This window comes from Mesorhizobium sp. WSM3866, from assembly GCF_002294795.1.
GTDB lineage: Bacteria > Pseudomonadota > Alphaproteobacteria > Rhizobiales > Rhizobiaceae > Mesorhizobium.
Genome location: NZ_NSGC01000002.1, coordinates 1 through 54,828, shown reverse-complemented (window position 1 = coordinate 54,828; position 54,828 = coordinate 1). Strand labels below are relative to the sequence as shown.

At 64.7% G+C, this 54,828-nt stretch carries 55 protein-coding genes and 2 pseudogenes (1 of these 57 only partly in view); 30 read left to right on the top strand and 27 right to left on the bottom strand.

The features are described from left to right. From rdgB to rph, 3 genes are all read right to left on the bottom strand, one after another. A protein-coding gene (gene rdgB / locus CK222_RS04295) for an RdgB/HAM1 family non-canonical purine NTP pyrophosphatase (RefSeq protein ID WP_067323458.1) crosses the window boundary here: on the bottom strand, positions 1 to 333 show its beginning. Its footprint begins 345 nt before the window's first position; only the first 333 of its 678 coding nucleotides appear in the window; its start codon is at positions 331 to 333; its stop codon lies off the left edge, out of view. Further along, positions 334 to 744 carry a VOC family protein gene (locus CK222_RS04290; protein WP_095799529.1) on the bottom strand — a complete coding sequence of 137 codons (411 nt, stop codon included), beginning with the start codon at positions 742 to 744 and terminating at the stop codon, positions 334 to 336. A gap of 82 nt (positions 745 to 826) precedes the next feature. Beyond that, entirely contained in the window at positions 827 to 1,543 is a 717-nt protein-coding gene (gene rph / locus CK222_RS04285) for a ribonuclease PH (RefSeq protein WP_067003199.1), read from the bottom strand. Between the two features lie 180 nt (positions 1,544 to 1,723). Here rph and hrcA point away from each other — a divergent pair, with 180 nt between their 5' ends. The 6 genes from hrcA to CK222_RS04255 all read left to right on the top strand — a co-directional run bounded on the left by hrcA (position 1,724) and on the right by CK222_RS04255 (position 7,386). Beyond that, on the top strand, positions 1,724 to 2,806 hold the full coding sequence (gene hrcA, locus CK222_RS04280; protein WP_067323456.1) for a heat-inducible transcriptional repressor HrcA: 1,083 nt from the start codon (positions 1,724 to 1,726) through the stop codon (positions 2,804 to 2,806). A gap of 31 nt (positions 2,807 to 2,837) precedes the next feature. Then, positions 2,838 to 3,035, top strand: a complete 198-nt coding sequence (locus tag CK222_RS04275) for a hypothetical protein (RefSeq protein WP_067003314.1) — start codon at positions 2,838 to 2,840, stop codon at positions 3,033 to 3,035. A 110-nt stretch (positions 3,036 to 3,145) separates the two neighbouring features. Beyond that, on the top strand, positions 3,146 to 4,495 hold the full coding sequence (locus CK222_RS04270) for a sorbosone dehydrogenase family protein (protein ID WP_095799528.1): 1,350 nt from the start codon (positions 3,146 to 3,148) through the stop codon (positions 4,493 to 4,495). 112 nt (positions 4,496 to 4,607) lie between these two features. Next, positions 4,608 to 5,225: a LysE family translocator gene (locus CK222_RS04265; RefSeq protein ID WP_095799527.1), complete on the top strand. Its 618-nt coding sequence runs from the start codon at positions 4,608 to 4,610 to the stop codon at positions 5,223 to 5,225. Between the two features lie 186 nt (positions 5,226 to 5,411). Continuing rightward, positions 5,412 to 6,392 carry a cysteine synthase A gene (gene cysK / locus CK222_RS04260; RefSeq protein WP_095799526.1) on the top strand — a complete coding sequence of 327 codons (981 nt, stop codon included), beginning with the start codon at positions 5,412 to 5,414 and terminating at the stop codon, positions 6,390 to 6,392. Positions 6,393 to 6,756: 364 nt separating this feature from the next. Beyond that, positions 6,757 to 7,386 (top strand): glutathione S-transferase family protein, encoded by a 630-nt coding sequence (locus CK222_RS04255; protein ID WP_095799525.1) that lies wholly within the window; start codon positions 6,757 to 6,759, stop codon positions 7,384 to 7,386. A 22-nt stretch (positions 7,387 to 7,408) separates the two neighbouring features. Here CK222_RS04255 and CK222_RS04250 read toward each other — a convergent pair whose 3' ends face one another. Together CK222_RS04250 and CK222_RS04245 are read right to left on the bottom strand one after the other, a co-directional pair. Then, positions 7,409 to 8,656: a DUF6596 domain-containing protein gene (locus tag CK222_RS04250; protein ID WP_067323449.1), complete on the bottom strand. Its 1,248-nt coding sequence runs from the start codon at positions 8,654 to 8,656 to the stop codon at positions 7,409 to 7,411. Between the two features lie 4 nt (positions 8,657 to 8,660). Continuing rightward, complete coding sequence (locus CK222_RS04245; RefSeq protein WP_067003312.1) at positions 8,661 to 9,023, bottom strand: YciI family protein; 363 nt, start codon at positions 9,021 to 9,023, stop codon at positions 8,661 to 8,663. A 252-nt stretch (positions 9,024 to 9,275) separates the two neighbouring features. Here CK222_RS04245 and CK222_RS04240 point away from each other — a divergent pair, with 252 nt between their 5' ends. The 3 genes from CK222_RS04240 to CK222_RS04230 are packed head-to-tail and all read left to right on the top strand — an operon-like array spanning position 9,276 to position 12,774. Then, positions 9,276 to 10,235, top strand: coding sequence for a TAXI family TRAP transporter solute-binding subunit (locus CK222_RS04240; RefSeq protein ID WP_067003186.1), 960 nt, complete (start codon positions 9,276 to 9,278; stop codon positions 10,233 to 10,235). A 38-nt stretch (positions 10,236 to 10,273) separates the two neighbouring features. Beyond that, positions 10,274 to 12,400, top strand: coding sequence for a TRAP transporter permease (locus CK222_RS04235; RefSeq protein WP_095799524.1), 2,127 nt, complete (start codon positions 10,274 to 10,276; stop codon positions 12,398 to 12,400). Then, positions 12,397 to 12,774 carry a DUF1850 domain-containing protein gene (locus tag CK222_RS04230; protein WP_095799523.1) on the top strand — a complete coding sequence of 126 codons (378 nt, stop codon included), beginning with the start codon at positions 12,397 to 12,399 and terminating at the stop codon, positions 12,772 to 12,774. The genes CK222_RS04235 and CK222_RS04230 overlap by 4 nt, the downstream gene beginning before the upstream one ends. 201 nt (positions 12,775 to 12,975) lie before the next feature. Here CK222_RS04230 and CK222_RS04225 read toward each other — a convergent pair whose 3' ends face one another. Beyond that, a complete protein-coding gene (locus tag CK222_RS04225) occupies positions 12,976 to 13,428 on the bottom strand; it encodes a DCC1-like thiol-disulfide oxidoreductase family protein (protein ID WP_095799522.1) in 453 nt (150 codons plus the stop codon). Between the two features lie 195 nt (positions 13,429 to 13,623). After that, positions 13,624 to 13,770: a hypothetical protein gene (locus CK222_RS04220; RefSeq protein ID WP_082980733.1), complete on the bottom strand. Its 147-nt coding sequence runs from the start codon at positions 13,768 to 13,770 to the stop codon at positions 13,624 to 13,626. A 398-nt stretch (positions 13,771 to 14,168) separates the two neighbouring features. On the opposite strand from CK222_RS04220, the gene CK222_RS04215 reads away from it, so the two are divergent. Then, a complete protein-coding gene (locus tag CK222_RS04215) occupies positions 14,169 to 14,675 on the top strand; it encodes a ferritin-like domain-containing protein (RefSeq protein WP_095799521.1) in 507 nt (168 codons plus the stop codon). Positions 14,676 to 14,827: 152 nt separating this feature from the next. After that, complete coding sequence (ligD, locus tag CK222_RS04210; RefSeq protein ID WP_095799520.1) at positions 14,828 to 17,341, top strand: DNA ligase D; 2,514 nt, start codon at positions 14,828 to 14,830, stop codon at positions 17,339 to 17,341. A gap of 24 nt (positions 17,342 to 17,365) precedes the next feature. Here ligD and CK222_RS04205 read toward each other — a convergent pair whose 3' ends face one another. Further along, a complete protein-coding gene (locus CK222_RS04205; protein ID WP_067323441.1) occupies positions 17,366 to 18,040 on the bottom strand; it encodes a winged helix-turn-helix domain-containing protein in 675 nt (224 codons plus the stop codon). A 186-nt stretch (positions 18,041 to 18,226) separates the two neighbouring features. Between CK222_RS04205 and CK222_RS04200 the strand changes: the two genes are divergently transcribed. Continuing rightward, positions 18,227 to 18,595: an NIPSNAP family protein gene (locus CK222_RS04200; RefSeq protein ID WP_095799519.1), complete on the top strand. Its 369-nt coding sequence runs from the start codon at positions 18,227 to 18,229 to the stop codon at positions 18,593 to 18,595. Further along, positions 18,592 to 18,936 (top strand): antibiotic biosynthesis monooxygenase, encoded by a 345-nt coding sequence (locus tag CK222_RS04195; protein WP_067003170.1) that lies wholly within the window; start codon positions 18,592 to 18,594, stop codon positions 18,934 to 18,936. The genes CK222_RS04200 and CK222_RS04195 overlap by 4 nt, the downstream gene beginning before the upstream one ends. A 167-nt stretch (positions 18,937 to 19,103) precedes the next feature. On the opposite strand, the gene mbfA is transcribed toward CK222_RS04195, so the two are convergent. Next, positions 19,104 to 20,087: an iron exporter MbfA gene (mbfA, locus tag CK222_RS04190; protein ID WP_067003167.1), complete on the bottom strand. Its 984-nt coding sequence runs from the start codon at positions 20,085 to 20,087 to the stop codon at positions 19,104 to 19,106. Positions 20,088 to 20,263: 176 nt separating this feature from the next. Here mbfA and CK222_RS04185 point away from each other — a divergent pair, with 176 nt between their 5' ends. Both CK222_RS04185 and CK222_RS04180 read left to right on the top strand, forming a co-directional pair. Further along, positions 20,264 to 20,587, top strand: coding sequence for a hypothetical protein (locus CK222_RS04185; protein WP_067003166.1), 324 nt, complete (start codon positions 20,264 to 20,266; stop codon positions 20,585 to 20,587). Positions 20,588 to 20,900: 313 nt separating this feature from the next. Beyond that, the gene (locus tag CK222_RS04180; protein ID WP_095799941.1) at positions 20,901 to 21,881 is read left to right on the top strand and encodes a threonine/serine dehydratase; all 981 of its coding nucleotides are present in this window, start codon (positions 20,901 to 20,903) and stop codon (positions 21,879 to 21,881) included. Positions 21,882 to 21,896: 15 nt separating this feature from the next. On the opposite strand, the gene CK222_RS04175 is transcribed toward CK222_RS04180, so the two are convergent. Genes CK222_RS04175 through CK222_RS04160 form a run of 4 tightly spaced genes read right to left on the bottom strand, consistent with a single transcriptional unit; the run spans position 21,897 to position 25,613 of the window. Next, positions 21,897 to 23,033: an ABC transporter permease gene (locus CK222_RS04175; RefSeq protein WP_067003310.1), complete on the bottom strand. Its 1,137-nt coding sequence runs from the start codon at positions 23,031 to 23,033 to the stop codon at positions 21,897 to 21,899. 8 nt (positions 23,034 to 23,041) lie between these two features. Further along, positions 23,042 to 23,962 (bottom strand): ABC transporter ATP-binding protein, encoded by a 921-nt coding sequence (locus tag CK222_RS04170; protein WP_095799518.1) that lies wholly within the window; start codon positions 23,960 to 23,962, stop codon positions 23,042 to 23,044. After that, positions 23,959 to 24,912 (bottom strand): HlyD family efflux transporter periplasmic adaptor subunit, encoded by a 954-nt coding sequence (locus tag CK222_RS04165; protein WP_095799517.1) that lies wholly within the window; start codon positions 24,910 to 24,912, stop codon positions 23,959 to 23,961. The genes CK222_RS04170 and CK222_RS04165 overlap by 4 nt, the downstream gene beginning before the upstream one ends. Then, positions 24,909 to 25,613 carry a DUF1956 domain-containing protein gene (locus tag CK222_RS04160; protein ID WP_095799516.1) on the bottom strand — a complete coding sequence of 235 codons (705 nt, stop codon included), beginning with the start codon at positions 25,611 to 25,613 and terminating at the stop codon, positions 24,909 to 24,911. Before CK222_RS04160 ends, CK222_RS04165 begins: the two co-directional genes overlap by 4 nt. 90 nt (positions 25,614 to 25,703) lie before the next feature. Between CK222_RS04160 and CK222_RS04155 the strand changes: the two genes are divergently transcribed. Then, positions 25,704 to 26,177: a CYTH domain-containing protein gene (locus CK222_RS04155; protein ID WP_095799515.1), complete on the top strand. Its 474-nt coding sequence runs from the start codon at positions 25,704 to 25,706 to the stop codon at positions 26,175 to 26,177. Further along, positions 26,174 to 27,112: a CHAD domain-containing protein gene (locus CK222_RS04150; RefSeq protein ID WP_095799514.1), complete on the top strand. Its 939-nt coding sequence runs from the start codon at positions 26,174 to 26,176 to the stop codon at positions 27,110 to 27,112. The genes CK222_RS04155 and CK222_RS04150 overlap by 4 nt, the downstream gene beginning before the upstream one ends. A 3-nt stretch (positions 27,113 to 27,115) precedes the next feature. Here the strand turns inward: CK222_RS04150 and CK222_RS04145 are convergent, their stop codons facing one another. Then, positions 27,116 to 27,910: a helix-turn-helix transcriptional regulator gene (locus CK222_RS04145; protein WP_095799513.1), complete on the bottom strand. Its 795-nt coding sequence runs from the start codon at positions 27,908 to 27,910 to the stop codon at positions 27,116 to 27,118. A 112-nt stretch (positions 27,911 to 28,022) separates the two neighbouring features. Between CK222_RS04145 and CK222_RS04140 the strand changes: the two genes are divergently transcribed. Continuing rightward, complete coding sequence (locus CK222_RS04140) at positions 28,023 to 28,883, top strand: ATP/GTP-binding protein (protein WP_067323425.1); 861 nt, start codon at positions 28,023 to 28,025, stop codon at positions 28,881 to 28,883. A gap of 106 nt (positions 28,884 to 28,989) precedes the next feature. Continuing rightward, entirely contained in the window at positions 28,990 to 29,919 is a 930-nt protein-coding gene (locus tag CK222_RS04135; protein ID WP_095799512.1) for a DMT family transporter, read from the top strand. A gap of 14 nt (positions 29,920 to 29,933) precedes the next feature. Here CK222_RS04135 and CK222_RS04130 read toward each other — a convergent pair whose 3' ends face one another. The 4 genes from CK222_RS04130 to CK222_RS04115 all read right to left on the bottom strand — a co-directional run bounded on the left by CK222_RS04130 (position 29,934) and on the right by CK222_RS04115 (position 33,144). Next, the gene (locus CK222_RS04130; RefSeq protein ID WP_095799511.1) at positions 29,934 to 31,643 is read right to left on the bottom strand and encodes a SulP family inorganic anion transporter; all 1,710 of its coding nucleotides are present in this window, start codon (positions 31,641 to 31,643) and stop codon (positions 29,934 to 29,936) included. Positions 31,644 to 31,723: 80 nt separating this feature from the next. Further along, positions 31,724 to 31,993: a helix-turn-helix transcriptional regulator gene (locus CK222_RS04125; protein WP_067003144.1), complete on the bottom strand. Its 270-nt coding sequence runs from the start codon at positions 31,991 to 31,993 to the stop codon at positions 31,724 to 31,726. Positions 31,994 to 32,087: 94 nt separating this feature from the next. Next, entirely contained in the window at positions 32,088 to 32,789 is a 702-nt protein-coding gene (locus tag CK222_RS04120; RefSeq protein WP_067323413.1) for a phosphatase PAP2 family protein, read from the bottom strand. A 16-nt stretch (positions 32,790 to 32,805) separates the two neighbouring features. Continuing rightward, positions 32,806 to 33,144: a hypothetical protein gene (locus CK222_RS04115; RefSeq protein ID WP_067003308.1), complete on the bottom strand. Its 339-nt coding sequence runs from the start codon at positions 33,142 to 33,144 to the stop codon at positions 32,806 to 32,808. A 349-nt stretch (positions 33,145 to 33,493) separates the two neighbouring features. Between CK222_RS04115 and CK222_RS04110 the strand changes: the two are divergent. Beyond that, positions 33,494 to 35,280, top strand: a pseudogene (locus CK222_RS04110) (PhoX family phosphatase). A 61-nt stretch (positions 35,281 to 35,341) separates the two neighbouring features. Here CK222_RS04110 and CK222_RS04105 read toward each other — a convergent pair. Continuing rightward, entirely contained in the window at positions 35,342 to 36,022 is a 681-nt protein-coding gene (locus CK222_RS04105; protein WP_067323405.1) for a GNAT family N-acetyltransferase, read from the bottom strand. A 31-nt stretch (positions 36,023 to 36,053) separates the two neighbouring features. Beyond that, positions 36,054 to 36,524, bottom strand: a pseudogene (locus CK222_RS04100) (MarR family transcriptional regulator); the annotation flags it as partial. Positions 36,525 to 36,756: 232 nt separating this feature from the next. On the opposite strand from CK222_RS04100, the gene CK222_RS04095 reads away from it, so the two are divergent. After that, positions 36,757 to 37,794, top strand: coding sequence for a phosphatidylglycerol lysyltransferase domain-containing protein (locus CK222_RS04095; protein WP_095776798.1), 1,038 nt, complete (start codon positions 36,757 to 36,759; stop codon positions 37,792 to 37,794). 15 nt (positions 37,795 to 37,809) lie between these two features. On the opposite strand, the gene CK222_RS04090 is transcribed toward CK222_RS04095, so the two are convergent. Then, positions 37,810 to 38,571, bottom strand: coding sequence for an ABC transporter permease (locus CK222_RS04090; protein WP_067324602.1), 762 nt, complete (start codon positions 38,569 to 38,571; stop codon positions 37,810 to 37,812). Between the two features lie 14 nt (positions 38,572 to 38,585). Then, the gene (locus CK222_RS04085; protein WP_095799510.1) at positions 38,586 to 39,512 is read right to left on the bottom strand and encodes an ABC transporter ATP-binding protein; all 927 of its coding nucleotides are present in this window, start codon (positions 39,510 to 39,512) and stop codon (positions 38,586 to 38,588) included. A 262-nt stretch (positions 39,513 to 39,774) separates the two neighbouring features. On the opposite strand from CK222_RS04085, the gene CK222_RS04080 reads away from it, so the two are divergent. Together CK222_RS04080 and CK222_RS04075 are read left to right on the top strand one after the other, a co-directional pair. Beyond that, entirely contained in the window at positions 39,775 to 41,136 is a 1,362-nt protein-coding gene (locus CK222_RS04080; RefSeq protein ID WP_095799509.1) for a cytochrome ubiquinol oxidase subunit I, read from the top strand. A 145-nt stretch (positions 41,137 to 41,281) separates the two neighbouring features. Beyond that, on the top strand, positions 41,282 to 42,286 hold the full coding sequence (locus CK222_RS04075; RefSeq protein ID WP_095799940.1) for a cytochrome d ubiquinol oxidase subunit II: 1,005 nt from the start codon (positions 41,282 to 41,284) through the stop codon (positions 42,284 to 42,286). 194 nt (positions 42,287 to 42,480) lie between these two features. Here CK222_RS04075 and msrA read toward each other — a convergent pair whose 3' ends face one another. From msrA to CK222_RS04055, 4 genes are all read right to left on the bottom strand, one after another. Further along, complete coding sequence (msrA, locus tag CK222_RS04070) at positions 42,481 to 43,209, bottom strand: peptide-methionine (S)-S-oxide reductase MsrA (RefSeq protein WP_095799508.1); 729 nt, start codon at positions 43,207 to 43,209, stop codon at positions 42,481 to 42,483. A gap of 120 nt (positions 43,210 to 43,329) precedes the next feature. Then, positions 43,330 to 43,638, bottom strand: coding sequence for a hypothetical protein (locus CK222_RS04065; protein WP_095799507.1), 309 nt, complete (start codon positions 43,636 to 43,638; stop codon positions 43,330 to 43,332). 85 nt (positions 43,639 to 43,723) lie between these two features. Next, positions 43,724 to 44,425 (bottom strand): DUF1223 domain-containing protein, encoded by a 702-nt coding sequence (locus CK222_RS04060; protein ID WP_095799506.1) that lies wholly within the window; start codon positions 44,423 to 44,425, stop codon positions 43,724 to 43,726. Positions 44,426 to 44,711: 286 nt separating this feature from the next. Then, positions 44,712 to 45,731 (bottom strand): pilus assembly protein TadG-related protein, encoded by a 1,020-nt coding sequence (locus CK222_RS04055; protein WP_348628796.1) that lies wholly within the window; start codon positions 45,729 to 45,731, stop codon positions 44,712 to 44,714. Between the two features lie 469 nt (positions 45,732 to 46,200). On the opposite strand from CK222_RS04055, the gene lepA reads away from it, so the two are divergent. After that, positions 46,201 to 48,006 (top strand): translation elongation factor 4, encoded by a 1,806-nt coding sequence (gene lepA / locus CK222_RS04050; RefSeq protein ID WP_095782361.1) that lies wholly within the window; start codon positions 46,201 to 46,203, stop codon positions 48,004 to 48,006. Between the two features lie 34 nt (positions 48,007 to 48,040). On the opposite strand, the gene CK222_RS04045 is transcribed toward lepA, so the two are convergent. Beyond that, the gene (locus CK222_RS04045) at positions 48,041 to 49,720 is read right to left on the bottom strand and encodes an ATP-binding protein (protein ID WP_095799504.1); all 1,680 of its coding nucleotides are present in this window, start codon (positions 49,718 to 49,720) and stop codon (positions 48,041 to 48,043) included. 157 nt (positions 49,721 to 49,877) lie between these two features. Between CK222_RS04045 and CK222_RS31500 the strand changes: the two genes are divergently transcribed. The 6 genes from CK222_RS31500 to CK222_RS04020 all read left to right on the top strand — a co-directional run bounded on the left by CK222_RS31500 (position 49,878) and on the right by CK222_RS04020 (position 54,707). Beyond that, on the top strand, positions 49,878 to 50,330 hold the full coding sequence (locus CK222_RS31500) for a hypothetical protein (RefSeq protein ID WP_141247036.1): 453 nt from the start codon (positions 49,878 to 49,880) through the stop codon (positions 50,328 to 50,330). Positions 50,331 to 50,419: 89 nt separating this feature from the next. Next, on the top strand, positions 50,420 to 50,920 hold the full coding sequence (locus CK222_RS32170) for a hypothetical protein (protein ID WP_164763784.1): 501 nt from the start codon (positions 50,420 to 50,422) through the stop codon (positions 50,918 to 50,920). An 11-nt stretch (positions 50,921 to 50,931) separates the two neighbouring features. Beyond that, positions 50,932 to 51,441 carry a hypothetical protein gene (locus CK222_RS04035; protein WP_095799503.1) on the top strand — a complete coding sequence of 170 codons (510 nt, stop codon included), beginning with the start codon at positions 50,932 to 50,934 and terminating at the stop codon, positions 51,439 to 51,441. A gap of 197 nt (positions 51,442 to 51,638) precedes the next feature. Continuing rightward, positions 51,639 to 51,986 (top strand): hypothetical protein, encoded by a 348-nt coding sequence (locus tag CK222_RS04030; RefSeq protein WP_095799502.1) that lies wholly within the window; start codon positions 51,639 to 51,641, stop codon positions 51,984 to 51,986. Positions 51,987 to 52,107: 121 nt separating this feature from the next. Further along, entirely contained in the window at positions 52,108 to 52,479 is a 372-nt protein-coding gene (locus CK222_RS04025; protein ID WP_095799501.1) for a DUF559 domain-containing protein, read from the top strand. Positions 52,480 to 52,670: 191 nt separating this feature from the next. Further along, positions 52,671 to 54,707, top strand: coding sequence for a hydantoinase/oxoprolinase family protein (locus tag CK222_RS04020; protein WP_095799500.1), 2,037 nt, complete (start codon positions 52,671 to 52,673; stop codon positions 54,705 to 54,707). Positions 54,708 to 54,828 lie beyond the last annotated feature (121 nt).

The window sequence follows — 54,828 nt, the reverse complement described above, 5'->3', positions numbered from 1 at the left end:
TTCGGTGCGCTGCATGGCCATGCCGAAATCGCGTGTGCCGTCCGCCGTCTCGGCCCAGTTGGCGGTGTAGACGCCGGGCGCCCCGTCGAGCGCGTCGACGCAGAGCCCCGAATCGTCCGACAGCGCCGGCAGGCCGGTGGCCTTGGCGGCGGCATAGGCCTTGATATAGGCATTCTCCTCGAAGGTCGTGCCGGTCTCGTCCGGTTCCGGCAGGCCGTAATCCTTGGCCGACTTCGCCTCGAAGCCGAACGGGGCCATCAAGTCGGCGAATTCGCGCAGCTTGCCTTCATTGTGGCTGGCGACGACGATCTTTTGTCCGTTCAAAGAATGCATTCAGAGACCCCAGATCCTTGGTTCGGCGAACTCGATCGAATTGCCCGAAGGGTCGCGGATATAGATCGAATGTCCGCCCTGCGGCCACTCGAAATCGCTTTCGATGGCGATGTTCTTGGCCGCCAAATGCTTGCGCCATTGGGCGATCTCGGCCGCAGTCGCGGTGAAGCAAAGATGCCCTTCGCCGACCGTGCCGTGCGGCGGCACCTTCAGCCTGGCGTCGGGCGCCGGCGGAATTTTCGTCGCCTCGGCATTGAAGATGAGCAGCACGCCGTTGCCGCAGCGGAAGAAGACGTGGCGACCTTCGACCTTGCCCAGCGGATCCAGGCCGAGGATGTCGCGGTAGAAGGCTTCGGCAGCGGTTAGATCTGTGACGTAGAGCGCTGATTCCAGAATCGCGGAGGGAGTCACGAAGCACCCCCCTCTGCCCTGTCGGGCAGATGGCCGGCAGGCCAGAGGGGGATGCGAAGGATCGTCGACCTCATCGGTGACCCTACGCCACCGCCATCTGCTGCAGGCTGACCAGCCGAGAAATACCCTTCTTGGCCAGTCCCATCAGTGCCGAAAACTGCTCTTCGGAGAAGGGCTCGCCTTCCGCCGTGCCCTGGATCTCGACGATGCCGCCCTTGCCGGTCATGACGAAATTGGCGTCGGTGCCAGCCGAGGAATCCTCGAGATAATCGAGATCGATGACCGGCTGTCCGTCATGGATGCCGCAGGAGATCGCCGCGACATGGTCCTTGAGCACCTTGGAAACGCTGGCCATCTGGCGCGCTTCCATCCAGCGCAGGCAGTCATAGAGCGCCACCCAGCCGCCGGTGATCGAGGCGGTGCGGGTGCCGCCGTCGGCCTGGATAACGTCGCAGTCGACGGTGATCTGCTGTTCGCCTAGCGCCTGCAGGTCGACAACGGCGCGCAACGAACGACCGATCAGCCGCTGGATCTCCAGCGTGCGGCCGCCCTGCTTGCCGGCGGAAGCCTCGCGGCGCATCCGCTCGCCCGTCGAGCGCGGCAGCATGCCGTATTCGGCCGTAACCCAGCCCTTGCCGGAATTGCGCATCCAGGCCGGCACCTTTTCCTCCAGGCTCGCCGTGCACAGCACATGCGTGTCTCCGAACTTCACCAGGCACGAGCCTTCGGCGTGCTTGGAGACGCCGCGCTCGAAGGAGATGGCGCGCATTTCGTCGGGCTGGCGTTTGGAGGGGCGCATTCGGCCTTCTTTCCTATGGTTTTGGATTCGTCGGCGGCTTGTAGACGCATGCGACGGATGGCGCAAAGGAAAAGGGCGCCAAGGAAACGGGGCGCCAAGGAAACGGCGCTAGCGAAAATGGCCCGGGTTGCACCACGGAGGCTTAAGTCTATATCTTTCGATAGGAGGTTCTTCGCTGGAATGAACAAGGCAGTCGATCCCGCATCGCAGCCGCCCGTGCTTCAGTCGCTCGACATGCGCTCGCGCGACATCTTCCGGCGGATTGTCGATTCCTATCTGCGCGACGGCGAGCCGGTCGGCTCGCGCAGCCTGTCGCGCATCCTGCCGTCGTCGCTGTCACCGGCCACCGTCCGTAACGTGATGAGCGACCTCGAGCATCTGGGGCTGATCTACGCGCCGCACATCTCGGCCGGCCGCCTGCCTACCCAGACCGGCCTGCGCTTCTTCGTCGATGCCTTCATGGAGCTCGGCGATCTGTCGGACGACGAGCGTCGCGTCATCGAGGCGCAGGTGCGTGCCTCGGGCTCGGGCGCCACGCTGGAGCATATGCTGACCGAGGCCAGCCAGATGCTCTCCGGCATGTCGCGCGGCGCCGGCCTGGTGCTCGCCGCCAAGAACGAGGTGGCTCTGAAGCACATCGAGTTCATCCAGTTGGAACCCACCAAGGCGCTCGCCGTCCTGGTGTCGCAGAGCGGCGATGTCGAGAACCGCGTTGTCGACCTGCCGGCCGGCATCACCGTCTCGCAGCTGCACGAGGCCTCGAACTTCCTCAACGCCCATATCCGCGGCCGCACGCTGGCCGAGGCGCGGGTCGAGATCGCGCGCATCAAGGACGAGACCAGGGCGGCTCTCGACACCTTGTCGCAGGAGCTGGTCGAGAAGGGCCTCGCGGTATGGGCCGGCGCCGAAAGCGGCCTGCCGGCGCGCCTCATCGTGCGCGGCCGCGCTAATCTTCTGGAAAACGTCACCGCCCAGGCCGATCTCGAGTTGCTGCGCCATCTGTTCGAGGATCTGGAAACGCAGGACGGACTGCTGCAGCTCCTCGACCTCGCCGAGGAAGGTCCGGGCGTGCGCATCTTCATCGGCTCGGAGAACAAGTTGTTTTCGCTGTCCGGTTCGTCGCTCGTGGTCGCGCCCTATCGCGACAAGGATGCGCGCGTCGTCGGCGCGCTCGGCGTCATCGGCCCGACGCGATTGAACTATGCCCGCATCGTTCCGATGGTCGACTATACGGCCCAGTTGATTTCGCGCATGCTGAGGTAGGCGAGCCGGAAACGTCGCAAGGAGGGTGGAAATGGCGCTGGAATCGTTCAAGGCCCAGATCAGCCTGCTGCTCGAGGAGATGGTGAACCAACCGGAAGACGATCACGAGATCCAGGAGCTACTGCGCGAGAAGCTCAGGGAAATGCGCGCCATGGGCCTGCCGCTGCCGGCCGATCTGGTCGCGCTGGAAAAGCAGCTCGACGACGATCTGGATATCGAAGAGAGCTGAACTGCCGGCGCTTTCCGTCAAAATCTGCATGCCCGGCTTCTCTTTTGGAAAGCCTGCCCGATATTCGCTGTCTGGTTGCTGATGCACGTTGGCGAATAACGGAGAACAGCATGATACGGATTGCCGGCCTTGCCGCCCTCGCTTTGTTCCTGGCCTCCGGCGCCGTCGCGCAGCAGGCCGACCAGCCCCTGCTCACCGGCAAAAAGGCCTTCGGTGACTGGAGGGCCGACCGGCCCGGCGTGCGGCGCCTCATCAGGCCCGACGATCTCCCGAAGCCAAATGTCGCCGAATCCGCCTCGAACGGCGGCGGTGTCACCGATCGCCCCGAGGATGCCACGCCAGCCCTTCCACCCGGCTTTTCGGCCGAACTGGTGGCTTCGGGCATCAGCAGCCCGCGTGTCGTGCGCACGGCGCCGAACGGCGATCTCTTCGTCGCCGACAGCAGGGCGAGCCAGGTCCGCGTCTATCGACTGGCCGAACGCAGCGCCAAGCCCGCCGAGAAGTCGGTCTTTGCCAAAGGCCTGACCCGGCCCTACGGCATCGCCTTCTATCCGCCGGGCGACAAGCCGCAATGGGTCTATGTCGCCAACAGCAACAGCGTCGTCCGCTTTGCCTATCGCGACGGCGACCTCAAAGCTTCCGGCGAGCCCGAAACGATCGTCTCGGACATCCCGTCGAGCCATCACTGGACGCGCGACATCGCTTTTTCGCCCGACGGCAAGACGCTCTATCTCTCGGTCGGCTCGGGCTCGAATACCGCAGAGGGCATGGGAGCGAGGCCAAAGGGCGGCGTCGAAGAATGGGCGAGATCGGCACCGCTCGGCGCTACCTGGGGCGCGGAGGAAGGCCGAGCGGATGTGCTCGCTTTCGATCCTGACGGCAAGAACCGCAGGATGGTCGCCACCGGCCTGCGCAACTGCTCGGGCATGACGGTGCAGCCGGCTACGGGCGCGCTCTGGTGCGTCGTCAACGAACGCGACGAGCTCGGCGACAACGTGCCTTTCGAATATGCGACCGCCGTCAAGGAGGGAGCCTTCTATGGCTGGCCCTGGTACTATATCGGCGACAACGAGGATCCGCGCCACAAAGGCGCGCGGCCCGATCTCGCCGGCAAGGTCACGGTGCCGGACGTGCTGATCCAGGCACATTCGGCGCCGCTCAACATCGCCTTTTATGAGGGCGGCAACTTCCCGGCCGACTACAAGGGCGACGCCTTCGTCACCCTGCACGGCTCGTGGAACCGCAATGTCCGCACCGGCTACAAGGTGGTGCGGCTGAAGTTCAAGGACGGCAAGCCGACCGGCGAATATGAGGATTTCGCCACCGGCTTCGTCATTGCCGACGATGCGGTCTGGGGCCGGCCGGTCGGTGTCGCGGTGGCGAAGGATGGTTCGCTGATCCTGACCGAGGACGGCAACGGCACGATATGGCGCGTCACCTACGGCGACGGCCGGTCCTGAAGCGGCGCTGGTGCAACCGAATCCGGCTGCAAGGCAATTAACGCCGCCCCGGCACCGTGGTAGGAGGCTGCCGCTCTGGATCCCGATCCCGGGATAGCGCTGGGTTCAAACCATGACACTGACAGGATTTCTCGCCTACAGCGCCGCCCTCGGCGTCGCCGCCGCCATTCCGGGTCCCGGCGTGACGGCGCTTGTTGCCCGCGCGCTCGGCTCCGGCTTCCGTTCGTCGCTCGCCATGTCGTTCGGTCTCATGCTCGGCGACATTACCTACCTCACCGCCGTCGTGCTTGGCCTCGCCTTCGTCGCCCAGACCTTCGGCATGGTGTTTCTCGCCATCAAATGGGCGGGCGTCGCTTATCTCGCCTTCCTTGCCTGGCGCTTCTGGACGAGCGGCATCTCGCCCGAAACGGTCGAGGCGCGGAAGAGCAAGAGCGGCCTGGCGTCGAGCTTCATCGCCGGGCTGACGGTGACGCTCGGCAACCCGAAGACGATGATCTTCTATCTCGCCATCACGCCGACCATCGTCGACCTGAAGACGATCACGCCGGCCGACTACGGCATCCTTGTCGCGCTGACCGTTGTCGTCCTGTTCGTGGTGCTGGTCCCCTATCTGGCGCTGGCTGCCAAGGCGCGCTGGTTCCTGAGATCGCCGCGCGCGCTCAAGGTGCTGAACCGCACCGCCGCCGGCTTCATGATGGGAGCGGCAGCCGCCATCGCGGCCCGTCAATAGGCCGCATTCTCAACCGGCCCCCGTTTCGGGGAAAGCATCCCCAAAACGGGCCGATCCGGAAAATGCATTTCCGGCGGGGAGGTTTTCAGCAGCCGCCCCACTCGGATATTTTCGGCGGGCAGCCTATCTTGCGCGGCTGAAAGCCTTATTCTGTATGCCTATGCCTTTGCCTTGGGAGCGAAACCAATGAACAAGCCCGTCACCTCCGCGCGCGTCCCCGGCCGCGGCCGCATCTTCAACTCGATCACCGAGACGATTGGAGACACGCCGCTGGTGCGGCTGGATAAGTTCGCCAAGGAGAAGGGCGTCGTCGCCAACCTGCTGGGCAAGCTCGAATTCTTCAACCCGATCGCCTCGGTCAAGGACCGCATCGGCGTCTCGATGATCGAGGCGCTGGAGGAGGCCGGCAAGATTGCACCGGGCAAGACCACGCTGATCGAACCGACCTCCGGCAACACCGGCATCGCGCTGGCCTTCGCCGCCGCCGCCAAGGGTTACAAGCTGATCCTCACCATGCCGGAGACAATGTCGGTCGAACGTCGCAAGATGCTGGCGCTGCTCGGTGCCGAATTGGTGCTCACCGAAGGCCCGAAAGGCATGAAGGGCGCCATCGCCAAGGCCGACGAGCTTGCCGCCACGCTGCCCAACGCCATCATCCCGCAGCAGTTCGAGAATCCGGCCAATCCGGAAATCCACCGCCGCACCACGGCGGAGGAGGTCTGGAACGACACCAATGGCGAGGTCGACATCTTCGTGGCCGGCATCGGCACCGGCGGCACGATCACCGGCGTCGGCCAGGTGCTGAAGAAGCGCAAGCCTTCGCTGCATGTCGTGGCGGTCGAGCCGGAAGCCTCGCCGGTGCTCTCCGGCGGCCAGCCCGGCCCGCACAAGATTCAAGGCATCGGCGCCGGCTTCGCGCCCAAGATCCTCGACACCACGATCTATGACGAGATCGTCAGGGTCTCGAACGAGGATTCGGTCGCCAATGCGCGCCTCGTCGCCCGCCTCGAAGGCGTGCCGGTCGGCATCTCGTCGGGTGCCGCGCTGCAGGCGGCGATCGTCGTCGGCTCGCGGCCGGAAAACAAGGACAAGAACCTCGTCGTCGTCATCCCGTCCTTCGCCGAGCGCTATCTCTCGACGATCCTGTTCGACGGGCTGGGGGCGTAGGCGCTCATACCTCGAAGAATGGCCGGGAAATGCCACGGTCCAGAATGGATACCACCTGTCTTATCCGAGATTAACGGAGCCGCTGTTCCTCCTCCGCAGAAAGATCCGCAACGCTTGTGACGTGGAGACGTCAAGGCATGGATCCTCGGGTCTGCGCGCGTCGCGCAGCTCGTTGCTCGCACGTGGATGACCAAGTCGGGAACGCCACAGCCAATCTCAAGAGCTTGCGAACAAGCGGCACTCCCGGGATGATGCAAGCTGGATCGCTCAAAAAGCGTCTGTGGCAAGCGGAGCCCGGCTTGAGGAAGGCGCCGCTTCCGGTTCAAATCGCCGCCGGCCTCGAATCGGCCGGCGGGAGGATTTTATGTACAAGCTTTACACGCGTCCCGGCAGCGGCGGCTTCGTCGTCGAGGCGGCCTTGGCTATCGCCGGCGCGCCTTTCCGGCAGATCGACGTGCCGAAGAAGGATCCGCCCGATCCGGCTTTCCTCGCCATCAGCCCGCTGAACCAGGTGCCGACGCTGACATTGCCCGACGGCCGGTCGATGACCGAATCGGCGGCGATCTGCATCCTGCTCGCCGAGCGTCATCCAGAAGCGCATCTGGCGCCGCAAGCGGGCTCGCCGGCGCGCGCCGATTTCCTGCGCTGGATGGCCTTCATGTCGTCGGCGCTCTATCCCGCGATCCTGAGGCTCTATTACCCCCACCGCTACACGGCCGACGCCGATAGCGTGCTGGTGGTCAAGGAGGCGGCTATCGCCGAAATGGATCGCGGCTTTGCCATTCTCGATAGCGCGCTCGCCGGCCGTGAGTGGCTGGCCGGTGAGGAATTTTCGCTGGTCGACATCTATCTCGTGATGCTGGTGGCCTGGCATCCCGACACCAAGAGCGCTCGCGTAGCCTGGCCGAACATCGAACGGCTGTGGGGCAAGTTGCGCCAGCATGCGATCATGCGGAAACTGAACCTTTCTCATGAGATGTGGCCGCAGGACTAGTTGCTGGAACCGCCGTCTCGCCTCAGTTGCGGACCAGCTTCCCCCGCTCGGCCTGCAGGAAATGGCGCAAGGCCGGATCGCGCTCGAGGCCGATCGCCCGGTCGTAAGCCTCGGCGGCCTCGGCCGTCCTGCCGAGCCTGGCTAAGAGCTCGGCCCGCGCCGCCCAATAGGGCTGGTATTCGGCAAGCCGCTTATCGCCGCCGATCTCGTCGAGCGCGGCAAGACCCTCGGCTGCGCCCTCGGCTTCGGCGATCGCGACAGCGCGGTTGATCGCCACCACCGGCGAGCCGGCAATCGCCATCAGCGCGTCGTAAAGCTGGCGGATCGCGGTCCAGTCGGTGCGGCCGCTCCGCCGCCTTGCCGTGTGCGCCGACTGGACCGCAGCCTCCAATTGGTAGCGGCCGATGGTTCCCCTGATCGCGGCGCGCCTGAGCAGCGCTTCCGCCTCGTCGATCAGCTTGTCGTCCCAAAGCGCCACGTCCTGCTCAGCCAGCGGCACGAAGTCGCCGTCGGGACTGCGCCGCGCCGTGCGCCGCGCGTCGGCGAAAAGCATCAGCGCCAGGAGCCCGAGCGTTTCCGGCTCATCCGGGATCAGCGACGCGACCAGCCGGCCGAGCCAGATGCCTTCCGTAGCCAGGTTGCGTCGGCGCGTCTCGGTGCCGGCCGGATCCGACCAGCCCTCGGCGAATGTGGCGTAAATCGCTTCCAGCACCGCATCGAGCCGCTCGCCGAGCTCGGCCCGCTCCGGTACCCGGAAGGGGATGGCGGCCTCGCGGATGCGGCTCTTGGCGCGCACCAGGCGCTGGCCCATCGTCGTCGGCGAGACCAGAAAGGCCGAGGCGATGGTTGCGGCGTCGAAGCCAAGCACGGTCTGCAGGATCAGCGGCGCGCGTACGCTGGCCTCGATCGCCGGATGTGCGCAGGCAAACATCAGCCTCAGCCGCTCGTCGGGCAAATCCTCGTGCGTCATGCGCGCCTCCGCCTCTTCGGCAATCAGCTGCAGGTGGCCGCGGGCCGCCTCGCCGGTCAGCCGCCGCCGCACGGCGTCGACGTCGCGGCGGCGCGCCACCGCCAGCAGCCAGGCCTCCGGCTTTTCGGGCACGCCGCTCTTCGGCCAGCGCTCCAGTGCGGCGGCGAACGCGTCGGCCAGCGCGTCCTCGGCGCCGGCAACGTCGCGCATGCGAGCAGCGAGATAGGCAACCAGCTTGCCGTAGCTCTGCCGGGCGGCCGCCTCGGCCGCCGCCCGCGCCGTCTCCGGGCGCTTGTCCATATTGCTAGGACCGGTAGTCGGTCATTTCCCAGATCGGCCGCACCTCGACCGTGCCGGTGCTGGCTGCCGGGCAGCGCGCGCCCCATTCCATAGCGGTGTCGATGTCGGTCGCTTCGATCATGTAGAAGCCGGCAAGCTGTTCCTTTGTGTCGGCATAGGGACCGTCGAGCACATTGGTCTTGCCGTCGGCGAGCCGTATCGAAGTGGCCGCCTGGGTCGGACGCAGCCTTTCGCCGGCGAGGTACGCGCCGGACTTCTTCAAGGCTTCGGTATAGGCACCGTAGGCGGCAAGCGTCTGTTCGGTCTTGTCGCGCGGCGCATTCGCCATTGCCGCTTCGTCATTGTAGATCAAAAGCATGTATCGCATGGTCTTCTCCGTTTTCTCGAAGGCCGCGTCGTCGCGGGCCGACCTATGTCGTGCGGCCACGGCCGATTTCGACAGGCGCCGCGAAAATCTTTCGCCTCCAAAGCAATCGAGCGCAAGCCGGCGCTTTCGCCACCCCTCGATCGTTCGTCTAATGGCTGCAATTGCGGGTTGGCATTTGGCGTCTCCTGTCTAAACTCCCAGCTTCGCGCCGGCAGAGGCGGCGCGGCGCGACCATCAGGAGGAGGAAACAAAATGCTCGATTTCAGGACGAAATTTGTTGCCGCCGGCGCTTTGGCATTGTCGCTCGGCCTCGGCGCCATGTCGGCCGGGGCACAGGAATTCATCACCGTGCTGACCGGCGGCACGTCGGGCGTCTACTATCCCCTCGGCGTCGCGCTGTCGGAAATCTACGGCAAGGGCATCGAAGGCGCCCGCACCCAGGTGCAGGCAACCAAGGCATCGGTCGAGAACCTCAACCTGCTGCAGCAGGGCAAGGGCGAGATCGCCTTCGCGCTCGGCGATTCCGTCAAGCTCGCCGCCGAAGGCAACACCGAAGCCGGCTTCCCCGGCAAGCTCGACAAGCTGCGCGGCATCGCCGCCATCTATCCGAACTATATTCAGATCGTCGCCAGCAAGGAGTCCGGCATCAAGACCCTCGCCGACCTCAAGGGCAAGAGCCTGTCGGTCGGCGCGCCCGCCTCCGGCACCGAGCTCAACGCCCGCGCCATCTTCGCCGCCGCCGGGCTGAAGTATGAGGATCTTGGACGGGTCGAGTACCTGCCATTCGCCGAGTCGGTCGAGTTGATCAAGAACCGGCAGCTCGACGCCACGCTGCAATCGGCGGGCCTGGGCGTCGCCTCGATCCGCGACCTCGCAACTTCGGTGCCGATCAACGTCGTCGCCGTGCCGGCCGAGGACGTCGCCAAGATCGGCTCGCCCTATCTTTCGGTGATCATTCCCAAGGGCACCTATGAGGGCCAGACCGAGGATGTCGCCACCGCCGCGGTCGGCAATTTCCTTGTCACCCGGGCCGATGTTTCCGACGAGACCGCCTATCAGATGACCAAGCTGATGTTCGAGCATCTCGACCAGCTCGCCGCCGCCCATGCCGCCGCCAAGGCGATCGATCCGGCCAAGGCGCTGGACGGCATGCCGGTGCCGCTGCATCCCGGCGCGGAGAAATATTACAAGGAAAAAGGGCTGATCAAGTAAGCGAGGATGGCGCGGCAGTCTGCTATGGAGCGCGTCGGATGAGCAAAGCAACGTCTGGAACAACGACCGACGGCAATTCGACCACTTTTCATCTCCCTGTCGCCGAAGAACAGGTCGAAAGCCTGCCGCCGGGCTTCGGCGGCGGCATCGCCGGCAAGGCGGCCTTCCTGATTGCCGTCGCCTTCTCCGTTTTCCAGATCTACATCGCCGCCTATGGCAGCCTGCCCAGCCAGGTGGTGCGCGCCATGCATGTCGGCTTCCTGCTGCTGCTCGGCTTCGGCCTGATCGCCAACCTGCGCGCCACCGGCGTAGCGGCGAAGGCCGCGTTCTGGACGCTCGGCGCGCTCGGCTTCGGCACCGGCCTCTACAACTGGGTCTTCTACGCCGACCTCATCCGCCGCTCCGGCTTCCTCACCACGCCGGACCTGATCGTCGGCACGCTGCTGGTGGTGCTCGTCTTCGAAGCGGCAAGGCGGCTGATGGGGCTGCCGCTCGCGGTGATCGCCTTCATCTTCCTCGCCTATTGCTTCGTCGGCAATCACCTGCCGCCGCCCTTCATCCATCGCGGCTACGATTTCGCCCAGCTCGTCGACACCTTCGCCTTCGGCACCGAAGGCATATACGGCACGCCGGTCTATGTCTCGGCGGCTTACATCTTCATCTTCGTCGTCTTCGCCGCCTTCCTCGAACGCGCCGGCATGATCGCGCTGTTCAACGATTTCGCGCTTGGCCTGGTCGGCTCCTGGCGCGGCGGTCCGGCCCAGGTCTGCGTGCTCTCCTCGGCGCTGATGGGCACCATCTCCGGTTCGGGCGTCGCCAATGTCGTGGCGAGCGGCCAGTTCACCATTCCGCTGATGAAGCGCTTCGGCTTCCGCTCGGCCTTCGCCGGCGCCGTCGAGGCAACGTCCTCGATGGGCGGCCAGATCATGCCGCCGGTGATGGGCGCGGTCGCCTTCATCATGGCCGAGACGCTGAACGTCCCCTACGCCGAGGTGGTGAAGGCGGCGATCATTCCGGCGCTGCTCTATTTCGGCGCCTGTTTCTGGCAGGTGCATCTGGAGGCGGGCAAGGCCGGCCTGCACGGCATGGCCAAGGCTGAGCTGCCCAATCCCTGGGATGCGGTGCGGCAGCACTGGCCGCTGGTGCTGCCGCTTGCCGTGCTGGTTTACCTGCTCTTCGCCGGCTATACGCCGATCTTCGCCGGCACCATGGGCCTGGCGCTGACCATCGTGCTGATCCTCGGCACGCCGCTGGCGGCGCTGATCGGACCGTTCGCCTTCCGCGTCGTCTTCTGGCTGGCGCTCGGCCTTGCCGCCGCCTCCTTCATGCGCTTCGGCGTCAACATCCTCGGCCTCGTCATCGCGGCGCTCATTGTCGCCTGCGTCACTTTCAAGGGCGGTCGCGAGACGCTGCGCATCTGCGTCGAATCGCTTGCCGAAGGGGCGAAGAACGCGCTGCCGGTCGGCATCGCCTGCGCCATCGTCGGCATCGTCATCGGCACGCTGACGCTGACCGGCATCGCTTCGACCTTCATCGGCTGGATCATCTCCATCGGCGAGAACAATCTGTTCCTGTCGCTGCTGCTCACCATGCTCACCTGCCTGGTGCTCGGCATGGGCATCCCCACCATCCCCAACTACATCATCACCTCCTCGCTCGCCGGCCCGGCGCTGCTGTCGCTCGGCGTGCCGCTCATCGTCAGCCACATGTTCGTCTTCTATTTCGGCATCATGGCTGATCTCACCCCACCGGTGGCGCTCGCCGCTTTCGCCGCGGCGCCCATGGCCAGGGAAAGCGGGCTGAAGATCGGCATTCAGGCGACCAAGCTCGCCATCGCCGGCTTCGTCGTGCCGTTCATGGCCGTCTACACGCCGGCGCTGATGCTGCAGGATGCAGGCCCGATCGCGGCTTCGTTCGGCTATCCGGTCGAGGTCGCCTACGTCGTCGCCAAAGCCTGCATGGGCATCGTGCTCTGGGGCGCCGCCGCCGTCGGCTTCCTCGCTCGCCGCATGGCCTGGTGGGAGCGCTTGGTCGCCTTCGCCGCCGGCGTGCTGCTGGTGGCGGCGCTGCCGCTCACCGACGAAACCGGCTGGGCGCTGGCGCTGCTCTGGATCGGCTGGCACTGCTGGCGCGCGCGCCAGGCATCCGCGGCCGGCCCTGCATGAGCCTGTGCATCCTCGCAGCCGGCAAGACGGTGACGCTTGCCGTTGCCGCCTTTACCTTGTCCTGGACGCATTCGGTGGAACGGACGCGCTGGCAGGAGGACTGGAAGGTGACGCCGGCAGGTCTGCGCGTCGTCGAAGCGCGCGTCAAGGGCTCCGGCGCCGGCATGGAGCCGCCGGAAGGTTCGGTGCTGCGGGACGGATGGTGGGTCTATGCGCCACGGATCGGGCCACAGCCGCGGCTGGTGCTCGCGGCCTCCGGCGCAACCGGGGGAGGCTGGACCTTGTGCACGGCCAAGGGCTGTCGCGAGCTTGGCGGGACGGCCGGGGATACGGTCGTGCTCGAAGCCTGCGCCGGTTCGAGCCAGCCGCGATAAAATCCGCGTCGCGATCGAACCTCACCGGCACGAGCCTGGCCTTGGTACCGCCTCGTCCTTTGCAATAGGCCTCGGCCTTGGCGAGCGAGCGGCCGGCGACGAGCAAGGTCAGACGCGGCTCGCTCTCCAGCAACTGCACGATGCGTCCGCCGAAGGTGCCGTAACCGCGGACAATCAGAAGCTTCATCCGACCCTCCGATCTCAACTGATCAGCCGCTGCCGCAGCTCGGCGGAGGGGATCTCGCAGCTGTCTTTGCGGCCGAACAGCGCATAGCGGTTCTTGGCGATGCGGTCGTACAGCCAGTCGCGCAGCGGCCGCGGCAGGACGAGCAGCAATCTCGCGGCGCGCCACGGCCAGCCGAGCGCCGCCATGACGGCGACGAAACTGTCGAGCTTCGTGAAGGCGGCGCCGTCGATGATGGCGAGGTTGCTGTCGTAATCCTCGGTCGGCAGGCCGTGCTCACGAAACAGCGCCTCGCCGAGCGGCGATTGCGCGGTGGCCAAGCGGAAGCGTTTGTTCCGGTCGATCTTGAGGACGATCTGGACGAAGCCCGAGCAGAACACACAGACGCCGTCGAACACGAGCAGCGGCTGGCGGGCATCGTAAGCTTGGCCTGGGAGGAGGGGACGTTTCTGTTCGGACAGGTCGGTCATGTCGGCCCCGGCTGCTTGTGCCCCTAGGCACTAAGCTAGGGGGACACTAAGCCAGCCGGCGGCGGCGTCAAAGTCGCGGCGTTGTCGCACGCCTGCCGTCGACGACGGCGGGGCGCTCGTCACGATAGGTCGTGGCGCGGGTGTTGTCGGCCGGCTTGCAGATCCGGCTGTTGTGGCGGCTGTCGAGCATCGTGGTCAGTGCGTGCCGATGCCGAGCGAGTTGCCGCGGCGCGCGCAGGCCGGGCCCGGGCCGCGCATGTAATAGCGCTCGGGCCGATAGGTCGGCGCGACGAATTCGCGGATGGCGGCGGCATAGCCGGCGATGTGATTCCAGAAGTTCATTTTCCCTGTCCCTGTCCCGTTTTCGGATGTCCCTTCCGAATTGCGAGGATCATAGCCTTGAGGCGTGAATAGTCGGTGAACGCGATGTTAATTTCTGGTCCGAAACGCGTTGCATCGTGGCTGGAATGCGGCTGATTCGCGGTCTTTCGAAGCCTTTTGTCGCGTTTCCGGCTCGTGTGACTTTTGCATCACATATGTTTCGTCTCTATGTCGCTTGGGCGCGCTTCTGTTTCACGCATCGAAGGTGGCTTGAAATTTCCGTGCGGCGTCGTCCGCCGGCAGGAACCTGCCCTGCGCGGTGACGTTGATCGATCAAGGCCGGGGCCGAAACCCGGCCGCGTTGGCGGCGGACCGGCCGCGCAACTTCCGGACAACACCAGACATGGAAGGCAACCGCCATGGGTTTCTTTTCGAAAGACATCAAGACGCTGGACGACCTCTTCGTCCACACGCTGCGCGACATCTATTATGCCGAAAAACAGATCGAGAAATCGCTGCCGAAGATGATCGACAAGGCGACGGATTCGCAATTGAAAGCCGGTTTCGAGAAGCATCTCGCGCAGACCAAGGGCCACATCGAACGGGTCGAGCAGGTATTCGAGCTGCATGGCGTCAAGGCCAAGACCGTCAACTGCCCCGCCATCGACGGCATCCTCGAGGAGGCTGACGACGTGAGCGGCGACGTGGAAGACAAGGAGGTCCTCGATGCCGCCCTGATCGCCTCGGCTCAGGCCGTCGAGCATTACGAGATAACGCGCTACGGCACGCTGATCGCCTGGGCCAAGCAGCTCGGCCGCAGCGACTGCGCCAATGTGCTGGCCAAGAACCTCAAGGAAGAAGAGGCGACAGATCGCAAGCTCACCGAGATCGCGGAAAGCAAGATCAACCTCCAGGCTGCCGAATAGCTAGTTGTGAGCCCGAAAGGCCGGCGGACAGCCGCCGGCCTTTCGCCTGCCCGGAACCGAAGCGGAGCCTTGGCCGTTGCGATGGCACCCGCCTGCCAGGGAGGTCGCCGTGGCGTCTAAGTAGGCGCAGATCCGCATAGGAGCACGATGTCATGGCCGGCCTCGAGCAATACCACGCCAAGCGCGATTTCCGGAAAACCTCGGAGCCGGCCGGCCAGCTCGCGCCCGGCAAGAAGACCGACGCCGGCGGCATCTTCGTTGTCCAGAAGCATGCCGCGACGCGGCTCCACTATGACTTTCGGCTCGAGCATGATGGCGTGTTGTGGAGCTGGGCGGTCACGCGCGGACCGAGTCTCGACCCGCACGAGAGGCGGCTGGCGGTGCATGTCGAGGACCACCCGATCGACTATGCGTCTTTCGAGGGCACCATTCCGAAGGGCGAATATGGCGGCGGTTCCGTCCTCGTCTGGGACGAAGGCCGGTGGATCCCCGACGGCGACCCGGCCAAGGGCATGAAGAAGGGCCATATCGACTTCGAGCTCGAAGGCCAGAAGCTCAACGGCCGCTGGCATCTGGTCAGGCTGAAGCCGCGCCCGCGCGAAAAGCGCGACAACTGGCTGCTGATCAAATCCAATGACGCCGCCGCCCGCCCTGGTGAAGACATACTTGTAGAGGCGCCGCAATCGGTAAAGTCGGGCTTGACCATCGAGGAGATCGGCGAAGGCAAGACGGCCAAGGGCGCCAAACCAAGGGTCTGGCATTCCAACAAGCCGGCTGCAGGCAAGGCAAAATCCCCACGCCTCGAATTCGTCGAGCCGCAGCTGGCGACGCTCGAAAAGAATGCGCCTTCCGGCGAGGAATGGGTGCATGAGGTGAAGTTCGACGGCTACCGCATGCAGGCGCAGATCGCCGGCAGCGATGTCCGGCTGCTGACCCGCACCGGCCTTGACTGGACGAAGAAGTTCGAAGGTCCGGTCGTGGCCGAGCTTGCCGGACTGAAATGCCGCGACGCCATCATCGACGGCGAGATCGTCGTGTTGGCCGACAGCGGCGTGTCCTCCTTCGCCATGCTGCAGGCGGATCTCTCGGCCGGTCGCACCGACCGCTTCATCTACTACGTCTTCGACCTGATGCGGCTCAATGGCGAGGACCTTCGCCGCGAGCCGCTGGTCGAGCGCAAGCAGGCGCTGGCCGAACTGCTCGGCGAGCGGTCGGAGCAATCCGCCGTCCGCTTCAGCGATCATTTTGCGGAACCAGGCAGCGTCATGCTGCAGCATGTCTGCCGCATGGGTCTCGAAGGCGTGGTGTCGAAACGTGCCGACGCGCTCTATCGCAGCGGCCGCGGCCTCACCTGGATCAAGTCGAAGTGCACGCTGCGCCAGGAATTCGTCATCGGCGGCTACTTGCCCTCGGACAAGACCGGGCGCGGCCTGCGCTCGCTGCTGGTCGGCTATCATGAAGGCGGCAAGCTCAACTATGCCGGCCGCGTCGGCACCGGCTTTTCCGGCAAGGTGGCTGCGGACCTTACGAAAAAACTCGACAGCCTCAAGACGACGAAGTCGCCTTTTTCTGCCGCCGTGCCGAAGGGCAAGGGCCTCGTCTGGGTCAAGCCCGAGCTTGTCGGCGAAGTGGAGTTCCGCAGCTGGACATCCGACCATATAATCCGCCACGCCTCGTTCCAGGGGCTGCGCGAGGACAAGCCGGCGGAGGACGTGGTGCAGGAAAAGCCGAAGCAAGCCGACGGCAAGACAAAAAGCGGAGCAAAGGCGAGCAGCGGCAGGACCGAGACAAAAACCTCGGCCGGAACGGCGAAGACCTCGGTGAAGCTGTCGCATCCCGACAAGCTGCTGTGGCCCGACGAAAAGGTCTCCAAGCAGGATCTCCTCGATCACTACGCCCTGGTCTGGCCGCGAATTGAGCCATTCGTCGTCAACCGGCCGCTCAGCCTTGTGCGGGCGCCCGACGGTATCCATGGCCAGCGCTTCTTCCAAAAACATGCCTCACCGGGCATGAGCGACAAGATCGCCAGGATGAACGATCCGACCGACGGCGAGGAGATCTTGTTCATCAGGGATTTCGACGGGCTTGCAGCCCTTGTCCAATACGGCGTCGTCGAGGTTCATATCTGGGGCTCGACCGTCGACGAACTGGAAAAGCCGGACCAGATCATCTTCGACCTCGATCCGGACGAGGGCATCGGGGTCGAGGCGGTGCGTGCCGCCGCCCTCGATATCCGAGCCAAGCTGAACGACCTGTCGCTGCCGACGCTGGTCAAGACGTCTGGCGGCAAGGGCTATCACGTGCTGGTGCCGCTCAAGCCCTCCGCCGAATGGGACGAGGTGAAGGACTTCGCCCATGATTTCGCCCGCGCCCTGGAGCAGGCCGCGCCCGACCGCTACACGGCGACGCTGTCGAAGAAGGCGCGCACCGGCAAGATCTTCGTCGACTACCTGCGCAACGGCCGCGGCGCGACCACGGTCGCGCCCTATTCCTCGCGCGCCAAGAAGGGCGCGACGGTGTCGATGCCGGTGACCTGGCCGGAGATCGAGAAGGGCCTGCCGCCCAATGCGTTTCCGCTCGGCGACGCCACGACGCTAAAGCAGCTGAAGAAGGCCGATCCGTGGGCGGATTTCTTCAAGCTGGGCAAACCGCTCAAGCGGGCTTAGCCAACAGCCGAGCCGGCCAGTCCGTCACGCCAGAAATACCCTCTCGAACTCCTGCTTGCCCTTCGGCGAGAACACCACGGCGCGGCTGTCCTTGTCGCGCCGCGCCCATTTTTCGACGATGACCTTGTCGAGGATGGCGGCGCCCAGCGCGCCGGCCAGATGCGAGCGCCGCACGCTCCAGTCGAGGCAGGCGCGGCAGATCGGCCGCTTCGCTTTGCTGTCGATCTCGATGCCGAGCGCGGCGAAATGCGAAATGGCTGACGGCGACAGCCTGATCTCGTTCTCCTGGCGCAGCAGCAGCTTCCGGTCGACCAGACGGTCGAGCATCGCCACCGCCTGCTCGCCGGCAAGATGGTCGTAGCACACCCGCGCCACGCGCATGGCCGCGTCGCGCGGGCCGGGTCGCACCCGCTTCGGGCCGACCGCCTCGGCGACGCCGATGATCGCCTCGAGCATGCCCGCCACCTGCGGGCCGGCAAGGCCGTAGTAGCGATGCCGGCCCTGGCTCGCCAGCGTCAGCAACCCGCCGTCCATCAGCTTGGACAGATGCGAGGACGCGGTGGGCAGCGACACGCCGGCTTCAAGCGCCAGCTCCGACGCGGTCAGCGCCGTGCCGCCCATCAGCGCGTTGAGCATGTTGGCGCGGGCCGGGTCGCCGACCAGGCTGGCGATGCGGGCGATATCGGGTCCTTCACGCATAGTTCGATCCTCATCGAAGCATTCCCGTGAGGGAAGCACTATTCTCAGGCGAGCTCAAGGAGCTCGGCAAACGCTGCTGACACCAGAACGTCTAGCACAGCCGGTGAAGCGATGTTTCGACCGTGGTCGAACCGTCGCCGCCAGCAAGCCCACCGACCCAGTAAGCCAATCGACGAGGAGACCGAAATGACCGTCACCTGCTTCATCCGCTACGAGATCGACCCTTTCGGCAAGGCCGCGTTCGAGCAATATGCGCGCGCCTGGGGTCAGGCCATTCCGCGCTGCGGCGCCGAGCTGATCGGCTATTTCGCGCCGCATGAGGGTTCGGCCACCACGGCTTACGCGGCCTACAACATCGAGAACCTCGCGGCCTACGAAGCCTATCGCGCGCGGCTTGCCGCCGACCCGGCCGGCAAGGCAAACTATGAGTTCGCGCGGCGCGAGAAATTCATTCTCAAGGAAGACCGGATCTTCCTGAAACTGGTCTCGGCACCGCATGGCCCGAGGCAGGTCTTTCGCACCGACGTAGCGGTCAAAGAAGGGATAGAGGCATGATCGCCGTCATCTTCGAAGTCGAGCCGGCGGAGGGAAAACGTGACGCCTATCTTGGCATCGCCGCCGAGCTCAAGCCCCTGCTCGACGGCATCGATGGCTTCATCTCGGTCGAGCGCTTCCAGAGCCTGACCGATCCGAGGCGCGTGCTCTCGCTGTCCTTCTGGCGCGACGAGGAAGCCGTCAAGGCCTGGCGCAACACCGAGGAGCACCGGCAGGCGCAGAAGGCCGGCCGTGGCGGCATCTTTGCCGGCTATCGTCTGCGCATCGCCCATGTGGTGCGCGATTACGGGCTAAATGAAAGGGCTGAAGCGCCCGAAGACAGCCGCATAGTGAATGGGTGAAACGCGGCTCTCCCTTCTCCCCTTGTGGGAGAAGGTGGATCGGCGCGCAGCGCCGAGACGGCTGAGGGGTGTTCCAGCGGAGTGAGACGTCGGCGTTCCCTGGAACACCCCTCATCCGTCGCCTTCGGCGACACCTTCTCCCGCAAGGGGAGAAGGAGGGTCGGCCCTCACGCATTGCCGATCAGCACACCCGCTCCGAACACCAGCGCGCCGCCCAGCACCACCTGGAAGGCGGCGCGCCAGAACGGCGTCTGCATGTAGCGGTTCTGGATGAAGGCGATCGCCCACAGTTCGAAGAACACGACGATCGCGGCAACGATCGTTGCCGTCCAGAAATAGGGAATGAGATAGGGCAGCGCGTGGCCGAGTCCCCCCAGCGTCGTCATGATGCCGACGGTGAGCCCCCGCTTCACCGGCGAGCCGCGCCCCGAAAGTTTGCCGTCGTCGGAAGCCACCTCGGTGAAGCCCATCGAGATGCCGGCGCCGATCGAGGCGGCGAGGCCGACGAGGAAGGTCTGGAAGGTTGCATGGGTGGCGAAGGCGGCGGCGAAGATCGGCGCCAGGGTCGACACCGACCCGTCCATCAGCCCGGCCAGCCCCGGCTGCACATAGGTGAGGATGAACTGGCGCTGCTCGGTTGTCGCTTCCTCCTCCTTTACCTCGCCCGGGACGTGCTCCTGTTCGAGTTCATGCGCGGAGTTCTCGTGGCCGAGTTCCGCCGCCGCCAATTCGTCGAGCAGCTTCCGGGTCGACGCATCGGTGGTGCGCTTGGCCGCCTCGACATAGAAGCGATAAGCCTGCCGCTCCATGTCCTCGGCCTGACGGCGCACATGCTCGATGCCGAGCGGCCGCACCAGCCAGTCGGGCTTGCGTTCGTAGTAGCCTCGCACATGCTCGCGCCGGATCAGCGGGATGCGCTCGCCGAAGCGCTTGCGGTGAAGCTCGATGAGGGAATCGCGGTGGCCGTCTTCCTCCTCCGCCATGGCCTCGAACACCTTGGCCGATTGTGGAAACTCTTGTGCCAGCCCGTCGGCATAGGCCCGGTAGATGCGTCCGTCGTCCTCCTCCGACGAAATCGCCAGCGCCAGGATTTCCTGCTCCGACAGCGAATCGAAGGAGCGGCGGCCAAAGCCGAAAACACGGGAAAGCATGAGAAAATCACCCTAGTTTAGAACGATTCTAAACTAGGGAATCGTTTGCCGAGGGTCAATCGCGAACGCCGCGGGACAGGCAGAATTCGTCGATCCAGCTTTCCGCTCGCACCCTTCATTATTGCCGAATGTTCACCTATATGGAACGCATTAGCCAAAAACGAAGGAAACACGGGATGACGGACAAGAAGCCCCCGCACGCATTCGATCCAAAGCCGGTTCTCGATCTCATCGCCAGCATCGAGGCCGACCTGCAGCGGCTCAAAGGCCTGGTCGAGCAGCAGGCCGAAAAATTCGACCCCGCCAATCCGCACAACAAGACGCTGGACGGCAAGCTGACCGAGGAAGGCGTCGAATGCTGCTACCGCATGTTCGACGACGGCAAGTCGCGCTACACGGTCGCCCAGCAGATGAAGATCTCTTTTGCTGCCGCCACGCATCGTTTCAACAGCTGGCGCAAGCTCGGCGGCAAGAAGCGGACGCGCGCGCTGCTGGGGTGAGCAGCGGCCGCCCTTCGCTTCGTCATCCTCGGGCTTGACCCGAGGATCATGTCGCGAGCGCTATCACGGAATGCAGAAGCGAGAGCGCGCTCTGGAGGACCCTGCGAAGAGTGTCCGTTCTGCTTCGGCTGCCCGCATCGCGAAGGTGCCGACATGGATTCCCGCGTCGCCTCGCTCCTTGCTCCGCCTGAGACTGACGAAGGTGACGGCCGTCGACGCTATCATCGCCAATATTGTCTCCATCACATTTTTTCGTTGGCGCGCCGCGGCATTTTCCGTGCAGCATATGTGCATCATTCTCACGAGGCCCACCATGACCGCCCTCCCCGGCATCTCCGACATCCACGCCGCTGCCGCCAGGCTTTCCGGGCTGATCGTCGAAACGCCGCTGATCGAATCGCCGGAGCTCAACAACCGCTATGGCGGCCGCATCCTGTTCAAGCCGGAGACGCTGCAGCGCACCGGTTCCTTCAAGATCCGCGGCGCCTACAACAAATTGTCGTGCTTAAGCGAAGAAGAGCGCAGCCGCGGCGTCGTCGCCTTTTCGTCCGGCAATCACGCGCAGGGTGTCGCCGCTTCGGCCGCCATGTTCGGCGTCAGGGCGGTCATTGCCATGCCCGCGGACGCGCCGGCGCTCAAGGTCGGCAATGTGCGCAAGATGGGCGCCGAGGTGGTGCCGTTCGACCGCTTCAAGGACGACCGCATGACCATCGTTCGCCCCTATATCGAGAAGGGCATGGCGCTGGTGCCGCCTTTCGACGATCCGGCCATCATTGCCGGCCAGGGCACCATCGGGCTGGAGCTGGTGCGCCAAGCGAAGGCGCTGGGCGTCAGCCTGGACGCAGTTGTCGTGCCCTGCGGCGGCGGGGGTCTGTCGAGCGGCATTTCCGTCGCGGTGAAGGACGCCTCGGCACAGACGCAAGTCTGGGCGGTCGAGCCGGAGCATTTCGACGACACGCGCCGCTCGCTCGCCAAGGGTGACCGGGTCTCGAATGAGCCCGGCCACACCTCTATTTGCGATGCGATCCTGACCGCCGAGCCCGGTGCCATCACCTTTGAGATCAACCGCAAAAACCTCGCCGGCGCCATCGCCGTCTCGGACAAGGCCACGGCGCAAGCCATGCGCGACGCCATGGCGTACTTGAAGCTGGTGGTCGAGCCCGGCGGCTGCGTTGCGCTCGCGGCGCTCGCGTCCGGCGAGATCGATCTCGCCGGCAAATGCGTGGCGGTGGTGCTTTCCGGCGGCAATGTCGATTTCGGCACCTACGCGGAGATCATGGCGGCGGCGGCCTGATCGGTCAGTCGCCGCTCAATCCAGCGTCCGCCGGAACCGCACCAGCGCAACGCCGGCAAACAACGCCACGAACACCACCAGCCAGCCGATCTCGGTCGCCACAGCCGGCAGTTCCGCGCTCTTCAGCATGACGGCGCGGGTGATGCGCAAGAAATGCGTCAGCGGAAAGATCTCGCCAAGGATCTGCGCCCAGCCCGGCATGCCGCGATAGGGGAACATGAAGCCCGACAGCATGATCGAGGGCAGGAAGAAGAAGAAGGTGAGCTGCAGCGCCTGCATCTGCGTGCGCGCGATCGTCGAAATCGTGTAGCCAAGCAGCACCAGCGCCAGCACGAACACCAGCACCGCCGAGAGCAGGAGCGACAGCGATCCCATGAAGGGAATGGAAAACAGGAGCTTCGCCGCTGCCAGCACCACCACCACCTGCACCGCGCCGACCACCAGGTAAGGCAGCACCTTGCCCAGCATGATCTCAAGCGGGCTGGACGGCATGGCCAAAAGATTTTCCATCGTGCCGCGCTCGGTCTCGCGCGTCAGCGCGATCGAGGTCATCATCACCATGGTCATCTGCAGGATGACGCCGAGCAGGCCGGGAACGATGTTGTATTGCGAGATGCCTTCCGGATTGTAGCGCCGGTGCACGACGACATCGAGCTGGCCGCGCGCCGCCTCCTTCGCCGCTTCCTGCATGCCTTGCGCTCTCAGCAGCGCTTGGCCGGCGACGGTGCTCAGCGTCGAGATGGCACCGCTCGCCACCGCCGGATCGGTGGCGTCCGCCTCGATCAGGATCTGCGGATTGTCGCCGCGCTCCACCCGTCGCGCGAAATCGGCCGGGATGGTGACGACGAAGGCGACATCGCCGCGCGACATCAGGAACTCGGCTTGCGACGCACTTTGCGCCACATGGTCGAAGCGATAGTAGCCGGTGGTCTGCAGCGCCGAGACCATCGCCCGCGTGTAGGGATCGCTGCTGGTCGCGACGAGTGCTGCCGGCAGGCTCTTCGGGTCGTTGTTGATGGCATAGCCGAACAGCACCAGCTGTATCAGCGGCACGCCCAGCATCATGGCGAAGGTGATGCGGTCGCGCCGCATCTGGATGAATTCCTTGATCAGCAGCGCGCCGAGTCTCGAGAAGGAAAAGATCGCTCTCACGCCATCTCTCATGCCATGTTGTCCTTCGAGCCGGACATGAACTGGATGAAGACATCTTCCAGGCTGGTCTCGCCCGGCGCCACCGTCACCCCTTTGTGCTCCTTCTCGACATCGGCGAGCGACTTTTCGAGGGCTGCCTTGTCGGAGCCGACGACATGCAGCGTGGCGCCGAACGGCGCCACCTGGTCGACGCCCGGACGCCCCTGCAGCGCCTCGGCCACGCGGTCGAGCCGCGGTCCCTGCAGCACGAAGGTGGTAAGGCCGGCATTCCTCACCACCTGGTCCACGGTGCCGGTGGCCAGCATCTTGCCGTAGGAGATGTAGCTGATGCGGTGGCAGCGCTCGGCCTCGTCCATGTAATGGGTGGAGACCAGCACGGTGAGCCCGCCGCTGGCCAGGCGGTGGATCTCGTCCCAGAACTCGCGCCGTGCCTTCGGGTCGACGCCAGCCGTCGGCTCGTCGAGCAGCAGCAGCTTCGGCTTGTGCATGATGCAGGCAGCGAGTGCCAGCCGCTGCTTCCAGCCGCCGGAAAGCGTGCCGGCGAGCTGGTTGCGGCGCGTCGTCAGGCCGAGTTCCTGCAGCGTTTGCGAGACATACTCCTCGACCGGCTTCAGCTGGTAGAGCCGCGCCACGAATTCGAGATTCTCGCCGATCGTCAGATCCTCGTAGAACGAGAATTTCTGCGTCATGTACCCGACTTCGCGTTTGATCTTGAGCGCGTCGGTAAGGATGTCGAAGCCGAGCACCGTGCCCTCGCCCGCATCCGGCGTCAAAAGCCCGCACATGATGCGGATGGTCGTCGTCTTGCCCGAGCCGTTCGGCCCGAGGAAACCGACGATCTCGCCCTCGGCAACCGCCATCGTGACATGGTCGACGACGGTCTTGTCGCCGAAGCGCTTGACCAACCCACGGACGTCGATGACGTTCATCTGTCAATATCCGCCAGGTCGACATCGACGATCTGGCCGGGCTGCAGCGGATGGGCATCGCCCTCCGGCCGCGCCTCGACGAGATAGACCAGCTTCTGCCGGTTCTCGAGCGAGTAGATCACCGGCGGGGTGAACTCGGGATCGGGCGACACATAGCTGACGCGTGCCTTCAAATCCGGCCCGCAGCCGTCGCAACGGACGCTGAGCAGGGTGCCGACCTTGACCGAGGAGAAGGCCGTCTCCGGCACATAGACGCTGAGTTTTACCGCGCCGTCGGGCAGCATCGAGATCACCGGCGCGGTCGGTCCGGCCGTATCGCCGGGATTGCGGATCACGTCGTCGATGCGGCCGGGCGAAGGCGCCGCCAGCACGCGCTTGGACAGGCGCCACTCGGCCTGCCCCAATTCCGATTGCGCCTGCTTGACCTGGTTCTCGGCAGCTCTGATCGTTTCGGCCCGCGCCGGCAGGCCGCCGACGGCAAGGTTCGCCTCCGCCTGGCCGACCTGCGCGTTGGCGGTCTCCAGCGAAGCCGAGGCCGTGTCATAATCGGCCTGGGTGCCGGTGCCGCGCTTGTAGAGATCGCTGGCGCGGTCATATTTGCGTTTGGCGTCGGCAGCCTGCGCCTTCGCCATGTCCACCTGCGCCTTGAGCACGGCGATCTCTTCCGGCCGCTTGCCCACCTTGAGGTCGGCAAGCTGCGCCTGCGCTTGGGCGAGCGCGGCCTGGGCTTGCGCCACGGCGATCTTGGCATCGGCGCTTTCCAGCGTCACCACCGGCGCGCCCGACTCGACACGGTCGCCGCGCTTGACCGTCACGGTCTCGACCTGCGCGACTTCGATCGGCGCCAGCAGCACATATTCGCCTTCGACATAGCCGACGGCAAGCGGGGCGGCCGGCGCGCAGGCGCCGAACAGCTGGGCCGCGAGCGGCAGCGAACAGAGTAAGCTCATGATTTGACCTTCCTGCCGGCGGCTGCGTCGCGCGCCGCAAGCATTGCCCTGAGGTTGTCGGTCGCGACCGCCACGACCTTGGCGGCCTCCTTGTCGCCGATCTCGCGCCAGCCCATCCTGCGCATCACCGCCTCGCGTCCGATGCGGAAATAGATGACCTGCCCGATGATGGTGAACACGGTGAGCCTGGTGGCCTCGCTCTCGGCCGGTTCGCCGGTCGCCTGCTCCCAGATCTGGCACAGCCGGCGATGCGTCGGTTCGAACACGCCGGCATAAATGCGGTCGAGCGCCGCCGTCGGGTGCGAGAGCTCGCGCAGTACGAATTGTACGATCTCGCCGGCCTGGGGACTTGCCACGACAAAGCCGACCATCCGCGCCAGCGCGGCAAAGAGCTGCGCCCGGGCGGCTTCCGGGCTCGAAGGGGCCGCCGGCTGGGGTGCGCCGAGCGCCTGGCCGGCGATCCCCTGGATGGTCTCGACGATGAAGTCGGCGGCGGCGGCGCGCAGCCCCTCCTTGCCGCCGAAATGATAGGCGATCGAGCCGATATTGGCCTTGGCCTCGGCCGCGATCTCGCGCGTCGAGGTGCCGTCGAAGCCCTGCCGGCCGAACAGGTTCAGCGCGGCCTGCACCAGCGCCGCGCGCGTTTGATCGGCGGGAGAGGCTTCGCGTTGCGGCCCTTTGGCGTTCGTTTGTTTGCTCATTGCACCAATTTAATCAATCGATTGATTAAAGTCAAATTGAATTCCAACGCGGCTTGCCATCTTCCTGCGGGCGGGCTTTAGTGCGCGGCCATGGGCAAGGAAGTCGAGCGCAAGTTCCTGGTCGCTGATCCCGCCTGGCGCAGCCTGGTCGAGGCGCATATCCGCATTCGTCAGTTCTACGTCGCCGCGCAGCCTGGACGCACGGTTCGCGTACGCATCAGCGACGGAGGCTCCGCCGCGCTGACGCTGAAGTTCGGCAACAAGGCGCGCGAGCGCGACGAATTCGAATATCCGATCCCGCTCGCCGAGGCCGAGGAATTGATGGCCTTCGCGATCGGGCGTGTCATCGAGAAGACACGTCACCATGTTAGGCACCGCGGCTTTCTCTATGAAGTCGATGTGTTCGGCGGAGTGCTCTCGGGGCTGGTGGTCGCGGAGTTGGAGACGCCGGAGGACGTGCCTGACGAAATGCTGCCCGACTGGCTCGGCCGCGAGGTCACCGGTGAGTCGAGGTTTTACAACGCGTCGCTGGCCCTCGGCGGGATTCCGGAGATAGCCGCATGAGCTTTCGCATCGATCCGCGCTTGCCGCTGACCGGCGAGGTCAGGCGCATATTGGCTGACGAGATCGGCAAGGCGCTTGGCCAACTCGAGACGGCGCGCGACAAGCCGGAGCAGGGACTGCACAAGTGCCGTAAGCGGCTTAAGGGCGTGCGCGCCTTGTTGCGCCTGGTTCGTTCCGGAGACGAACCGTTCTGCCAGACCGAGAACGAATGCTACAAGCAGGTGTCGGCGCTGCTTGCCGGCCCGCGCGAGGCGACCGCTCTCATCGAGACCATCGACCGTCTGGGCTCCGCTTTTCCGGATGAAACCGCGGCCGGTGAGCTCGGTCCCGTCCGCGAGCGGCTGGTGCTGCGCCAGCACGAGCTCCATGCCGGCCCCGGTCTCGACGCTGCCATAAACGCCGCGGTCGCTGCCTGCCGGGAAGGGCTGCAGCGTATCGACAGGCTGTCGCTCCCCGATCAGCCCGAGCAGGCGGCCGACATACTGGCCGAAGGCGCCCGCGCCGCCTTGCGGCGGGCGAAAAAGGCGCTGGATAAGGCGAGCTCGCGCGGCGAGGCCGATGACTTTCACGACCTGCGCAAGGCGTGCAAGACGCATTCGATGCATCTGTCGCTGCTCGGCCGCCTGTGGCCGGCGCCGATCAAGGCGCGCCGCAAGGCGGTTGACAAGCTTGGCGAACGGCTGGGCGAGCTGCATGACGTCTTCGTCATGCGCGCGCTGCTCGTCGCCGCTGGCGAGCCGCTCGGTCCGCCCGAAGACACCAGGCTTCTGCGCAAGCTGCTGAAGCGTGCGGAAAAAAGCCTCAGCAAGACCTGTCTTGCCGATGCCGCCGAATTGTTCGGCGACAGCCCCAAGCGGTCGGCCAGAAAGCTCGCGCGCAAGGCTCGCGACGACCTCGCGCCGCCGCATGAGGAAGCCGGCCCGGTCGCGGCCTGACGCCTATGCCGGCAGCGGCCGCCTTGCTTTCGCCTCGGCATCCGTCCGAGCGCCGGCATCGCGCGGATGCGGCCCGATCGGCATGATCGCCGGAAACGGCGTCGCGCCGAAGGCGAAGGTCCATTTGTAGCCGATGAGCTGCTCTTCCGGCGTGGTGTGCTGGTCGTGATGGGCAAGCAGCCTGGCACGCTCCGCCAAGTCCTCCGCCTCGCGCCGCACCATCTCCGCCGTTTCCGGCCGCATGCGCCGCGAGAAGCTGACGAAGGTCGCTTCGCGTTCCAGATGGGTTATCGCCCAGCCGACAAAATTCTTGTTGGTCGTCTCGAAATGCGGCCGCAGCGGACCCTCGAAATCCCACTGGATCGGTGTCTCGACCAGCAATCTTGCCGACAGGCCGCGCCCGAGCGCCACCAGCCCAAGCTCTTCCAGGTCGCGCAGGTAGAGGAACATAGATGCTTCGCTGAGACCCTGTGAGCGCATGATGCCTTCTGGCGTGAATTTTTCGGACAGCATGATGAAGACGAAGAGCAGCGCCGGCCGCGCGGCGAGCTTCCGCTCGATCTCCGGCGCGACGTGGTTGGCCGGTCCCGGTCCCCGGTTCATCGAGCCCAGCACATTCTCCAGTTCCACGTCCGCAGCGGCGCAGATTTGTATCAGCCGATCGAGCTTGCAGTTGCGCTCATGGAAGATGCGCTTCACTGTCGGCTCGGAAACGCCCATGCGCTCGGCCAGCGCCCGGTAGGTCAGGCCCTTGGCCTTCAATGTCCGTTTCAGCGCCTCGAAGATCGGCCCGTTCATGGAATGCACCTCGTTTGCGCGAATTCGTATCGCTCCTCGATACTACGCTCGAACTGGCTTCCGGAAAAGTATCGAAAAACCTAGCTCTTGGCCGTCAACACAGGAGAGCACCATGAAAAACCTCATCGCTTCGACCTTTCTCGCCATCGCCGGCATCGCAACGGCTGCCACCGCCGAGGCCGGCGAGATCTGGCGCGCCGGCGGCTTCGAGCAGCCGGAATCGGCGCTGGTCGATGCCGCCAACAAGCGCATCGTCGTCTCCAACATCGTCGGCAATCCGGGCGAAGCTGATGGCAACGGCTATTTGTCGCTGCTGTCGCTGGACGGCAAGGTCATCAGCCGCCATTGGGTGGACGGCATGGACGCGCCCAAGGGCATGGCGATTGCCGGCGGCAAGCTCTACGCCGCCGACATCACCAAGGTGCGCGTCGTCGACCTCGCCAGCGGCAAGCTGGTCTCTACCATCGATGTGCCCGGCGCCGTCTTCCTCAACGATATGACCGCCGATGCCTCGGGCAAGGTCTATGTCACGGATATGCTCGCCGACACGATCTACCGTATCGACGGCGACAAACCGGAGCTGTTCATCAAGGATGCGCTGCTCGCCTCGCCCAATGGCGTCTTCGCCGATGGCGACCGGCTGATCGTCGCGTCCTGGGGCAGGGGCATCAAGCCCGATTTCAGCACGGCGGCGCCGGGCGGCCTGCTGGCCGTCGACCTCGCCAGCAAGAAGGTGACGCCGCTGCCGGGCGCGCAAAACTTTGCCGACCTCGACGGCGTCATCGCCATCGGCGACACGATCTATGCCACCGCCTACATGACCGGCACGCTCTATCGCTACAAGGGCGGCGGCGCGCCGGAAGCGATCGCCACTTTCAAGCCGGGCAGCGCCGATATCGGCACCGACGGCAACTCGACCATCTATGTTCCGCTGATGAACGAAGGCGCGGTCGCGGCGCTGAAGCTCGACTGAGGACGATTGCGGCGGGAACGAGGTCGATCGGGGCTGGACCGCCATATCGACGGGGCTGCCATCTGGTTCAGCCGCTCGCTCCGGGATATCCGGCAGCAACCGTCACATGGGCCAAGCCGTGAAGACATCCAGCCTGACCGGCGCCGCCGTGTCGCCAATGATCCCGGTGCTCGTATGCGCACTGGCGATCTTCCTTTTGTCCGGGATGGACGCGGCGATGAAGTCCCTGGTCATCGCGGTCGGTGTGTACAACACCGTGCTGTGGCGCAGCCTGGTCTCGACCTTGATCGCGGGCGCCGCCTGGTCGGCGGGGCCGCGCTCGAAGCCCGCTCTTCCGGTGCTGGGGCTGCATGCGCTGCGCGCCGTGGTCGTCGGCATCGTCCTGGTTTCGTTCTTTTGGGGTCTCGCCAGATTGCCGCTCGCCGAGGCGATCGGGCTCAGCTTTGTCGCGCCCCTGTTTGCGCTTTTTCTCGCAGCCTTGTTGCTGGGCGAGAGAATCCGGCGCCAGGCGGTGTGGGCGTCGCTGGCCGGCATCGCCGGCGTCGCGATCATTCTGGCCGGCCAGTTCGGGCAGGCCGGCCACTCGCAGGATGCGCTCCTGGGCACGGCCGCGGTGCTCGTATCGACTGTGTTCTATGGCTACAATCTGATCCTCGCGCGGCGGCAGGCGCTGTTGGCCAAGCCGGTCGAGATCATGCTGTGCCAGAACCTCTGCATCGCGGTCATCCTTGGTCTCGCCGCGCCGTGGCTCGCCGTCGCGCTGCCGAGTGACCTGTGGCTTCACCTGGTCGGGGTGGCGATGCTGTCGCTTGCCGGCCAATTCTTGATGAGTTGGGCCTACGCTCGCGCCGAAGCGCAATATCTCATCCCGACGGAATACTCGGCCTTCATCTGGGCGATCGCGCTCGGCTGGTTCTTCTTCGGCGAGGAGGTGGCCTGGACCACGCTGACCGGGGCTTGCCTGATCGTCGCCGGCTGCCTGATCGCGGCGCGCGCCAACCCGAAACTTGCCGAGCCGATCGAAGCGGCAGTTTGACAGAACATGTCGCTCTACGCGGACTGCGATTGTGCTTTCAGCTGCGCCCGCGCGTCGCGAATCGAGGCGGCATACGTGACCAGCGGCCGCTTGAGGCCCTGGTTGATCAGCATGCGCCGTGTCTGCGGCGCGGCGCCCGCGATGATGAAGCGCACGCCGGCGCGTCCGGCCTTGTGCGCGGCACCCCCGATGACGTTTGCCGCCGTCGAGTCGAGGAACGGCACCGCCGAGCAATCGAGGATGAAATTCTTGCGCTGGTCTGCGATGCGGTCGAGCACGGCGCCGACGGTCGAGGCGGCACCGAAGAAGAAGGCCCCGGAGATTCGATAGATGACGGTATCGGCGTCGGCCGCCTGGCTTGAATCATAAGTGGCGGCGCGATCGGCGACGTCCTCCGGCACCAGCGGCAGATCGGCCTCGACGGCGATGGACTTGGCCATGCGATCGATGAACAGGATCGACCCGAGCGCGAAGCCGACGACGATGCCTTCCGTCAGATCGCGGAAGATGACGATCAGGAACGTCGCCATCAGCACCAGCGCGTCGCCACGCGAGGCTCTGAGCAGCGTGAGGAAAGCCTGCTTCTCGAACATGTTCCAGCACACGACGGCGAGTACGCCGGCCAATGCGGCGAGCGGGATGTAGCTGGCCAAGGGCGCCGCCGCCAGCATCAGGACAAGCAGGATCGCCGAATGCAGCATGCCGGAGACGGGGCCATGCGCGCCGGCCCTCACGTTGGTGGCCGTGCGAGCGATCGTGCCGGTGGCACATATGCCGCCGAACAAGGCTGACGCGATGTTGGCGAAGCCTTGCGCCACCAGTTCGCAATTGGAGCGGTGCCGCCTTCCGCTCATGCCGTCTGCGACCACGGCCGAGAGCAGCGACTCGATCGCTCCGAGCAGCGCGAAGGCGATCGCGTCCGGCAGCACGTGGATCATCCTCTCCAAGCTGACCGGCGGCAGGGCTGGCCATTGCAGGTTCCGCGGGATGCCGCCATACCTCGTGCCGATCGTTTCCGCAGGCAGGGCGAACAGCGCCACGACCAGCGAGGCGACGCCGATGGCGATCAGCATCGCGGGCCATCTCGGCTGCCAGCGCCGCAAAAAGACAATGGTTAGGACAGTCAGCATCGCCACGAAGGTCGCGGCCGGACTGATCGTGCCGATCGCCTCGCCGATCACGGTCAGCTTCGGCACCAGCGGCCCGGGCTCCTTGCCGCCGAGTTTCAGCCCGAGCAGTTCGACGATCTGCCCGGAGAAGATGATGACCGCGATCCCGGCGGTAAAGCCGACGGTCACGGGATAGGGAATGAACTTGATGTAGGTGCCAAGCCTGAGGTAGCCGATGGCGAGCAGGAAGACGCCCGCCATCATCGTTGCGAGCAGCAGCCCGTCGACGCCGACGCGCGCCACCGTCGCCGCTACCAGCACGATGAAGGCGCCGGCCGGACCGCCGACCTGGAAGCGGCTGCCGCCAAGCGCGGAGATGATGAAGCCGCCAACGATCGAGGTGTAGAGGCCTCGCTCCGGCGTCACGCCGGACGCGATGGCGATCGCCATGCACAACGGCAGCGCCACGATGGCCACCGTCAACCCCGCGACGGCGTCAGCCCTGAAATGCGCCAGCGTGTAGCCTTCGCGCAGCACCGTGACCAGCTTGGGCGTGAACAGCTCGGCAAAGGACGGCCGCGCCTGGGGGTGGATTGACCGCCGGACCTGATCCATGGACTGCCTTCCGCTCCGTAAGGGCGGCGGGATCGTCGGCAGGGCTGTCGGCGGTCGCCGTCGCGACTTTCTTGTGCGGCTCAGCCTTGGGAGTTCTGCGGCGTGGCAGGCTTGAGACGCACGCCCCTGCCGCCGCGCTCGCTGGCCTGGTTCTCGCCGATCAGCTCCACCCCGGCCTCGTCGAGTGCCTGGATGACCTTCATCAGCGTGTCGACCACGCCTCTGACGACACCTTCACTCGCTTCCATGCGTTGGATGGTCGGAAGCGAAACCCCGGCGCGCTCGGCGAGCGTTTTCTGGTCGATACCAGCCAACGCCCTCGCGGCGCGCATCTGCGCGGCAGTGATCATCGGCCAGAACCCCTGTCTGAGTCTGCAGTATCAATGGATAATCCAAATATCATGATGTTTCAAGCATCATAACAAACAGTTGAAACATGAGCACTCATTCGCTGTCCGCCACCACTTTGCGCCGCTGCAGAAGGCGCGCTGCAAGCCAGCACAACATGGCCCAGGCAAAGCCGGCGCACCAGCCGGCAAGCACGTCGGACGGCCAATGCACGCCGAGATAGACGCGGCTGGTTCCGACCAGCACCGTGGTGAGCACGGCGAGGCCGAGCACGAAGATCTTCGTCCTGCGGTTCGGTAGGAAACGCGCGGCGAGCGAGCCCAGCGTGAGATAGGTCACCGCCGACAGCATCGCATGGCCGCTCGGAAAGGAGAGCGAGGTCTCGTTGACGAGATGCGAGACGAGATCGGGGCGGGGCCGGTCGACCTCGAACTTGAGCAGGCTGGACGCCGCCTGACCGCCCGCCACCGAAACGAACACGAACAGTGCGGTCGCCGGTCGGCGCATCAGCAGAAAATAGACGATCACCGCAGTCGTGATCAGCACCAGTACGCTGGTGCTGCCGAGCGCGGTGATATCGCGCACCGCGCCTTGCAGCCAAAGCGGACCGATCGGGCTGTCCGGCTGCCCGGCATGGCGGAAGGCGAGCAGGATTTCCGTGTCCAACGCATGCGGAGTCGTGGCGCGCGCCACGCCCATGAGTTCCACCAGGCCCCATAGCCCGCAGGCGATGGCCAGCCCGGCCGCAAGCACCGGGAATTCTATTCTGTTGAGCAGCGCCTTGGCGGTCGATTTCATGCCGGGCCTGCTCCAATTACAGCCGCTGCATATAGGGTCCGAGCGTGATCAGCGCGACGGCCGCGATCGCCAGCACGACGCCTGTCGCTTGAAAAGTGTTGAGGCGCTCTCCAAAGAAGACCAGCGCCACGACATTGACTGAGACCAGCTGGATCACTGCCGACAGGCTGAACGACACCGACATGCCGAATTCGCGGATCAGCCTGAGCATGATCAGATTGCCGGCGGAATAGAGCGCCAGCGTCAGCACGATCTTGCCGAGACTCGGCGCCAGTCCCCATTGTTTGGCCGCCATCGCGGCCAGCAGGAAAATCACAGTCGAAACGCCAAGCTGCGCCAGTCCCCAGAGACTCACCTTCATCCCTCCCGAAGCGGCCTTCGCCGCACCGCTCGCCGCTTTTGTTTCCGAAGCGCGCGAAGCCGTCAAGCTGATGGCGTCGGGCAGGCTACGCTGCGACGGGATCGAAGGCGGAATCTCGCAAGGCAAGCCCCGCAGCCATGGTTGGCGTCCTTGCGCCGAGCGCGCTCGGGAGTCTGCTCGCCGTGTGTCGTGGGCCTCGTGTGGCGCCAATGCGCGGGCGAACAGTCATCAGCCGGCAAATTGGCATTGCTTAATGGGGCTGATGTCACGAAAATGTGATCGGGCGCCTATAGGGATCGACCGGTTACACGTTCCAGCCACCCCAAGAGCCAGAGGACAGCCCATGACCCAACCTGAGATTCGCTTCCGTACCAGCCAGCTTGAGGAGAATGACGGCCCGCCCGTCAATCCTACCGACAACCGCACGATGGGCGAGATCATCGCCGCGCGCTTCTCGCGCCGCGACTTCCTCAGGGGTTCGCTGGCTGTCTCGGCCATCGCCGCCACCGTGAGCCCGCTGGCGCTCGTCGCGGCAGACGAGGCGCGCGCCGCCGAGGTCTCGGCCTTCAGGCCTGCTGGTCGTCAACCACGAATACACCAACCCGCATCTGATGTTCCCCGGCATCGTCAAGATCGTCGACAAGGACGGCAAGAAGGCCGCCGAGGTGGCGCCGCTCAGCAAGGAGCAGGTCGATGTCGAAATGGCGGCGCACGGCGGCAGCATCGTCGAGATCCGCAAGGAGGGCGGCAAATGGCAGGTGGTGCGTGACGGCAAGCTCAACCGCCGCATCATGTCCACCACCGAAATGGCGCTGTCCGGTCCGGTAGCCGGCCATGATCGCGTCAAGACCAATGCCGACCCGTCTGGCACCAAGGTCTTCGGCACCCTCAACAACTGTGCCGGCGGCGTCACGCCCTGGGGCACCTATGTGATGGCCGAGGAGAACATGCACGGCTATTTCTCGGGCGAGTTGCCGGAAGGCCACAAGGAGGCCGCCAACTACAAGCGTCTCGGCATTTCCGGAGGGCGCCTATGAATGGGGCGCGCATTACGATCGCTTCAACCTCGCCAAGGAACCGAACGAGCCCAACCGCTTCGGCTGGGTCGTCGAGGTCGACGTCAACGACCCCAATTCGGTGCCGAGGAAGCGAACCGCCATGGGCCGCTTCAAGCATGAAGGCGCCGAATCGATCGTCACCAAGGATGGCCGCGTCGTCTTCTATCTCGGCGACGACGAGCGCTTCGACTATGTCTACAAATTCGTCACCAAAGGTACGTTCAATCCGAACGACCGCGCCGCCAACATAAACCTGCTCGACGAGGGCACGCTGCATGTCGCCAAATTCGCCGAGGACGGCTCGGTCGAATGGATGCCGATCGTGTTCGGCGAAGGTCCGCTGACGGCGGAAAACGGTTTCGCCAGCCAGGCCGACGTTCTGATCGAGACGCGTCGCGCCGCCGACCTGCTCGGCGCCACCAAGATGGATCGGCCGGAAGACATCCAGCCCAATGCCGGCAACGGCAAGGTCTATGTCATGCTGACCAACAATTCCAAGCGCAAGGCCGACCAGGTCGACGCCGCCAACCCGCGCGCGGCGAACGCCTTCGGCCACATCATCGAGATTGTCGAGGACGGCGGCGACTTCGCCGCCACCAAGGGCAAGTGGGAAGTGCTGCTGAAGTGCGGCGATCCTTCGGTGGCCGATGTCGGCGCCACCTTCTCGACTGCCACCACCGCCAATGGCTGGTTCGGCATGCCGGACAATTGTGCCGTCGACTCGGCCGGCCGCCTGTGGGTCGCGACCGACGGCCAGGGCCCGAAGGCCACCGGCCGTACCGACGGCCTGTGGGCGGTCGACACCGAGGGCGCGGCGCGGGCGACCTCAAAGCTGTTCTTCCGCGTGCCGATCGGCGCCGAGATGTGCGGCCCGCTATTCGCGCCGGACGACCAGACCGCCTTCGTCGCCGTCCAGCATCCGGGCGACGGCGGCGAGGACTGGGAAGCTTTTGGCCGCCCCTCCTATTACGAGGATCCATCGACCCGGTGGCCGGACTTCAAGCCGGACATGCCGGTGCGTCCGGCGGTCGTTGCCATCACCAAGCAGGGCGGCGGCAAGATCGCGGTCTGATTGGCGACTCGCTTAAGCAGGGGGAGGGTTGCGATGATCCGCGACCCTCCTCACCTTGCGATTACTCCACGCCTCGGACCACGGCCATGTTCAGGGTGGTTCTCAACCGGAAGCCGATGGCCTCGTAAAGGCCGACGGCCGGAGCATTGCTGGCGTAGGCGTGCAGGTATGGAACCTCGCCCCGCGCCATGATCCGGTTCGCCACGAACAGCGACAGCAGCTTGGCAAGGCCGCCGCCGCGGAAATCCGGATGCGTGCACACGCCGCTGAGCTCGGAGTAGCCGGGCTGCTTCATGCGCTCGCCGGCCATCGCCGCGAGCCTGCCGTCGATCTTCACGCCCCAGAACTCGCCGAGGCTCAAGGCTTCGAGCGTGAACGGGCCGGGCTTGGTGAGCGATGCCAGAGCGAGCATCTCGGCCGCATCGTCCGGCGTCAGTCGCTGCACGCGCTCGTCGGAGGCGGCCTCAACCGGCTGCTCGGCAACCATCTGCACCAAGGACGCGGTCGAAACCGCGGCAAGTTCCGAAGGCAGGGCGATCGGGTCCGTCTGAACCAGGATGGCGCTTTCAAGCGGCGGGAGCAGCTTGCCCAGGGCTTGTAGGCTTTCCGCATCGTCTGCAACGGTGGCGGCGAAGGGAACGATCGAAGGCCGGTACCGCCTGGCAAGGGTATCGCCTTCCGCAAAGGCCTGATGGCGCGTCGCCAATGCGCTCCAGATCGGACGGTCGAGAACATGTTTCATTGTGCGACGGCCTTGGGCGCGACTGCTTGGCCTTGTCCGCCCGGCGGTCGAGCGGGGTCGCGGCCAGCCGATCCTCGATGGCGGCGAGCTGGCCAAGCAGCGGTCCGGAGAGGTCCGCGCACAATTCCGCGACCGCGCCCTCGATGCGCGGCCAGACGTCGTGCTTCGCGGCGTCGACCAGCCGCTGGCCGTCCGCTGAGAGGGAAACGATCCGGCGCCGCTGGTCGTCATCCGATGGTGTGACTTCGACCAGGCCGAGCTCGGTGAGCAGCGACACGGCCCGCGTCACGCCCGGCTGCGCGATGCCGAGCGACTGCGCCAGTTCGCCGACCGGCAGCGGCCCCAGCCTGTCGAGCGCGGCGAGCAGGGGATACTGGCTCGACTGGATCCGCACATCCAGGCGATCGAGCACGCGCTGCGTGTCGGCCTGCAACTGCTCGCCAATGCGCTTCAGCCTGCTGCCGAGGCAGAGAAAGCCGAGGGACCGCAGAACATCTTCCATCGTCGAACTGCCGGAACGAAAACGATAACATGATATATAACATTGCATCGAAATTCGCAATATGGTTTCACGATGCAGCCGGAGCGCCGGCTTTGGCCGGTAGACATTCCCTCTTCATTCGCCGCCGATAGCATCCTATATGGCGCTGGCGCGACATGACCGATCCGTCGCGCCAAGGCGACTGATTCGAGGCCCGTGGGCTCCGGGTCTTTCATCGGCATGCGGACGCTTGATGCCATCCCTGCGCATCCATATCGACAGGTTTCTTGACGGCGCGGCGCCCAAGGTGCCGCGGCGCGAGCTGACGCATCTCGAGCGCCTGGAGCTGGTGCGGCGCCATGGCGACTTCTCGCTCGCCTATTCCACCGCCGTGCAGCAGAAGCTGTCCTACTTCAGCGAAGGCGATGGCTACATCGCATTCGGCACCAAGATGAAGCACCATTTCGCGCTGGGCGATCCGGTCGTCGATCCGCCGGACCGGCCGGGCTACATCAAGCGCTTCGTCGAGGCAGCCGGCGGCCCCTGGTTCGTTCAGATAAGCGCCGCCACGGCAAAGGTACTGGCCGGGCTCGGTTATCAGATCAATCGGCTGGGCGTCGACACAAGGCTGCAGCTGCCGGCGCATGATTTCTCCGGCAAGCGCAACGAGACCGTGCGCTATTCGGAGCGCTGGCTGGCGAAGAAGGGCTTCACCTTCGCCGAGGACAGGGCCAACATGCTGCTCGACGAGGTTTCCCGGCTGTCCGAGAATTGGCGCGGCGAGCGCATCGTCAAACGCTGGGAGATGGGCTTCCTGAACCGCCCTTTCGCCGACCATCTCGGCGCCGACATGCGCCGCTTCGTCCTCCACGGCCCGCAGGGTGAGCTCGTCGCCATCCTCGATTTCGATCCGCTGTTCAGCAATGGCGAGGTCATCGGCTATACCACCGCCTTCAAGCGCAAGCAGGTCGACGCCACGCCGCATGCCGAGATCGGCCTGACCAAATTCGCCGTCGATCGCTTTCGCGAGGAGGGCGTTTCGGTGGTCACGCTTGGCCTGTCGCCGCTGCTCGACGTCGAGCCGAGCGGCTTTGCCGAATCGAGCTTCTGGCGCAGCACCTTCCGGCGCGCCTACGAGTCGCCCTGGGTCAACCGCTCGCGCTTCAACCTGCAGGGCCAGGCCGCCTTCAAGCGCCGCTTCCACGGGCTGGAGGAGCCGACCTACATTGCCTTCCGCAAGGGAACGCTGATGGAGATGCTTGGACTGCTGCGGCTGATCAAGGCGATTTGAAGCAAGCCCTGTTCGTCAATTCCTCAGCCGATACCCGGTCCTGAAAATCCACGCCACGATTGCGATGCAGGCGGCCAAAAACACCAGCGTCATGCCGAGGCTGACGCCGACCGAGACGTCCGCTTTGCCGTAGAAACTCCAGCGGAACCCGCTGATCAGGTAGACGACCGGGTTGAACAGCGTGATCGTCTTCCACATGCCGGGCAGCATATGGATCGAATAGAAGCTGCCGCCCAGAAAGGTGAGCGGCGTGACGATCAGCAGCGGCACCAGCTGCAACTGCTCGAAGGTCTTGGCCCAGATGCCGATGATGAAGCCGAACAGGCTAAAGGTCACCGCCGTCAGCACCAGGAAGGCGATCATCCAGAACGGGTGCTCGATCCTGAGCGGCACGAACAGCGCCGCGGTCGCCAAGATGATCAGCCCGAGCATGATCGATTTGGTCGCCGCGCCTCCGACATAGGCGATGATGATCTCGAGATAGGAGACCGGCGCCGACAAGAGCTCGTAGATCGAGCCGACGAATTTCGGGAAATAGATCGCGAACGACGCGTTCGAGATCGACTGCGTCAAAAGCGAAAGCATCATCAGCCCCGGCACGATGAAAGCGCCGTAGCTGATGCCGTCGATCTCGGTGATGCGCGAGCCGATCGCCGAGCCGAAGACGACGAAATAGAGCGATGTCGAGATCACCGGCGAGACGATGCTTTGCAGCACCGTACGGAACGCACGCGCCATCTCCATCCGGTAGATCGCCCACACTGCACGAAGGTTCATAGCCGCGTGGCGGTTCATGGCTCTTGCCTCAGCAGATTGACGAAGATCTCTTCGAGCGTGCTGTTTTTGGTATCGAGGTCGTGAAACTGAATGCCAGCGGCCTCGAGATCGCGGATCAGCGAGGCGACGCCCGGCCGGTCGCTCTGGCTGTCATAGGTGTAGGTGAGTTCGTTGCCGTCCGCCGACAGCTCCAGCGCATAGCGCGACAGGCCCTCGGGCAACGCGCCGAGCGGCGCGCGCAGCTCCAGCGTCATCTGCTTGCGGCCGAGTTTGCGCATCAACTCGGCCTTACCTTCGACCAGGATGATCTCGCCGCGGTTGATGACGCCGACGCGGTCGGCCATGGCTTCGGCCTCCTCGATGTAATGCGTCGTCAGAATGATGGTGACGCCGTCCTCGCGCAGCCGCCTGACCATCGCCCACATGTCCTGGCGCAGCTCGACGTCGACGCCCGCCGTCGGCTCGTCGAGGAACAGCACGCGCGGTTCGTGCGACAGCGCCTTGGCAATCATCAGCCGGCGCTTCATGCCACCCGAAAGCGTGATGGCCTTGGCGTCCTTCTTGTCCCAAAGCGAGAGATCGCGCAGCACCTTCTCGACGAAAGCCTTGTCGGGCGCCTTGCCGAACAGGCCGCGGCTGTAGTTCACCGTCGCCCAGACCGTCTCGAAGGCGTCTATGGTGAGCTCCTGCGGCACCAGCCCGATCAGGCTGCGCGCCGCGCGGTAGTCCCTGCCGATATCATGACCATCGACGGTGACGCTGCCCGACGAGCGGTTGACGATGCCGCAGACGATCGAGATCAGCGTCGTCTTGCCGGCGCCGTTCGGCCCGAGCAGGGCGAAGATCTCGCCGCGCTCGATGTCGAGGTTGATTTCCTTCAGCGCCTTGAAACCGGTGGCATAGGTTTTCGTGACGCCGGAGATGGAGATGATGGGTGACATGCTGAAATATGGCCGGCTGGAAAACGTGACCTGATATAGGTCGGATGTCGTTTTATGCAAATCGGCAATCGACCGTGCTCCTGACAGTTCTCGACAGTCGCCGCCGCTCGCGGCCTCCCACGGCGCCGGCAAGCTGTCACGCGATGCGTGTGTCCATGACCGCCCGGCGCTGCGACAACGCGCCTCGCGTGACGCCGCGCCGCTTTGACCGATGCGTGTTCGAAGCCTATCTTTCAAGCCTGAATTGCAGCCGGAGCCCAGCATGGACCCGCTCATCCTGTCGCGCATCCAGTTCGGCGCGAATATCTCGTTCCATATTCTGTTTCCGGCGATCACCATTGCACTTGGCTGGGTGCTTCTCTTCTTCAAGCTCCGCTACAACGCGACCGGCGACTCGGCCTGGATGCGCGCGTATTTCACCTGGGTGAAGGTGTTCGCGCTGTCCTTCGCCATGGGCGTGGTGTCGGGCGTCACCATGAGCTTCCAGTTCGGCACCAACTGGCCGGGCTATATGGAAACGGTCGGCAACATCGCCGGGCCGCTGCTTGCCTATGAGGTGCTGACCGCCTTCTTTCTCGAGGCGGCCTTCCTCGGCATCATGCTGTTCGGCTTCCGCCGCGTCTCCAACCGCATCCACACGCTGGCGACCGTGCTGGTGGCGGGCGGCACCACGGTTTCCGCCTTCTGGATCATCGCGCTGAACTCCTGGATGCAGACGCCGGCCGGCTTCGAGATGATCGACGGCAAGGCGCATGCCCTCGACTGGTGGGCGGTCATCTTCAATCCGTCCATGCCCTACCGGCTGGTCCACATGCTGCTCGCCTCCGGGCTCACGGTCTCCTTCCTGATCGCCGGCTGCTCGGCGCTGCGCTACCTTTATGGCGACCGCTCGGAATCGATGTGGAAGGCGCTGCGCACCGGCGTCTTCGCCGCCGCCATCCTGATTCCGATCCAGATCTTTGCCGGCGACCAGCACGGCTTGAACACGCTCGAGCACCAGCCGCAGAAAATCGCCGCCATGGAAGCGAACTGGAACACCGGCGCCCACGTGCCGCTGGTGCTGTTCGCGCTGCCCGACGAGGCGGCCAAGGAAAACAGGTTCGAGCTCGCCATTCCCGACGGCGCCAGCCTGATCCTGCGACACAGCACAAGCGGCGTCGTGCCCGGCCTCAACGACTATCCGGGCAACCACCCGCCGGTCTTCCCGGTGTTCTGGGGTTTCCGCGTCATGGTCGGCACCGGCATCCTGATGCTCATCGTCTCCTGGTCGGCGGCCTTCTTCCTCAAGCGTCGCCGCAGCCTGCCTAAGCCGCTGGCCCTGATCATGGTTCCGATGGCGCTGTCCGGCTGGCTGGCGACGCTGGCCGGCTGGTACACGACCGAGATCGGCCGCCAGCCCTGGCTGGTCACCGGGATATTGAAGACGGCCGATGCCGTCAGCCCGGTCGCCGGCAGCCATGTCGCGCTGACCCTGGCCGTCTATCTCATCCTCTATGTGCTGCTCTTGATCGCCTATCTCGGCGTGCTGGTGCATCTGGCGCTGAAGGCGGCCAAGGAAGGTGACACCTCGCCGCTGCCCGGCGTCATGAACGCCGCGATGTCGCAGCCGGCCGCCGGAGAATGAACATGCAGGCGCAAGACAAGCGGGGCGGTCGGTTCGATGCGGGGCTTTCTTCTGAGGTCGGCGCTGCCCCTCACGTTGCGGTCGGCACGGGTGCTTCAAACAGTATGGCCGCCTGTCGGACCAATCTCGGTTGGAGGAAAAGAAGATGACCTTCGACTGGCCCACCGCGCTTCCGCTGATCTTTGCCGGCCTGATGGGCCTCGCCATCCTGATCTACGTCATTCTCGACGGTTTCGACCTCGGCATCGGCATCCTGTTCGCAGGCGCCGAAGATGCCGAGCAGGACACGATGATCGCGGCGATCGGCCCGTTCTGGGACGCCAACGAGACCTGGCTGGTGCTGGCGGTCGGCCTCTTGCTGGTCGCCTTCCCGATGGCGCACGGCACCATCCTCACCGCGCTCTATATCCCGGTGTTCCTGCTGTTGGTCGGCTTGATCCTGCGCGGCGTTGCCTTCGATTTCCGCGCCAAGGTGCCGGCCGGCAAGAAGCACCGCTGGAACCGCATCTTCTTTCTCGGCTCCACCATGGCCTCGCTGGCGCAGGGCTATATGCTCGGCGTCTATGTGCTCGGCCTCGATGTCGGCATTGGCGGCATGGCCTTCGGCGCGCTGGTCGCGCTCTGCCTATCGGCGGCCTACGCCGCCATGGGCTCGGCCTGGCTGATCTACAAGACCGAGGGCGACCTGCAAGGAAAGGCGGTGCGCTGGCTGCGCGTCACGCTGGTGCTGACTGCGCTCGGCATGGTCGCGGTCTCTTTGGCCACGCCCTTCGCCAGCCCGCGCATCTTCGACAGATGGTTCCTCTGGCCGGAGATCCTCTATCTGTCGCCGCTGCCGATCGTATCGGGGCTCCTGTTCCTGTGGCTGTGGCGGCAGACGTTTCATCTGCCCAAGCCCGACGACCGGCATGCGCTGCGGCCATTCCTGACCCTGGCCGCCATCTTCGCGCTCGGCTTCGCCGGGCTTGCCTGGTCGTTCTATCCCTATGTCGTGCCCGACAAGCTGACGATCTGGCAGGCCGCCTCGGCGCCGGAGAGCCTGGCCTTCATCCTGGTCGGCACCGTCGTCGTGCTGCCGATCATCATTTTCTATTCGTTCTACGCCTATCGCGTGTTCGGCGGCAAGGCGACGGATCTGACCTACGATTGAGGAGAGGCGTTGGTGACGGCGTCTTTCTCCCCGTCACCATACGGGGAGAAATGCCCGGCAGGGCAATGAGGGGCAGCGCAAACCTGTCAAGCAAAGCGGCGGCCCGTTCCTGCAAATGCCGGCGCCGCCCCTCATCCGCCTGCCGGCACCTTCTCCCCGTATAGTGACGGGGAGAAGGCCTAAGATGGTCATCCTCAGCTCTTGCTACTTGCCAGCACCAGCACCGGCTTCTCGCTGTAGAGCGCGGGAAACAGCGCTTTCAAATTCTCGATCTTCGGCAGGTCGTTGTAGACGATATAGGGGTAGGTCGGGTTCAGCGTCAGGAAATCCTGATGGTAATCCTCGGCCGGATAAAAGGTCTTGCCGGTCTCCAGCGTCGTCACGATCGGTTTCGAAAACACCTTGGCCTTGTCGAGCTGGGCGATGTAGCTCTCGGCGATCTTCTTCTGCTCGTCGTTCTCGGCAAAGATCGTCGAGCGGTACTGCGTGCCCTGGTCCGGCCCCTGGTAATTGAGCTGCGTCGGGTTGTGCGCGACCGAGAAATAGACCTGCAGCAACTGGCCATAGGTGACCTTCGACGGATCGTAGGTGATCTCGACCGATTCAGCGTGGCCGGTGCGGCCGGTGCCGACGATCTCGTAGACGGCGTTCTCGGCGCTGCCGCCAGCGTAGCCGGAGACGGCCTTGCTGACGCCCTTGACGTGCTGGAACACGCCCTGCACGCCCCAGAAGCAGCCGCCGGCGAAGATGGCTTTCTCCGTGCCGCTGGCGGCCTTTTCATCCATGGCCGGCGGCGGGATCACCACCGCGTCCTCGGCCGAACGCGCCGGCGTCTGCCAGAAGGCGGCCGCGGCCGCCGTCAGCACCAGCGCTGCAAGCGGGGCCAGCGAGCGCCGCGCCGCCTTTTTGTCGATGCCGTTCATGTCGGATCTCCTTGTTCGTTGTTCCACTATATACGAAGCAAGCCGTCCCAGGTTTCTCACTTTGCCGTGCGGCGGCTTATCGCCGACGGCGATTGTTGCCAAGAGACCGGGGCCGCTGACTTATTGCGCCGGCGCCATCGCGTCGGCAGGCTTCATCGCATCCGTCACGGGCTTCATCGCATCCGCCGGCTTCATGGCATCCGTGGCGGGTTTCATCGCCTGGGTCGCCATCGCATCGGGCTTCATTTTATCCGCGGGCTTCATCGCGCCGGTCGGCATCATAGCATCGGTCGCCGGCTTCATGGCTTCGGTCGCCATCGCATTGGCGGGCTTCATCGCGTCGGTCGTGTCGTCGGCGCGGGCGCCGGCAACCAACGCGGCAGCGGCAAGCGCGAAGGCCAGCGTCGGCAGCGTGAGGAATTTGGTCATGCTAGTTCTCCTTGGGTTGCGGCGCGCGGATGCGGGCCCTTGGTTAAGCGTTGCCGCCTGCCGCGGCCCCGCGCGAAAAGAAAAATCAGTTTGCCGCGGCGGCCAGGATCGGCCCGCCGGCCGGCGTCTGCACCAGCACTGCCGTGCTCAAGCCCCCGGGTGCCGCAGGCAGCGGCAGCGTCGTCGCCTCGCCGTTCCAGCGGCCGAGCCTCTGCAGCGAATGCACGACATTGGCATGCGGCAGCGTGCGTCCGGTGTTCTCGCCGCGCGCCACCGGCACCTCGACGACGCCGCGTGCGTAGCGCACCAGCCAGACATCGGCCGCCCCGCCGGGCGCCGTGCCGGCGCCGATGCTCACCTTGCCGTCGCCGAGCGAGAGCGCCGGACCCGAGGCGTGCGGGGTTGTCGAGATCAGCCGCTCGATCTCGCCGGGCGCCGCACCGACGGCGTCGGCGCTGCCGTTCACCACCACCTGCGGCGTGAACGGCCCGTCATGGCCGAGCGGCGGCTCGTAGGCGACCTGGCGCTGGGTGAATTCCTGCCGGCCGAAACTGTCCTTCCAGCCGAGATAGTCCCAGTAGGTGACGTTGAAGGACAGCGCCAGCACGCCCGGACGGTCCTTGATCTTGATCAGATTGGCATTGGCCGGCGGGCAGGACGAGCAGCCCTGGCTGGTGAACAGCTCGACCACGGTAAGCGGCTCGGCGGAAGCGGCATTGAGCGTGGCGGCAAGCGCAGCAAATGCCGCGCCGGCAAGCAGGCCGATCCTTGGCTTCAATCCGGTCATGGGAAGCAGTCTCCGTAGCGGGGCAATGCTCCCATTTCGCCGCCGCGGAGGACTTCGTTACAGCTTCACCGGTTTGTGATTGAGAGGCGCCTTCCCCTTCTCCCCTTGCGGGAGAAGGTGGATCGGCGCACAGCGCCGAGACGGATGAGGGGCGCTCCAGCGGAGTGAGACGCTCGCGAGCGCGTCTGCTAGATTCTTGTCTAGACTTAAGGCGCCGCCAAGCTGGAGCACCCCTCATCCGTCGCCTTCGGCGACACCTTCTCCCACAAGGGGAGAAGGGAGGGCGCTACTGCGTCAGCACCGTCTCGGACGGGCGCTGATTGAAGGCGCATTTGCCGGTCACATTGTAGAAGAAATCGGCATTGGAAACCGGCGCCGGCACCGGGTTGCCGCCGTCTTCCCAGGCCTGGTAGCCGGTCTGGCCGCAGGGCACTGAGGTGAAGATGTCGACTTTCTGGCCGGTCGCGACCTCGGGCATATCGGTGGCGCTGGTGCCGATGTAGAGCCGGTTCGAGGTGTTGGGATCGTTCGACTTCAGCACCTTCGGGTTGCCCGAGGGAACGTCCATTTGCAGATAGAGCTGGTCCATCTGGCTGACATCGATCACCGCGCCGGCGCCGTTGGCCGGATAGAAGGTATCGGCGCAGGTCGTGACGTACTTGTTGCTGCCGCTGGTCTGGGTGATCGCCCCGCTCGGCAGATTGTTGAAATTGTCGACCGTCGAGGTCGTGCAGACCTGTTTCTGCACCACGGTCTTCGTCGATCCGTTGATGGTGCTCACCGTGGTTGTGCCGTAGCCCTTCGGGTCGCCATAGCCGTTGTAGTTATAGCTGATCGTCATCAGCGGCTTGGCCTTGGTCTGGCCGAACTGGGTGCCGTAGAGGGTCATCGTCTTGTTCCAGTAGCCCGACACCTTCGTCACCTTGAAGGTGGACTGCACCAGCGCCGGCGCCTTGCGCACCGAGGAGCCGACGCCGACATCGACCGAATTGATCCTCGCGATCTGCATGAAACTGGTCGGCATCGGATAGGCCGCCGTGGCGCTGAACGTCGCCGTGCCGTCGGCGGCGACGTTGACGGCGGTGAGCGTCGCGTCGCCCAGCCCGCTATTGGCGACATAGGCTTGCTGCAGCGCCGTCTGGCGGTCGGCCTTCGAGGTGGTGGTCGGCAGCGTGGTGATCGACAGGATCGCGGCGTCCAGCGCCTGCTGCATGTTGCTCCTGGTCGTCACCGCCGAGGTGTAGTCGACGGAAAAGCCGACCGCGAGCAGCAGCGGGATCGCCAACAGCGCCATCATCGGCAGCATCGAGCCGCCTTGCGATCGAACGAAATCTCTTGCCGACGAGAACATGCCCCAACCCCATACACACCGGCAATGCAACCTGCCTGCCACCAGAGGTGGAGATATGCCCAAAATGAGTGCATGAAAGTTTAAGTGGATTTGAATTTTTGCGCGGAGGCGCCCTAGCCTTCAAACGCTTGCGCTGCCCCTCACCTGCCTGCCGGCATCCTCTCCCCGTGTGGTAACGGGGAGAGGGGCGCCCCCATCGACGATTTCGCCAATTTGGAACGCTGCAAGAAAGGTACCGAGGCGGCGGCCAGTCCCTTCTCCCCGTCACTTACGGCGAGAAGTGCCCGGCAGGGCGATGAGGGGCAGCGCCGGCCTCCGATCATTGGCCGTGTTCAGACATTGGCGAGCGTGTTTGCCTGCTCTGCTCCGATCTCCCCGGGCCCACCGCTTGCCCCTTAAACCCGCCCCTGCTAAAGCGCGCCGCATGACGACGCCCCTCGACCACATCCGCAATTTCTCCATCGTCGCCCATATCGACCATGGCAAATCCACGCTTGCCGACCGGCTGATCCAGCTCACCGGCGCGCTGGAGGAGCGCGACATGAAGGAGCAGGTGCTGGACTCGATGGACATCGAGCGCGAGCGCGGCATCACCATCAAGGCCCAGACCGTTCGGCTCAACTACCGCGCCAAGAACGGCGAGGATTATGTGCTGAACCTCATCGACACCCCCGGCCATGTCGACTTCGCCTATGAAGTTTCGCGCTCTTTGGCCGCCTGCGAGGGCTCGCTGCTGGTGGTCGACGCCTCCCAGGGGGTCGAGGCGCAGACCTTGGCCAATGTCTATCAGGCGATCGACAACAACCACGAGATTGTCGTGGTGCTGAACAAGGTCGACCTGCCGGCGGCCGAGCCCGAGCGCATCCGCGAGCAGGTCGAGGAGGTGATCGGCCTCGACGCCTCCAACGCCGTGCTGATCTCGGCCAAGACCGGGCTGGGCGTGCCGGACGTGCTGGAGGCGATCGTCCACCAGCTGCCGCCGCCGCGCGAGGGCGACATCGCGGCACCCTTGAAGGCGATGCTGGTCGACAGCTGGTACGACGCCTATCTCGGCGTCATCGTGCTGGTCCGCGTCATCGACGGCGTGATGAAGAAGGGCCAGACCATCCGCATGATGGGCACCGGCGCAAAATATCTCGTCGAGCGCACCGGCGTCTTCAAGCCGGCCCGCGTCAATGTCGACGAGCTCGGCCCCGGCGAATTCGGCTTCTTCACCGGCTCGATCAAGGAAGTGGCCGACACCCGCGTCGGCGACACCATCACCGAGGACCGCCGCCCGACGCAAAAGGCGCTGCCCGGCTTCAAGCCGGCGCAGCCGGTGGTGTTCTGCGGCCTGTTCCCTGTCGACGCCGCCGATTTCGAGGATCTGCGCGCCGCCGTCGGCAAGCTGCGCCTCAACGACGCCTCCTTCTCCTATGAAATGGAGACCTCGGCCGCGCTCGGCTTCGGCTTCCGCTGCGGCTTCCTCGGGCTCTTGCATCTGGAGATCATCCAGGAGCGGCTGGAGCGCGAGTTCAACCTCGACCTCATCGCCACAGCGCCGTCCGTCGTCTACCGCATGAACCTCATCGACGGCACGACGAAGGAACTGCACAACCCGGCCGACATGCCCGACGTGGTCAAGATCGCCTCGATCGAGGAGCCATGGATCCGCGCCACCATCCTCACGCCCGACGACTATCTCGGCGGGATTCTTAAGCTTTGCCAGGACAGGCGCGGCATCCAGGCCGATCTCTCCTATGTCGGCAAGCGCGCCATGCTGACCTACGATTTGCCGCTCAACGAGGTCGTGTTCGATTTCTACGACCGGCTGAAGTCGATCTCCAAGGGCTACGCCTCCTTCGACTATCACCTCACCAACTACCGCGAGGGCGACCTGGTGAAGATGTCGATCCTGGTCAATGACGAGCCGGTCGACGCTTTGTCCATGCTGGTGCACCGGTCGGCGGCGGAAAAGCGCGGCCGCGCCATGTGCGAGAAGCTGAAGGAGCTGATCCCGCAGCACCTGTTCAAGATCCCGATCCAGGCCGCGATCGGCGGCCGCATCATCGCCCGCGAGACCGTCTCGGCGCTCAGGAAGGACGTCACCGCCAAATGCTACGGCGGCGACGTGACCCGCAAGCGCAAGCTGCTCGACAAGCAGAAAGAGGGCAAGAAGCGGATGCGCCAGTTCGGCAAGGTGGATATCCCGCAGGAGGCGTTCATCCAGGCGCTGAAGATGGGGGATTGAGGGGACGGTTGGCGGGTCAAATCGCCCCTGTTATTCAAAACAATCTCCTATTGGGATATGCGAAGGGAAGCATTTGCGAGATCAAGTCAGAGCCGATCATGACGTCAGGCGTGCTAACTTCCAAGTTACGCAAGGTGATTCCTCTTCTTTGCAACTCCGCATTTATTTTACTGGTTAGGATCTTTCCGCTGCTCTTGGCAGGAAGGTCTAATTGGCCCCACAGGGCGCTTGTTTCTGGTGACCCGCCGTCACGATGGAATCTTGAATTTGCGTCCTGCCGCTTTGCCCGGAACTTCGCCTCCATCTCTTGTTCGTTTTGTTGGAAGGCGGCCGTAACAACTTCAACGGCCAATTCATATGAGATCCCTAATCGAGCGCTGAGATGTCCGGGTAGGCAAAAATAATTCTCGATTTCGACGCCACTACTGACGATCCTTCCAAAGCCGGCGTTGTTGTATTCTTGAAACCATGCATCAATCTCTGCGTTTGTTAGGCAATCGCGATCCCTATAGATCGCGAGCCTGTGCCTGTTTCCAAGCGCACCAAGAAAGGCCCTTAGCGCCGCTGCGGTGCCGAGCTTGGAGACGCCGGAAAAAGGAACCACTGAAACGTCTCGAAACAAATCGGCGTTCTGGAACAAGATTGTTTCCAGAGGTTTCGTGTTTCTGTCTTCGGCGCAAACGATGACCTTTTTGTCCAATGCGCCCCATCCCAGGGCGTCCCTTATCTGGCTGCCGACCGTTGCCGCAGCGACAGTCCCTCGCTCTAACCAAACGGACTGTGCGCCTTCGGATAGACCTGCGGCGATAAACGGACTGTGGGTTGTGATCAGGGCCGTTGAACCACATTCTCTTACTCGCTCCTGCAGGACACCCAGCAATCTGGTCTGAAGTGTTGGATGTAGGTGCGCTTCCGGTTCATCTATAAGGATGAGCTTCGGGCGGAACAGGTACAAATAAGAGAAAATTTGAATAACCTGTAATATACCGGTTCCGGCGTATTCGAGAGGTTTCGCACGGGTCATACCTGCTGTTACGACGGTCGATCTTATGTTGTAGTCGGTATCGTTGTTAAAGTGAGTTGTTATAGTGATGCTGCCATCAGCGTACACATCTCTAACGGCGTTTATGGCGTTACCAAGTTCCCCCTTTTCATCTAGGATAAGAAGAATATTTCGGAGAACAACATTACTATCGCCTGATGCTGCTTTGCGGTACACGTTTCGCTTTGAAAGGCGCTGCTCTTGAAGAGGGATACCGGCAATTCCAGGTATATAAGAAGAAAATACGCTGTCTCGAGACCTAAATAGAGGAATCAACTGGGGGGACACGTTTGGATTGATCGCGATGCCCTCGTTGCGGGCGGATTTGAGCGAAATCGACGCGGTGTATTCGGGTTGAGGCACTGCTGTCTCGTCCACAACAACGAATGAGACCACGCTCTCGGGCGCGATCTGACGATTTCCCCACACGTCGTTGTGTGCCAGTTCCCGATAGTCTTCGGACGGCACATACTCGAGTTCTCTCAGTGATATGGTGGATTGCTTGTTAGCCTCACTCGCTTGGAAGAAGGATCTGCTCGCGAAGTGAATTGCCTGGAGCGTCGATGACTTTCCGGAATTGTTCGAGCCAACCAAAAGGGTAACGTCGGTTAGTTCGATATCAACATCTCTTACGGCCTTGAAATTCCTTATATGAACGCGCTTTACCTTCATCAGAAGAGTTACCCCCAAGTGCGTAATCAGTGCTGACAGACAAATACAACAGCTGGCGCCAGGTTCGCAACGATAGCTCAGGGTTGTCCCCTAGCGTACGTGTGAGGGCTTGCTAAACTCTGCTGTCCGTTGACACCAGTGTGTATAGGAGAGGGATATGGCCATAGAGCCTGAAATCATGGAAGACCCGGTCAAAATTCGTAACTTAATGAACAATGCGCGGACCAAAGGTCGACCAGACATCGTTCTTAGATGTCAAGTCCGGTTGGCGCAACTAGCTGGTCGTGAGTATCAGGACGACTTGGAACGCGAGTTTTGGACAGCTGTTCATGTTGCAGAGGAGTTTGCGACGGCAAAGAACGGCAAAACAACTAAGTTGTCTAGGACGCGTCAGAAAGAGCGGCGCGTTGGAGTAACCCAATGTTTGATAGACTGGGCGTTGGATCCAGACACCACTGAAGGGTTCCGGATGCTATGCGCTGCCCAGCGCCCCGAACTGACGGGTGAGGCAATCGTTGTCCGTCATCGAGATCACTTTGATGAAGCCGTCGTTGCTGGAGCGGAGGCTAAGTTACGGCAGAATGGGATTGACCCGAGCAGAGTAACCTGACCTCAATGGTACTTAGGACCATGTCCTTGGCCACCCTTTGAGAACACTTCCCACTAGCGTATCCTCTTCCCCAACTGGGGAGACATCGCATGCGCTCCACCTCGGACACTGTCGCCGCGATCGGCCTCGCCGTCGGCGGCGCGTTGGGCATGGCAGGCGCCTTCGTTGCAAGCGACGCGCTGCGCGAGACGCTGTGGACCATCGATGGCGTGGGGGTCGTCGTCGCGGCGGCGTTGCTGACGATGAAATACCAGGGGCTGGGCAATGATCTCGTCGCGGCCGGCTTTCTCACTTTCCTCGCCGGCGAAAGCCTCCTTCTGGCCGGCAATGCGGCGGGCCTGCAGGCGAGCGTTCCGTTCTATGTCGGCGGCATTGCGCTGTGGGAGGCGGGGCTCACCATGGTCAGCGCGCCAAAAACCTTCGCGCTCACCGCTTTCGTCGCGGCCGTGCTCTTCGTCGTCTCGGCCCTGATGATCCTCTGGGGCGCGCCGCTTCTGCCCACCTCGGCGCCTTTGCCCGCCGCCGGCTATCCGTTCCTGGTCCTCACCTTTATCGGCTGGATCTGGACGCTGCTCAAATCGGAACGGTGAGCGGGCGAAAAATGGCCGCGCCGCTTGAAATCCGCAACAGCGCCTCCGGCAAGATCCTGCCCGCGGTGGGACCGTTCCTGATCGGCGGCATTTTTGGCTTCGGCGCCCTGCAGGGCCTGGGCTCGGGGGCGTCCGGCGGCCATGTGCTGTGGATCGCGCTGCTCGGCGTCGCCTTCCTGGCGCTTGGCGTCTTCATTTCGCGCGGCGCCTTCGACAATTCGGTCAAGGTCACGCTTGATCAGCGCGGTTTTCGCGATACTCGCGCCGGCGACGTGCTGGTGCCGTGGAACAAGGTGCGGAGCGTGGGCCTCGCCTCCGGCGGCAAGGGCGCGGCGATGCTCAATTTCGAGCTCACCGAGGAGCCGCCCGACGCGATCAAATACGCCGCCGCCAATGCCTTCGGCCTGATGCCCTTCGGCAAGACCACCGTGCACATGGAGATCTCCTCGCTCGACATCCACGACCAGGACTTGATCGCGGCGGTGACGACATTCGCGCCGCACGTGGTGGTGAGGCGCTGATCTCCCCCCTCGAGGGGGAGATGTCGCCAAAGGCGACAGAGGGGGTCGCCGCGCGTGGAGCGCCGACGCCGTGCGGCACGAGATGAGGTCGGCGTTCTACGCGCAAGGACCCCCTCTGACCGCTTCGCGGCCATCTCCCCCTCGAGGGGGGAGATTACCGGTGCTTCCCGTGCTCTACTCCCATCGGGGACCTCGCCATGATTCGCGCTCTGCTCGCCGCTCTTCTCCTCACCGCGCCGGCCTTCGCCGCCGACATGTCGGTCTTTGTCCGCAACCAGCGCTCCGACGGCGTCGCGCTGGAACTGTTCAGCCGCGACAGCGAAAAGGTCTGGCCGGGCGGCGACAAGGTTTTCTTGATCCGCCCGCAGGCGCGCAAATCCGTGCCGATCTCCTGCGAGCCCGGCGAGCACATCTGCTGGGGCGCCTGGGTGGCCGGCAACGATTCCGTCACCGCCGGCGTCGGCCCCGACAACGACCAGCCCTGCGACACCTGCTGCTTCATCTGCACTGACCACTCGACGGAGACGGTGGATCTGGCGGAGTAGGGCACCTCCCTTCTCCCCTTGTGGGAGAAGGTGGCTCGGCGCGCAGCGCCGAGACGGATGAGGGGTGTTGGACGGAGTGCGATGTTGGAGAATTGGACGAAATGAGGCCTAGTCTTCCGCCATGCCGCATCAGCCTGTAGCTCCAACCAAACGGGATTTCGCTCGTCGGATGCGGCGCGAGTCGACAGAGGCGGAGGACCGTCTGTGGCAGGAGCTGCGCGGCCGCCGTCTCGACAAGATCAAGTTCCGCCGGCAGGTGCCAGTGGGTAGATTCGTCGCCGACTTCGTTTGCGCCGAGGCTCGGCTTGTCATCGAAATCGATGGCAGTCAGCATGCGGGCTCGCCCCACGACCAGAAGCGCGACGCCGAATTGAAGGCGAGGGGATTTCGCGTGTTGAGGTTCTGGAATGACGACGTTCTGAAGGACCTCGATGCTGTCTGCGATACCATCATTGCCTATGTGCGGGACGAAGATCTGCAGCCTTGGCGATGATGCCGATGGGCGTATTTGCCAAGCTGGAGCACCCCTCATCCGTCTCGGCGCTGCGCGCCGATCCACCTTCTCCCACAGGGGGAGAAGGGAGCTTGCCCCTCCCTTGGCCCATCGCTCCCGCCTTTATCCGCCGGCCCGTATCGGCTAAGGGGCAGGCACCAAAACCTCTTGCCCGGACTTGCCACCGCCAAATGACCGCCAAGCCAAAACCGCTCTTCCTCGGCATCGACACCGGCGGCACCTATACCGATGCCGTGCTGTGGTCGGAGGAGGGCGGGCCCCTGGACAACCCAACCAAGGGCAAGGTGCTGGCCAAGGCCAAGGCGCTGACCACGCGCCACGATCTCGCCGTCGGCATTTCCGGCGCGGTCGACGCGGTGCTGGAAAAATCCGCCACCGACCCGGCCGCGATCAAGCTGGTGTCGATGTCGACCACGCTTGCCACCAACGCGCTGGTCGAGGGCCAGGGCGGGCGCGTGGCGCTGGTGATGATCGGCTTTGCCGAGGCCGACCTTGCCCGCGACGGGCTGAAGACGGCTCTCGGCAGCGATCCGGTGGTGTTCTGCCCCGGCGGCCACGACGTGCACGGCAATGCCGCGAAGCTCGATCTTTCCGGCCTCGAGGCGGCGTTGCCGGAGCTTGGGGGTTCGGTGTCGGGCTTTGCCGTCTGCGCCTATTTCGCCACCCGCAATCCGGCGCATGAGCTGGCCGCGCGCGACCTGATCCGCGAAAAAACCGGCCTGCCGGTCACCGCCAGCCACGAGCTTTCGGCCAAGCTCGGCGGTCCGCGCCGCGCGCTCACCACTTTGCTCAACGCCCGGCTGATCTCGATGATCGACCGGCTGGTCGCGGCGACCGAAGGCTTTCTTGGCCGTCGCTGCATCGCCGCACCCTTGATGGTGGTGCGCGGCGACGGCGCGCTGGTGTCGGCGGCCTTCGCCCGTCAGCGGCCGATCGAGACCATCCTCTCCGGCCCGGCGGCCAGCCTGGTCGGCGCCCGCCACATGACCGGGCTCGACGACGCCATGGTCTCCGACATCGGCGGCACCACCACCGACGTCGCCGTGCTGGATAGCGGCCGGCCGCGGCTCGATCCGGAAGGCGCCACCGTCGGCGGCTTCCGTACCATGGTCGAAGCCGTCGCCATGCGCACCTTCGGCCTCGGCGGCGACTCCGAAGTAGCGCTGCAGGACGGCGCGCTCGACCCGAAGATCCTGCTCGGGCCGCGCCGCCTGGTGCCGCTGGCGCTGGCCGGCTTGGCGCATGGCGAGGCGGTCACCGCCGAGCTGGAGCGGCAGCTGCGCGCGCCGAATCCCGGCCGCATGGACGGGCGTTTTGCCGTGCGCACCGGCGTGCCGGATCGCCTCGCCGCCGGCCTCACCGCGCCGGAAGCGAAACTCTACGAGGCGATCGGCGCCACCCCGCTGGCGCTTGACCGGCTGCTCAGCTCCAACGCCCAGAACGCTACGCTCAACCGGCTGGTGGCGCGCGGCCTGGTGCACATTTGCGGCTTCACGCCCTCGGACGCCGCCCATGTGCTCGGCAAGCAGTCGAACTGGGATCCCGCCGCCGCCCGTCTCGGCGCCGAGCTGTTTTCTCGCCGCCGCGACGGCCGCGGCCAGGCGATCGCCGCGACGCCGGAAGTGCTCGCCCAGCGCGTGCTCGTCACGCTGACGCGCTGGTCGGCCGAATATATTCTCGAAACCGCCTTCGCCGAGGACGGGCTGGACGGCGCCGCGACCGTCGCGCATGCGCTGGTGCAGCGCGCCGTCGATGCGCATCCCGGCATCGCCCGCTTCAGCGTCGCGCTCGACCGGCCGGTGATCGGCCTCGGCGCCTCGGCGCCGCTGCATTACGCCGGCCTGCCGCCGCTGATCGGCAATGGCTGCATCGTGCCGGAGGACACCGACGTCGCCAACGCGCTCGGCGCCGTCGTCGGCCAGGTGCGGGTCTCGGCCGAAGCCCGCGTCAGCCAGCCCAGGGAAGGGCTTTTCCGGCTCGCCTCGGGGCAGACGGTGCGCGACTTCACCGAGGAGGAAAAGGCGATCGCCGCGGCGGAAGCCGACGTGCGGGCGATCGTTGCCGAACGCGCGAAGAATGCCGGCACCGACAGCGCCGAAATCGATGTGTCCACCGAGTTCAAGGTCTCGACGGTCGAGAACCAGCGCATGTTCATCGAGGCGCATGTGGTGGCGGTGGCCTCAGGGCGCCCAAGGATTGCGGTGTGAGCGCGCCTTCCCCCTTCTCCCCTTGTGGGAGAAGGTGTCGCCGGAGGCGACGGATGAGCGACTATCTGAGGTGTCAAGTTGCATTTGCGAACTCGGTTCGCGCGTCGCGTGCTTTTGCATT

Bases quoted from the DNA above. Each gene is read 5' to 3' on its own strand.
- CK222_RS04185 (WP_067003166.1), top strand. From the start codon at position 20,264: ATGACGGACAAGAAGCCCCCGCACGCATTCGATCCAAAGCCGGTTCTC.
- CK222_RS04150 (WP_095799514.1), top strand. From the start codon at position 26,174: ATGAGCTTTCGCATCGATCCGCGCTTGCCGCTGACCGGCGAGGTCAGG.
- CK222_RS04220 (WP_082980733.1), bottom strand. From the start codon at position 13,770: ATGAACTTCTGGAATCACATCGCCGGCTATGCCGCCGCCATCCGCGAA.
- CK222_RS04240 (WP_067003186.1), top strand. From the start codon at position 9,276: ATGCTCGATTTCAGGACGAAATTTGTTGCCGCCGGCGCTTTGGCATTG.
- CK222_RS04130 (WP_095799511.1), bottom strand. From the start codon at position 31,643: ATGGATCAGGTCCGGCGGTCAATCCACCCCCAGGCGCGGCCGTCCTTT.
- CK222_RS04235 (WP_095799524.1), top strand. From the start codon at position 10,274: ATGAGCAAAGCAACGTCTGGAACAACGACCGACGGCAATTCGACCACT.
- CK222_RS04230 (WP_095799523.1), top strand. From the start codon at position 12,397: ATGAGCCTGTGCATCCTCGCAGCCGGCAAGACGGTGACGCTTGCCGTT.
- CK222_RS04125 (WP_067003144.1), bottom strand. From the start codon at position 31,993: ATGATCACTGCCGCGCAGATGCGCGCCGCGAGGGCGTTGGCTGGTATC.
- CK222_RS04225 (WP_095799522.1), bottom strand. From the start codon at position 13,428: ATGACCGACCTGTCCGAACAGAAACGTCCCCTCCTCCCAGGCCAAGCT.
- CK222_RS04060 (WP_095799506.1), bottom strand. From the start codon at position 44,425: ATGACCGGATTGAAGCCAAGGATCGGCCTGCTTGCCGGCGCGGCATTT.
- hrcA (WP_067323456.1), top strand. From the start codon at position 1,724: ATGAACAAGGCAGTCGATCCCGCATCGCAGCCGCCCGTGCTTCAGTCG.
- CK222_RS04045 (WP_095799504.1), bottom strand. From the start codon at position 49,720: ATGAAGGTAAAGCGCGTTCATATAAGGAATTTCAAGGCCGTAAGAGAT.
- CK222_RS04145 (WP_095799513.1), bottom strand. From the start codon at position 27,910: ATGAACGGGCCGATCTTCGAGGCGCTGAAACGGACATTGAAGGCCAAG.
- CK222_RS04275 (WP_067003314.1), top strand. From the start codon at position 2,838: ATGGCGCTGGAATCGTTCAAGGCCCAGATCAGCCTGCTGCTCGAGGAG.
- CK222_RS04200 (WP_095799519.1), top strand. From the start codon at position 18,227: ATGACCGTCACCTGCTTCATCCGCTACGAGATCGACCCTTTCGGCAAG.
- CK222_RS04170 (WP_095799518.1), bottom strand. From the start codon at position 23,962: ATGAACGTCATCGACGTCCGTGGGTTGGTCAAGCGCTTCGGCGACAAG.
- CK222_RS04160 (WP_095799516.1), bottom strand. From the start codon at position 25,613: ATGAGCAAACAAACGAACGCCAAAGGGCCGCAACGCGAAGCCTCTCCC.
- CK222_RS04030 (WP_095799502.1), top strand. From the start codon at position 51,639: ATGATTCGCGCTCTGCTCGCCGCTCTTCTCCTCACCGCGCCGGCCTTC.
- CK222_RS04095 (WP_095776798.1), top strand. From the start codon at position 36,757: ATGCCATCCCTGCGCATCCATATCGACAGGTTTCTTGACGGCGCGGCG.
- lepA (WP_095782361.1), top strand. From the start codon at position 46,201: ATGACGACGCCCCTCGACCACATCCGCAATTTCTCCATCGTCGCCCAT.
- CK222_RS04025 (WP_095799501.1), top strand. From the start codon at position 52,108: ATGCCGCATCAGCCTGTAGCTCCAACCAAACGGGATTTCGCTCGTCGG.
- CK222_RS04270 (WP_095799528.1), top strand. From the start codon at position 3,146: ATGATACGGATTGCCGGCCTTGCCGCCCTCGCTTTGTTCCTGGCCTCC.
- CK222_RS04255 (WP_095799525.1), top strand. From the start codon at position 6,757: ATGTACAAGCTTTACACGCGTCCCGGCAGCGGCGGCTTCGTCGTCGAG.
- CK222_RS04140 (WP_067323425.1), top strand. From the start codon at position 28,023: ATGAAAAACCTCATCGCTTCGACCTTTCTCGCCATCGCCGGCATCGCA.
- CK222_RS04215 (WP_095799521.1), top strand. From the start codon at position 14,169: ATGGGTTTCTTTTCGAAAGACATCAAGACGCTGGACGACCTCTTCGTC.
- CK222_RS04250 (WP_067323449.1), bottom strand. From the start codon at position 8,656: ATGGACAAGCGCCCGGAGACGGCGCGGGCGGCGGCCGAGGCGGCCGCC.
- CK222_RS31500 (WP_141247036.1), top strand. From the start codon at position 49,878: ATGGCCATAGAGCCTGAAATCATGGAAGACCCGGTCAAAATTCGTAAC.
- CK222_RS04055 (WP_348628796.1), bottom strand. From the start codon at position 45,731: ATGCTGCCGATGATGGCGCTGTTGGCGATCCCGCTGCTGCTCGCGGTC.
- CK222_RS04120 (WP_067323413.1), bottom strand. From the start codon at position 32,789: ATGAAATCGACCGCCAAGGCGCTGCTCAACAGAATAGAATTCCCGGTG.
- rph (WP_067003199.1), bottom strand. From the start codon at position 1,543: ATGCGCCCCTCCAAACGCCAGCCCGACGAAATGCGCGCCATCTCCTTC.
- CK222_RS04165 (WP_095799517.1), bottom strand. From the start codon at position 24,912: ATGAGCTTACTCTGTTCGCTGCCGCTCGCGGCCCAGCTGTTCGGCGCC.
- CK222_RS32170 (WP_164763784.1), top strand. From the start codon at position 50,420: ATGCGCTCCACCTCGGACACTGTCGCCGCGATCGGCCTCGCCGTCGGC.
- cysK (WP_095799526.1), top strand. From the start codon at position 5,412: ATGAACAAGCCCGTCACCTCCGCGCGCGTCCCCGGCCGCGGCCGCATC.
- CK222_RS04245 (WP_067003312.1), bottom strand. From the start codon at position 9,023: ATGCGATACATGCTTTTGATCTACAATGACGAAGCGGCAATGGCGAAT.
- CK222_RS04265 (WP_095799527.1), top strand. From the start codon at position 4,608: ATGACACTGACAGGATTTCTCGCCTACAGCGCCGCCCTCGGCGTCGCC.
- ligD (WP_095799520.1), top strand. From the start codon at position 14,828: ATGGCCGGCCTCGAGCAATACCACGCCAAGCGCGATTTCCGGAAAACC.
- CK222_RS04105 (WP_067323405.1), bottom strand. From the start codon at position 36,022: ATGAAACATGTTCTCGACCGTCCGATCTGGAGCGCATTGGCGACGCGC.
- CK222_RS04020 (WP_095799500.1), top strand. From the start codon at position 52,671: ATGACCGCCAAGCCAAAACCGCTCTTCCTCGGCATCGACACCGGCGGC.
- CK222_RS04075 (WP_095799940.1), top strand. From the start codon at position 41,282: ATGACCTTCGACTGGCCCACCGCGCTTCCGCTGATCTTTGCCGGCCTG.
- CK222_RS04085 (WP_095799510.1), bottom strand. From the start codon at position 39,512: ATGTCACCCATCATCTCCATCTCCGGCGTCACGAAAACCTATGCCACC.
- CK222_RS04180 (WP_095799941.1), top strand. From the start codon at position 20,901: ATGACCGCCCTCCCCGGCATCTCCGACATCCACGCCGCTGCCGCCAGG.
- CK222_RS04135 (WP_095799512.1), top strand. From the start codon at position 28,990: ATGGGCCAAGCCGTGAAGACATCCAGCCTGACCGGCGCCGCCGTGTCG.
- CK222_RS04035 (WP_095799503.1), top strand. From the start codon at position 50,932: ATGGCCGCGCCGCTTGAAATCCGCAACAGCGCCTCCGGCAAGATCCTG.
- CK222_RS04065 (WP_095799507.1), bottom strand. From the start codon at position 43,638: ATGACCAAATTCCTCACGCTGCCGACGCTGGCCTTCGCGCTTGCCGCT.
- CK222_RS04205 (WP_067323441.1), bottom strand. From the start codon at position 18,040: ATGCGTGAAGGACCCGATATCGCCCGCATCGCCAGCCTGGTCGGCGAC.
- msrA (WP_095799508.1), bottom strand. From the start codon at position 43,209: ATGAACGGCATCGACAAAAAGGCGGCGCGGCGCTCGCTGGCCCCGCTT.
- mbfA (WP_067003167.1), bottom strand. From the start codon at position 20,087: ATGCTTTCCCGTGTTTTCGGCTTTGGCCGCCGCTCCTTCGATTCGCTG.
- CK222_RS04195 (WP_067003170.1), top strand. From the start codon at position 18,592: ATGATCGCCGTCATCTTCGAAGTCGAGCCGGCGGAGGGAAAACGTGAC.
- CK222_RS04090 (WP_067324602.1), bottom strand. From the start codon at position 38,571: ATGAACCTTCGTGCAGTGTGGGCGATCTACCGGATGGAGATGGCGCGT.
- CK222_RS04080 (WP_095799509.1), top strand. From the start codon at position 39,775: ATGGACCCGCTCATCCTGTCGCGCATCCAGTTCGGCGCGAATATCTCG.
- CK222_RS04155 (WP_095799515.1), top strand. From the start codon at position 25,704: ATGGGCAAGGAAGTCGAGCGCAAGTTCCTGGTCGCTGATCCCGCCTGG.